Genomic DNA, 57671 nt, shown 5'->3' on the forward strand with positions numbered 1-57671 from the left:
ATGTAGAACCGATTCAATTGTTTGGATTGTAATATGTAAACACAAGGTATCATAACCATAAAACCAAAAAAGCCCCTACATCTCTGTAAGGGCTTTCTTTTGTTAAGCTCCCCTTCCCGATAGGAATCGGGACAAGCAATGGGCTCGAACCAATCCCGAAAGCTTTCGGGACTCTGATTAACAGTCACGATACTTCTCTAGAAGTTTTGTAGTGATCTCTGGATGTTTTATTAGGTTGACTATATAGACTTTGCTCTTCATTCGCTTGATATGTGCCTCAATGGCCAATGCTTGCGATTTTGTGGTACAGTCTATCTTGTAATATAAAATCCAGTCTTTTGCGTTGCTTGTAAATTTTCTTGTGTCTGGATGTTTATGGAATTCCAATCTTAAATCTATATTGGAACTGTAACCAATGTAGAACCGATTCAATTGTTTGGATTGTAATATGTAAACACAAGGTATCATAATCATAAAACCAAAAAAGCCCCTACATCTCTGTAAGGGCTTTCTTTTATTAAGCTCCCCCTCTTGGGCTCGAACCAAGGACCCTTTGATTAACAGTCAAATGCTCTAACCAACTGAGCTAAGGAGGAGTGTTTTTTCGCTTTTGCGAGCGCAAATATAATTTAATTATTAATTACTACAAACTATATTTAAAAAAATTTAATTAAAAATAGCTTTAAAAATATCGTTGCCATTTGCAAACAAAACCAAAGCTATTAAAATGATAAAACCAACCATTTGGGCATACTCCAAAAATTTATCTCCAGGCTTTCTTCCTGAAACCATTTCGTAAAGCAAAAACATAACATGACCTCCATCCAATGCTGGAATTGGCAATAAATTTAAAAAGCCTAACATAATGGATAAAAAGGCTGTAATGTTCCAAAACACCTGCCAACTCCAATAGTTTGGAAAGATATCGTAAATAGCTTTAAACCCGCCAACACCTTTATAGGCTCCAGTACTAGGTGTAAAAATGGCTTTTACTTGTGTGATGTATGAAGACAGTTTTTCCTTGGTCTTTACAAATCCAACTGGTATGGCTTCAAAAAATCCATATTTTTTGGTTTCAAATTTATAGTAACCCAAGGCTTCCAAGGTTTCTGGAGTTGCTCCAGAGGCATACACCAAACTCAATTTACCTTCTTCACTAATGGTCAATGGTATTTGTAGCTCTTTATTATCCCTTAATACAGTAGCTTGAACCTGTTGTCCCTTAAAAGTTTCCAATGCTGGGATTACCTCATCTATATACTTTGTTTTTTTATCATTAAACCCTGTAATAATATCTCCTTTTTGTATTCCAGTTCCTTTGTTGAAAGAAGAATCTGGTACTTCAGCAATAACAAAAGGCATCCTTAGGTCTATAAATTTCTTTTCGTTGGAATCTATTAGCTGTGCTAAAAAATCCTCTGGCAATGTAACCGTGGACTGTTGTCCATCTCTTTCTATGGTGATGTTTTTACCAAACAACACTTTTTCTGAAATTTGAGAAAAGTCTTCAATAGGTTCCCCATCAACCGATATAATTTTATCTCCTGTTAAAAGACCTGCTTTGTTGGCGACAGTGCTTTCAACCAAAACCCCATCTTTAATATTCTCGTTAGGCAAAATTCTGTCTCCATAAAAATAGCTCATTCCTATATATATCAAAATGGCCAATAAAAAATTTACGGTCACACCACCAAGCATGATAATTAAACGTTGCCAAGCAGGTTTGGAGCGAAACTCCCAAGGTTGTGGTGGTTGCGCCATTTGTTCTTTGTCCATGCTTTCGTCTATCATACCAGATATCTTAACATAACCTCCTAAAGGCAACCAGCCAATTCCATAAACGGTATCGCCTATTTTTTTCTTGAACAAAGAAAATTTAACATCGAAAAACAGATAAAATTTTTCTACTCGGGTTTTAAAAAGTTTGGCAGGAATAAAATGTCCTAATTCGTGCAAAACAATCAATAATGAAAGGCTCAATAAAAATTGAGATATTTTTATAACAAATTCCATGTAAATTCTTCTCTAATGTAAATTAATTTGCAAAAGTAGTGTTTTAGCATCATTTAGAAAACTATTCCCAATGCAATCCCTAGTTTTTTAACACGGATTTATTAATTACACCTTGATTTGTTTCTAATTGCACAAAAAACAATCCATTAGATAAAGTTGACAAATCTACTGTATTAGACCATGGCGTTGTAATTAATAGCTGACCTAAGGTGTTGTAAACATTGATTTTATGGACAGTTAAACTCTCAGGCTTTGTTATGGTTATTTCCTGAGAAGTTGGATTGGGGTAAATAGTAAACTGATTGTCTAATTCAAAAGCATTCACACTTAAAGAAACCGTATTGTTTCTGGAGATTAAATCTGATTCTGGATCAAAAAGAATGGTATCCACTGGAAAAGTAACTGCCCTTAAAAACATTTCGTTATTGGTAGTATTGTTTAAAACAAGATCCAAGACTTCTCCTGAGGTCCCTAATACCCTTATGGGAACAGGTGCTTCAAAATAAGAAACAGAAGGATGGCTTTGAGTTTGGGAAATGGATATCCTAATTTGACTTGCATTTGGCTGGTTCCACTCTATGTTATAACTTGGATAACCTTGATTATAAATCCAATCGTTAAAAAACTCTGTTAAATCTTGTCCACTGGTTGTTTCCATAACAGTTTTATAATCTTCTGTTTTGGCATAATCATAAGATAAATTGGTGTCGCTTAAATAATTTTGCATGCCTTGAAAAAAAGTAGCATCTCCCAGTTTTTTTCGAAGCATATGTGTTACCATGGCTCCTTTATTATAACTTAATCTGCCACTAAAAATTCTACTCACACTTAAAGTATCAGTATCCGTAAGGTAAACCGCTCCTCCACTTTGAGAGGTTATGGAATTGTTTAACGATTGTTTCCAATTAATAAAAGAGTTGTTCCCATCTATATTTTCAACAACCAATCCAGATAAATAGGTGGCGAAGCCTTCGTTCAACCAAATGTCTTTCCAGCTTCCACAGGTAACTTTGTTGCCAAACCATTGGTGCGCCAATTCGTGAGCAATCAGGTTTCTCCCAAAACTCCCCATAAAAGAGACTGTGGTATGCTCCATACCACCTCCCCAACCAAATTGGGCATGCCCATATTTTTCGTTGGCAAATGGGTATTCTTCAAACAAATTGGTGAAAAGATTCATAATATCCACGGTTATAGGCGTACTGGCTTGAGCCGAAACCAAATTTTCCGGATAGACATAGTTTGCAATTTCAAACGGATTTCCATTATTTGGCACAGTATGGGTATACACCGAATAATTGGTAACAGCAATAGCCACCAAATAAGCTGGAATAGGATATTGATGCCTAAAATGTGTGGTTTTATTGCTCCCATTGATGGTTTGACTTTGTTCCAACCCATTGGCCACAGCTATGTATTCCTCGTTTGAAGGATTGTTTACTGGAGTGGTAATATAAACATCTATACTGTCTATTTTATCAATTAAATCCTGTTTACAAGGCCACCATCCTTTAGCTCCATAAGGCTCAGAAAGTGTCCAGATTATTGGATCTCCATTATGGGTACTTTGCTCAAAAGAACCAAACCCGGAACTTATGGGATTTCCAGAATAACTAATGGTTAAGGAATCCAAAACTCCAGTGTTTTGAACCTGGTCCAAGGTAATAACCAATTCATCATCTGTATTTTGAACAAAGGAAAGTGGGTTTCCACGTTGTAACACTTGCGAAACAACCATGTTTTGTGTCAATTCAAAAGTAACATCTGTCAAGTTTTCTTTTGCCTCAAAATATGTGGTCACATCGCCAGATATAAATGCTTGTGATGGATTTACATTAAATTCCAATCGATGATATTTTACATCATAATTGCCTGTATTTAAGTTTACCCTTTGAAGCATCCTGTTTAAGGCTGCTTTTGTTTCGGCTTCCCGAATCAACTCCATGGATTCCTTAAAATCCTGCCCAAACGTAATAAAAGGTAAAATGATAAAACTGTAGATAAATATTTTTTTCACAATAACATATTTAGATGTTAAAAATACCTAATTAAACACTTATCTGTCGTATTTTTGCAAATAAATCTTACATAAAAGTTTCAAAATTAGAGTGCATGCTTTCATTTTTCAAAGATTATAAGTACTTCGCTATTGTTTTTGCAGTTCTTTCCATCATAATCGTTTCAATTATCTATAACATTTTTGATGTTTACAAGCCTTTGCCTATTTATCAACCCGCTATGGTAAATACCGAAATGGTAGATAGCACCATTCAATATAAAAAGAAGTATCATAAAATTGCCGATTTCAGTTTAACCAATCAAAATGGTGAAACCATCACACAAAACACTTATGAGGATAAAATTTACGTAGCCGATTTCTTCTTTACAACCTGCCAGACCATTTGCCCAATCATGACAGACCATATGGTACAAATTCAAAAAGAAATCATTAACGATCCAGATGTGATGTTGCTTTCACATACAGTAACCCCAGAAATTGACTCTGTAGCTCAACTTAAAAAATATGCTCTTAAAAAAGGGGTAAATGATGCCAAATGGAACTTAGTGACTGGAGATAAAAAACAAATTTACCAACTAGCACGCAAAAGCTATTTGGCCGTTAAAACAGATGGCAATGGTGACGCATACGACATGATCCATACCGAAAACTTTATGCTTATAGATAAAAAACGTCAAATACGTGGTTATTACGATGGTACAAACCCTGAAGATATTACGCGCTTGATAGCAGATATTGAAACCTTAAAAGAAGAATATAAATAGTTTTTTGTCCACAATTTTTTTAGACTGATTTTTTACCTTATTTTTGCTTCTTTAAAATCAATCTAAATAAGCTTGCAAGTAACACTAGCACATCTTAAACGAGGAGAAAGAGCCATCATTACTGATGTTTCTTCAATTTACATTCCCTTAAAACTCTTGGAAATGGGCTGTTTGCCTGGAAACGAAGTTGAACTTGTTCAAATGGCACCTTTTGCAGATCCTATGTACTTAAACATTAACGGAACCCACTTAGCCATTAGAAAAGAAACTGCTATTCATATTTTAATAGAAATTACCCATGAGTAAGCAGATAAATGTTGCCTTAATAGGAAATCCAAACACAGGGAAAACTTCGGTCTTTAACTCCTTAACCGGATTGAACCAAAAAGTTGGAAACTACCCAGGAATTACTGTAGAAAAAAAAGAAGGTATTTGCAAACTTCCTCGTGGTGTTAAAGCCCATATTATAGATTTGCCTGGAACTTATAGTTTAAACGCCTCTTCACTGGATGAAAATGTGGTGATAGAATTGCTTTTAAATAAAAACGACAAAGACTTTCCAGATGTGGCAGTTGTGGTTAGTGATGTTGAAAACTTAAAACGCAACCTGCTTTTATTTACACAAATAAAAGATTTGGAAATACCTACCATTCTTGTCATTAATATGTCTGATAGAATGAAATACAAAGGTATTTCTTTAGACATTCCATATTTAGAGGAGCAACTTAAAACCAAAATCGCCCTTGTAAGCACAAGAAAAAAACAAGGGATTGACAATTTAAAAGAACTTATCTTTAATTATAAAGACCTTTCAACAACACCTTGCTTAAATGCTTCGGAAATAGATAAGGACTATTTTGATAACCTTCAAAAAGCCTTTCCCAACCAATTACTCTACAAACTTTGGTTGGTTATCACACAAGATGTAAATTTTGGGAAAACAGATAGAAATGAAATTGATGCTGTTGCCGATTTTAAAACGAAAACCAAAGCCGATTTAAAACGTTTACAGCAAAAAGAAACCATAAAACGCTATCAGTTTATAAACAATACGCTTAAAAAAGGTCAAACCATAGACCTAAGCACTGCCAAGGATTTGCGCATTAGACTGGACAGGATTTTAACCCATAAAGTTTGGGGTTATGCCATTTTTCTGGTCATTCTTTTTACCATTTTTCAGGCCATTTACGATTGGTCTGCTGTGCCAATGGATTTTATAGATTCCACCTTTGCCTCTTTAAGCGAATGGACCAAAGACAGCTTACCGGCTGGTACCTTTACCAATTTGTTGTCTGAAGGAATTATTCCTGGTCTTGGTGGCATTGTTATTTTTATCCCGCAAATTGCCTTTTTATTTTTGTTTATTTCCATACTGGAAGAAAGCGGCTACATGAGTCGTGTGGTCTTTTTAATGGATCGTGGCATGAGACGTTTTGGACTTAGTGGAAAAAGTGTAGTACCTTTAATTTCGGGAACAGCATGTGCCATTCCTGCCATTATGGCTACCAGAAACATTGAAAGCTGGAAAGAACGTTTAATTACTATTTTGGTAACACCATTTACCACCTGCTCGGCAAGGCTACCTGTATATTTGATTATTATTTCGCTGGTTATTCCTGAAGGAAGGTTTCTTGGTTTAGGCTATCAAGCTTTAACCCTAATGTTATTGTACCTAATTGGTTTTGGTGCTGCTTTGGTTTCTGCCATGATTTTGAATAAAATTTTAAAAATTAAAAGCAAATCGTTTTTTGTTGTTGAAATGCCAAATTACAAATTGCCTTTAATGAAAAATGTGGCATTGACAGTTGTAGAAAAAACCAAATCGTTTGTATTTGGAGCAGGAAAAATCATCTTGGCCATTTCAATTGTCTTATGGTTTTTAGCATCTTATGGACCTGGCGAACAGTTTAACAATGCTGAAGAAATTGTAACCGAAAAATTTGCGTCCCAAAATTTAACCCAAGAAGAATTGGACAACGAAATTGCATCTCAAAAATTGGAATATTCGTTTATAGGCCTAACAGGAAGAGCCATAGAACCAGCTATAAGGCCTTTGGGTTACGACTGGAAAATTGGTATAGCCATTGTAAGCTCCTTTGCTGCCAGAGAAGTCTTTGTTGGAACCTTGGCAACTATTTATAGCGTTGGTAGCGACGAAGAAGAAACCATAAAAAACAGGATGGCTGGAGAAGTAAATCCTATTTTAGGAGGACCTCTCTTTAATTTTGCTTCTGGGATATCTTTGTTGCTTTTTTATGCTTTTGCCATGCAGTGTATGAGTACACTTGCCATAGTAAAACGGGAAACCAACAGTTGGAAATGGCCCATTTTACAGTTGGTGCTAATGAGTGGTTTTGCTTATGTGGTAGCTTTAATTACCTACCAAATATTAATTTAAGGTTTCAACCCAAAAAGCGACAAACAGTATATGAATGACTTGTTTCAAAATATCTTGGCTTTTGCTGCGCTCTTTTTAGCCTTACTATTTTTGGTAAAGAAATTCTTTTGGAAAAAATCGAAATCGAAAAAAGACTTTGGGAATCACGACTGCGACAACTGTCACTAATAACTTATTTCCAGCTGCAAATAATAAGCCTCTTTTTTAATCTTTTCCTGTGATTGTTCTGGATAGGGCAACAAGTTATTGGCCAAAACCCTTAGATCTTTATAAGCACATAAGGTCTTAAGGTTTAAATTGGTGTTTTTTCCAGGGTCAAAAACAACTTCTTTTCTTTCAATCAAAACCTGGTCCTTGTATACTTCAACCAAAGCCACAGCTTGACCAGCCCAAACACAAGTCACATCTTTTGGGCAGCGCGAATCTGACAATACATCCACAAAAACAAGCTCAACTTGGTCTAAGGTATAGGTTTTTCCCAAAGGCAACTTTGCTAAAATTTTTGGGACCTCAACAGTAGTTGAATCTTGTGCAACCAGGTGTCCTGATAAAAAAACAAATAAGGCTATTAAATAAAGTTTCATTTAAACTCGAAAATTTTACGTTGTGAATTTACAAATTCTTTTGCCAAAACCATTAATTTAGCTACCTTTGATTAATATTTAAGCTTACTTAAATTTAATTTAAAGCACAAATAAATGTCTGTAGCCATAGAAAATTTTGTAAAAGCCATTTACAAAAATGACAATAACGACTCGAACGATACCAAACCAGGAAACATTGCAAAAAAACTTGGCATTTCCAATGCTGCAGCAACTGATATGGCCAAAAAATTAGCTTCAAAAAACCTGTTGCAATACGAAAAATACCAAGCGCTTCAATTAACAGATGAAGGTACAAAAATGGCTTTAAATGTAATTAGGAAACATCGTCTCTGGGAAGCCTTGTTATTTAAATTGTTCGACATGTCACTGCATGAAATACACAGGGAATCAGAACTCTTGGAGCATGCTACCTCCAACTTCTTGGCCGATAGGATCAGTGAGTATTTAGGCAATCCTAAATTCGATCCTCATGGCGACCCCATACCTAATGCCAATGGGGAGATTACAACTATAGACACATCCATGGCACTTTCAAATACTCAAGAAGGAAAAACATATGTTATTTCAAGACTTATGAGCGACGATAAGGAATTTTTTGATTTTTGTGCCTTAAATGGGTTAAAATATGGAAACCCCATTTTGGTTACCAAACAATTCAGTAAAAATAAAATGACTCAAATCACCATTAAAAATAACAACATTGTACTAAATGAAGATTTTACAAATATTATATATGTCAATGAAATTTCCAGCTAAAAACCTCACCTTAAGCATGGCATTTTTTGTAGTGAAATGGGTGGCTTTTTCACAAGAAAAGGAAGTTATGGAAGCACTTACTACAGATAGACCGGACCAAACGGAATCTGCTAATCTGGTTCCAAAAGGTTTTTTGCAATTTGAAGCCGGTGCTGCCTATGAGAGTTTTAACAACTACAGCATTAAAACCGAATATGTTACTTACAACACCACCCTAGTTCGATATGGCCTACTTAATAATCTAGAACTGCGTTTGGGCTGGGATTTTGTTGAAACCAAAATGAATAGTCAAAACCCAAAAGACAAATTAAGCGGATTTAACCCTTTACTTTTAGGAATAAAAACAAGTATTGCCAAAGAGAAAGACTGGTTTCCTGAAATAGCCCTATTAGGTCATTTATATTTACCATTTATGGCCGGATCAGACTATAAACCCAATACCACCGGAATAGATTTCAGGTTTGCCTTTGCACATACCTTATCTGAAAAATCAAGCCTATCCTACAACCTTGGAGCCACTTGGGGAAACGACTCTCCTGAAGCCTCTTATGCTTATACAATAGCCTATGGGCACAGTTTAAATAAAAAAATAGGCGCCTACATAGAAATATATGGGGATCTTCCAGAAAACAGTAAAGCCAAACATCTGTGGGATGCCGGTTTTACCTATTTAATATCTAACAACTTTCAATTAGATGCTACTGTTGGAACAAGCATTACCAAAGGACCGGATTTATTGTTAAGTGCAGGAGAAAGCTTTAGAATACCAACTAAAAAGAAATAAAACCATGAATAAAAAACTCTTTATACTATTTGCTTTTATAGCTGTTTTGAGCTGCAAAAACAACCAACCAACCAACGGCAAGCCAAACATAGTAACTACCACAACCATGATAACCGATTTGGTGAAAAATATAGGTGGGAAAAAAATAAATGTTCAAGGTTTAATGGGTTCTGGTGTCGACCCTCATTTATTTAAGGCTAGCGAAGGTGATGTCTCAAAATTGGCCAATGCCGATATTATATTTTATGGAGGCCTTCATCTTGAAGGAAAATTAGTTGAAGTTTTCGAGAAAATGAGTCGTCAGAATATTAAAACCATAGCGGTTTCTGATGCTTTGGATAAAACAACCCTAATTGCATCAGAGTTATTTCCTGGCAATTACGATCCACACATTTGGTTCAATATAGATTATTGGATTCAAATCACGCAATATGTTGCAGACCAATTATCAAAAACAGACCCAGAAAACAAGTTGTTCTACGAAACAAATGCTAAAAATTACATTAAAAAATTAGAAGTTCTAAAAAAAGAGATAACAGCTACCATCCAAACACTTCCTAAAGAAAAACGTATCTTGGTAACTGCTCACGATGCTTTTAGCTACTTTGGAAAAGCATACGATTTTGAAGTTGTTGGATTGCAAGGTTTATCAACGGCAACGGAAGCTGGTGTTCAAGACGTTCAAAAATTAGCAACTTTTATTATTGATAAAAAAGTAAAAGCCATATTTGTGGAAAGTTCTGTACCAAAAAGAACCATTGAGGCTTTACAAGCTGCTGTAACATCAAAAGGTCATGACGTAAGTATAGGAGGTACTCTCTATTCTGATGCTTTAGGAAATTCTGGAAGCATGGAAGGCACCTATATTGGGATGTTTCAATACAATGTGAATACAATTGTAAATGCTTTAAAATAAGTCAAAAAGCTTTCAGTTCTCACCAGAATATTGAGGCTTTTATTATAAGACCCATTTGAAAAATATATCATTTAGAGCTAAGCAAAGAATCTATAAAAAATGGATAAGTGGAAAATAAGATAGTAGAAAAAAGCAGTCCTCTTTCCTCAGGAAATATAGCAGTACAAGTAGACGATTTAACAGTTGCCTACAATTATAAGCCTGTGCTTTGGGATATAGACTTAGAAATTCCTGAAGGCGTCCTTATGGCTATAGTGGGTCCAAATGGTGCAGGAAAATCCACCTTAATCAAAGCCATATTGGGCATCTTAAAACCTATAGCTGGAAGTGTAAGCATTTATGGAAAACCATATGACGAACAACGCAAATTAGTTGCCTATGTGCCTCAAAAAGGAAGTGTGGATTGGGATTTTCCCACCACAGCCCTTGATGTTGTAATGATGGGAACCTATGGCAGTTTGGGATGGATTAAACGTCCAGGACAAAAAGAAAAAAAAGCAGCTCTGGAGGCTTTGGAAAAAGTGGGCATGTTACCCTTTAAAGGTAGACAGATCAGTCAGCTTTCCGGTGGCCAACAACAACGTATCTTTTTAGCTCGTGCCTTGGTACAAAACGCATCCATTTATTTTATGGACGAACCATTTCAAGGCGTCGATGCCACTACTGAGGTTGCCATTATTAACATTTTAAAGGATTTACGAAAAGCTGGAAAAACTGTGATTGTGGTCCATCACGATTTACAAACCGTTCCAGAATATTTTGATTGGGTGACTTTTTTAAATGTAAAAAAAATAGCAACTGGACCTGTTAAAGACATTTTCAATGATGATAATTTAACCAAAACTTACGGTATCAATTATAAAGTAAGTATTCAAGAGTGATTGGTTGTTGGTTTACAATCGTAGTTTACAAGCATGCTCAAATGAAAATGTCTTGATTGATATTATAATAAAAAACACAAACACATAAAAAATGTTTGCGAAGAAAGGGCAAGATTCCTGCATTCACAGAAACAATGGACTTGAAAGAATACATAGAACTGGTTTTTAATGATTACACTTTACGAACCATCACATTGGGAACAGCTATTCTTGGTGCCGTTACTGGTATGCTTGGTAGTTTTGCCGTATTGAGAAAACAAAGTTTACTAGGAGATGCCATTTCTCATGCTGCACTTCCCGGAATAGCCATCGCGTTTTTAATTACTGGATCCAAGGATAGCAACACCTTGCTTGTTGGCGCATTGATAAGTGGTCTCATTGGAACTTTTTGGATACGTGGCATTATTGCCAAAACACATTTAAAATCTGATACAGCCTTAGGTTTAATACTTTCCTTATTTTTTGGATTTGGAATGCTATTGCTAACATTCATCCAAAAACAACCAAACGCCAACCAAGCTGGACTGGATAAATATTTGTTTGGTCAAGCAGCAACTTTGGTTGAAAGCGATGTGTGGTTAATGGCAATTATTACAGGTCTTTGCCTCTTTGTTTTGTTGTTCTTTTGGAAAGAGTTCAAACTCTTTTTGTTTGATACAGATTATGCAAAAACCTTAGGCTTTAACACCAGTTTCATTGATATCCTTATCACATCTTTTATTGTTTTGGCTATTGTTTTGGGATTGCAAACAGTAGGTGTTGTATTAATGAGCGCCATGTTGTTGGCTCCTGCTGCTGCTGCTAGGCAATGGACAAACAGCTTGTCTAAGATGGTGGTTTTGGCTGCCGTTTTTGGCGCATTTTCTGGTGTTTTGGGAACTGCCATTAGTGCCAGTCAAAACAATTTGTCCACAGGACCTGTAATTGTTATAATTGCTTCTGTTTTTGTGATATTTTCCTTTATTTTTTCACCTAGTCGAGGCTTGCTTTTCAGTCAAATTAGATTTATTGCAAACAGACGTGACCTAGAACTGCAAAAAACCCTGGCATTCATGTACCACATTGCAGAGACCCACGAGGATATCTCGCATCCACATACCATAAAAATATTAAATAATTTTCAAGGCTATACACGCAAAACCCTTCAAAAATTAGTAGATAAAAATTATGTGACCTTAGATGGAACCATGTGGAGTTTAACAGAAAAAGGCTTTGAAACTGCTGCCAATTTATACAATCAACAAGCTATAAAAGATGAATAGTGCACAAATAGAAATACAATTAATTGCAAGCTTGGTAGCTATTGCTTGTGCTATTCCAGGTACTTTTTTAGTACTCAGAAAAATGGCCATGATTAGTGATGCCATAAGTCATTCCATTCTTCCAGGACTTGTTATTGGCTTTTTTATTACACAAGACCTCAATTCCCCTTTACTCATTTTATTGGCTGCCTTAACAGGAATTATAACAGTTGTTTTGGTGGAACGGATTCAAAAAACAGGATTGGTAAAAGAAGATACAGCTATAGGCTTGGTGTTTCCTGCACTGTTTAGCATAGGTGTGATTTTAATCGCTAAAAATGCCAACGACATTCATTTAGATGTGGATGCAGTATTATTGGGCGAATTAGCTTTTGCTCCTTTTGACAGGCTTATTATTGCAGGAGCTGATATAGGCCCAAAATCTTTATGGGTTATTGGAACCATCTTGGCCATAACCATAGGCTTATTAATCGCTTTTTTTAAAGAACTTAAAATAAGCACGTTCGATGCTGGTCTGGCAGCTTCTTTAGGGTTTTCGCCTGCTTTAATACATTATGGATTAATGACGATGGCATCTATAACAACCGTTGGTGCTTTCGATGCAGTTGGAGCCATTCTGGTCGTGGCTTTAATGATTGCTCCTGCAGCAAGTGCCTATTTACTTACCACAGATTTAAAAAAAATGCTTGGACTTGCAATAGCTTTTGGTGTTTTTAGTGCTATTTCAGGTTATTGGTTAGCTCATTGGTTGGATGCTTCCATTGCTGGTTCCATCACGACCATGTTGGGCATATTGTTTTTAATTATCTATTTGTTTGCACCAAACAAAGGTTTAATTGCCGTCATGTATCGGGAAAAGCAACAACGTACTGAAGTTTCGTTGTTAACTTTTTTACTTCATTTAAAAAATCATTCTGAAGAACGTGAACGACATGTTAATCATCTTCAAGAACATATCAATTGGCAAAAAGTAAGGGCTAAAACCGTTCTGGATCTTGCGCTTAAAAACAACATGATTGTAATTAACAACAAGATTGTGTCTCTAACTCAAAAAGGAGATGAATTCACGTCTAAAGCAATCGATTACATCATTACAAATGAAGACGCTCAAATAGAAGACATGAAAGACGATTTCTTTTTGTTTAGGGGTTAAAAAGTTTTAGTTGATATCAAAACATATTTCAAGCTTTGTATTGCGCGACCTATTGCTTTATTAACTTCCTTCCCACTAACCAAGATATATCGGATTTGATTATTTGTATCGTTGTTGCCATCTCACGATTAGTAGTATCTCGATGGGATTTTGTATGAAATCGTGCTTGGGTATGATTCAAGTTTAAATTGAATTTTGCATCAAAATCGGCATCAGTGGCTGTAAAATAAACAATCTTTTTATCCAATTTCCAAGTGCCTCTTCCGTAAGCATTGATTTCCGGTGGATTTGAACCATCCAACTTTTTTACACTATGGATATTAAAGCTTCCATTTGGATGTAAAATGATTGTTTCACCAAAAGTTCCATTGGAACCTTCAAAGCTAAATTGATAAGTTCCAGGCACCATTTCTATTTGTGAAAAGGCAATAGATTGAAACATGATTAAACCGAAAAAAAGTAGCTGTTTCATAATAAATTGAATTAGAAAACACTAATAACACAAATAAGTAACTGCATGTTAACTATAATTGTAAATATAACACTTTTATCCTAAAACCCTCGCTCCTTCTGCAACTGTTCATAAGCGGCTTGGACCTGTCTGAATTTTTCTTCTGCACCTTTTTGGTGCTCTTTTCCCAAGTGGACCACTTTATCTGGATGGTATTTTTTGGCCATTTTCCTATAAGCTGCCTTAATTTCTGTAACCGTTGCCTGTTTTGATATTTCAAGAATTTTATAGGCATTGTCGCTACTGTTATAAAACATGGCTTTGATACTTTCAAAATCTGCATGGCTTATCCCTAAATAATTGGCTATGGTTTGAATGGAGCTTACTTCACTTTCCAAAACAATGCCATCGGCTTTGGCAATTCCGAATAAAAAATGAAGCAACTGTAAACGTGATGGATGATCCATCATTTGCCGAATTTGCAAACAAACCTGTCTTGTAGGAATATCTTGTTTGTTTATTCCTTTAAACAATTTAAAAGCATGATTGGCTCGTTCCTTTCCATACATGCCAACAAATTGCTGACGCACAAAATCCAGTTCCCTTTGGTCCTGTTTGCCATCGGCTTTAATCACTATAGAGGAAAGAATAAGCAGGCTCACTTCAAAATCGCCAGACTTGGTTTGCCTTCTTCTAGCATAGGGGTTTTGTGTGTCTACTTTTATGCTTCCGTTTGAAAAACCATCTACAACACTTCCTAAAGCCATGCCTAAAATAGCTCCTATAGGACCACCTAAAGACCAACCTATGGCAGCACCAATCCACTTTGAAAAACTCATTCTATCTTTAAACTTTTATGTATTGCACAAACCTGTATTGATTACCTGACACCCAAAAAACGTGTAGGGTGTTTGCTTGGTTCGCAACATCCGAATTATTACAATATTAAATTTTGGGTAAATATACTATTTGTTAGTAGTTTGTTTATATACTTTGTTACACAATTGGTATCTTTGTATTTTAAAACAATAATCTAAAATTTATAAGATATGTATCCAGCAGAATTAGTAAAACCCATGCGCGAAGATTTAACCAAAGTTGGTTTTGAAGAATTACATACTGCAGAAGCTGTAGAATCTGCCTTGGCAAAAGAAGGAACTACTTTGGTTGTGGTAAACTCTGTTTGTGGTTGTGCTGCAGCAAATGCGCGTCCAGGAGCAAGAATGAGCATTCAAAACGCCAAACGCCCTACACATTTAGTAACCGTTTTTGCAGGTGTTGATAAAGAAGCTGTTGAAAAAGCTAGAGAACACATGATCCCATTCCCTCCAAGCTCGCCTTGCATGGCGCTTTTTAAAAATGGTGAATTGGTTCACATGTTAGAGCGTCATCATATTGAAGGTCGTCCAGCAGAAGTTATCGCTGAAAATTTAATTGATGCTTACAACGAATATTGCTAAAATAATATTCTGTATAAAAATATTAAACCACGATTTTTGTCGTGGTTTTTTTGTCTTTACTTTTCAAACATCTAATTTTGTAAGATGCAAAAATTTGTCGCCTATATCTTAACATCCATTTACGCAGTGTTTTTTTTACTGACATTGGTTGTGTTTCATCCCATACAGTGGTTTTGTTTTAATGTGTTAGGATATCAAGCACATAAAAAAAGTGTGGATTGGCTTCAGTTTTTTATCATGCGCTGCACCAATATTTTAGGAACGCGCTACACTTTTACCAATCCTTATAAAGTTGCAACGGGCCAACCTCTAATTATAGTTTCCAACCATCAAAGCATGTACGATATTCCTTGTATTATCTGGTATATGCGCAAACATCACCCCAAATTCATCAGCAAACAGGAATTGGGCAAAGGCATTCCAAGTGTGTCTTATAATTTGCGTCATGGAGGCTCTGTTTTAATCGATAGAAAAAATCCCAGACAATCCTTGCCTGCCATTATGAAATTTGGGGAATACATAGAAAAAACCAAGCGGGCAGCAGTTATTTTTCCAGAAGGCACACGCAGTAAAAATGGACAACCCAAGCCTTTTCAAACCAAAGGACTTGAAATGCTATTTAAAAAAATCCCATCGGCAACCATTGTTCCCATTACCATTAACAATTCCTGGAAAATGTTAAGATATGGTAAATTTCCTATGGGAATTGGAAATCATATCCAATTAACGGTTCACGAACCTTTAAAATTGAGTAACTTTGAAGATAAGCAGGAGTTAATCAAGCAAATTGAAAAAGCAATTGGCTCCAGCATAACCCCTTAAAACCTAAAATTATGTCGTTGAAAAATGTGAGATTGGAAGTGATGCAGTATTTGGAAAAAGACGTCGATTCCTTAATAGAAAAATACCTGATACCCATAGATAATATCTGGCAACCAACCGATTTTTTGCCCAATTCTGAAGGTGAGAACTTTATGGAGGAAGTGAAAGAAATTAGAGAGCTTTCCAAAGAACTTCCTTACGATTTTTGGGTAGTTTTGGTTGGAGACATGATTACCGAAGAGGCTTTGCCAACTTACGAATCCTGGCTTATGGACGTGGAAGGTGTGGACCAAGTGGGAAGGAATTCTTGGGGAAAATGGGTTAGGCATTGGACAGCCGAAGAAAACAGACATGGAGACGTGTTAAACAAATACCTATACCTTTCTGGGAGAGTGAATATGAAAGAAATTGAAAAAACCACACAACATCTTATTGCTGATGGTTTTGATATAGGCACAGACCAAGATCCATATAAAAACTTTCTGTATACCAGTTTTCAAGAATTGGCCACATATATTTCACACAATCGCGTGGCTAAATTAGCTAAAGACAAAGGCAATAAGCAATTAAGCAAAATGTGTAAGATTATTTCTGGGGACGAAATGAGGCATCATCACGCCTATTGCGAATTTGTGGAACGTATTTTTAAAGTGGATCCCAATCAAATGATGATGGCTTTTCAGCATATGATGAAATTAAAAATTACCATGCCTGCACATTTTTTAAGAGAATCTGGAGGAAAAATAGGAACAGCTTTCGAAGAGTTTTCCAACACAGCTCAACGCATTGGTGTATATACCTCAACCGATTATGTGGAGATTTTGGAAAAACTTTTAAAACGTTGGGAAATAGATAAAATTACCAACCTTTCTGATGAAGCCGAAAAAGCACGCGATTATTTAATGAAACTACCATCGCGATTGATAAGACTTTCTGAACGTATGAAAATCCCGGAAAATTCGTATCAGTTTAAATGGGTGGAACCTGCTGTTTAACCAATCAATAATTGTCGGTTTAAGTCTAATTCATCCATAAAGTGATATTTAGACTGCGCTCAATCTGAAAGAAAGAATCTGTTTCGTGAATCAAAAAGAACAAATTGAAAAAACCATTGCGTTTGTAAAAGAGACCCTGAAACATGCCGAAGGTGGTCATGACTGGTTTCATACCCTTAGGGTATTTAATAATTGCTCACTTATTTCTAAAAATGAAGAGGTAGATGTTTTTGTGGTACAACTTGGCGCATTGTTGCATGATATTGCTGATAGCAAATTCCATGATGGAGACGAAACGCTTGGTCCTAAATTAGCTCGAGATTTTTTAAACAGCATTCAAGTTGAAAAAAAGGTTATAGATCATGTCATCAACATTATTGAAAACATATCCTATAGTTCTTCTTTAAATCCTTCAAAAACATTTAAATCCCCAGAACTGGATGTGGTTCAAGATGCCGATAGATTAGATGCCCTTGGAGCCATTGGCATTGCCAGAACTTTTAATTATGGAGGGTTTAAAAACAGAGCGCTTTACAATCCAGATATTTTACCAGACCTTAACATGAGCCAAGAAACCTATAAAAAATCCACGGCTCCAACCATCAATCATTTTTACGAAAAACTATTGTTGCTTAAAGACCTCATGAACACTAAAACAGGCAAACAAATAGCCCAAAAACGCCATGAATATATGGAAGGGTTTTTAGAACAATTTTATGCCGAATGGGAAGGGGAAAAGTAATTATGTTTTTTACTTCCCAGGAAAATCAGCCTTACGTTTTTCCAGAAAGGCAGTGGTTCCTTCTTTAAAGTCTTCGGTTCCAAAACAGTTTCCAAACTCCTCAATCTCTATTTTAAATCCATTAACACCATCTTTATAGTTTGCGTTAACAGCTTTTATGGCACCTTTAATGGCTACTGAAGAGTTTCGCATAATTTTACCAGCAATTTTTTCGGCAAGTGGTAAAAGTTCTTCTTGGGTGGTTACATGGTTTACCAATCCAAAATCAAGTGCTGTATTGGCATCTATCATGCCAGCAGTCATAACCATTTCCATAGCACGACCTTTGCCAACTAGTTGTGGTAACCGTTGTGTGCCACCATAACCTGGAATAACGCCTAAAGAAGTTTCTGGTAATCCCATTTTGGCGTTATCGCTAGCCACTCTAAAATGACAAGCCATGGCCAATTCCAAACCTCCACCAAGTGCAAAACCGTTCACTGCTGCAATTACAGGCGTGGATAGGTTTTCAACAAAATCGAATAATAACTCCTGACCTTTAGCAGCTAATTTACCTCCATTTTCCACATCAAAATGTGCAAACTCGCTAATATCTGCTCCAGCAACAAAAGCTTTGTCGCCACTTCCAGTAATAATTATTACTTTGGTTTTGGTATCTGTATTGGCAGCATCCAGAGCATCGTGCAATTCTTGAATGGTGCCTTTGTTTAAGGCATTCAATTTGTTGGGTCTGTTAATGGTAATGGTGGTCATTCCGTTTTGGAAGTTTGCTAAGATATTTTCGTAAGTCATTTTTTTAAATTTTATAAAGACTCTTCGACAGGCTCAGAGTAACAATAATTTATATTTTATTATTTAGGGAAGATTACTTTAAAGACAGTCCCTTCATTTTTTTGAGATGTAAAGGTAATACTTCCGTGATAAGTTTCCACAATGTTTTTTACCATTCCCAACCCAAGTCCCATGCCACTGGATTTGGTGGTGAATTTAGGCTCAAATATTTTTTGGCTATTTTCTTCGGAAATACCAATGCCATTATCTGAAACTTCAATAACAACATGATTGTTTTCCTCTGAAACACGAACAACAATACGTTTATCTTCCTGTTCGTTAGGAATGGCCTGAATACCATTTTTCACCAAATTGGTAATGACACGAATAAGCTGGGTTCTATCAAATTTTGCTTTAATGTCTTTTCTGTCAGATTTAAAGACAATATAGTCTTCACTAAAAATATCTAGAGCTAGACGTGTAATCTCAACCACATTCAACATTTCGTTTTGCTGTGCAGGCATTTTAGCAAAGTTTGAAAATGCCGAAGCAATGGAGCTCATGGTATCTATTTGCTGAATAAGGGTTTTGGAATATTCTTCTACTTTTTGATGAATGTGCTCGTCGTTGGGATCAAATTTTCTTTGAAAACTCTGCACAGTCAAACGCATGGGAGTCAAGGGATTTTTAATTTCATGTGCAACCTGTTTTGCCATCTCTCTCCAAGCTTGTTCACGTTCACTGGTTGCTAATTTTACAGCACTTTCCTCAAGTTGATCTATCATGCTGTTATAAGATTTTACAAGTGCTGCTATCTCTTCGCTGGATGACTCTATGTCTATTTTTTTGTTTTGTTTTTCCAGCCTGATTTCATTCATTTTATCACTTATGGTTTTAAGTGATTTGGTAATGTATTTAGACAGGAAATAAGCCAAACTAATGGCTATGATAAGCATCACCAAATAGGCATAAGCCAGCCTCTCTAAAAACTCGTCCAACTCTTTGTTTAAAAAATCATCGTTTTCCAGATAAGGCAAATTTAAAATGGCTAAAGGTTTAAATTTTTTATCGGTTATATAAGTGTATGAAGATAGGAATACTTCGTCGTTTTCTACCGTTTTGCTAACAAACCTATGTTCTACAGTATTGGATAAAGCATTTAAAACTTCAGCACTTAAACATTTTGTTAAGGAATCGGTTTCAAAGGTGGCTCTGGAAGATTTAATAAGCCCACCATCCAAATCGTAAAGGTTTATTTGCAGTTTGTGAATGGCTGCAATTTCATAAATTTCTTCTTTAAAAATTAAAGGCATGGTTTCGGTAGTAACCGGATAGGTGGTTTTTTTTATGGCATAATTAATACTTTCCCTAATGTTTTCTTCTTTACGCTCCAACCTTTCGTTGTGGTAATCCCTAGCTTCTTCGTTGTATTGATAAATAGTTACTGCAGCAATTAGAATGGAAGCCAAGAGCACCAGCAAAATCATAGCCAAAAACAAGCGAAGTCGTAAAGAAAGTTTTCCTAAGTACATAGTAAGAATTGTGCTGTGATAAATATAACAATAATCAAACCAAATGCACTTTAGGCTTTGTAAATTTTAATTTGAAGTCTTTAAGGTTTACAGATTAAACATCCGGGTTTTTTTCTCTCATGCGCTTGTATATTTTAAAGCCAAGCATCAACAAGATCCCTAACACAAAAATTCCAACCACCCCAAAAACCCAATTTATGGCACTTTTTAAGATCACCAAAAACACTACGGCAAATAAAATAAATGTGGCACCTTCGTTCCAAAGTCTCATAAAATTCGAGGATGTTTTAACCACATCCTGTTGTAGTTGTTTGTAGTACAAATGTGTTTTAAAATGGTACAGGTACAACAGCAAAACAAAAGCCAATTTAACGTGCATCCATGGTTGTTGTAGCCATAGTGGCTGTAAGACCAACAACCAAATAGCAAAAACAGTAGCTAAAATTGCCGATGGCCAAGTAATGATGGTCCACAAACGTTTAGACATTAGTTTTAACTGTTTACCAAGGATTTCTTTTTCTGGCGACGGTTTATGAAAAGCTTCAATTTGATAAACAAACAGTCTTGGAATGTAAAACAAACCTGCAAACCAAGTAATAACAAATATAAGATGAAGCGATTTTATGTAGTTGTAATATTCCACAGTTTAAATGTAATTATTCTTTTTCAACTGGTTTTATGGTTAAGGTGGATTTTATTTCCTTATTTAGGTAATAGGCAGTAACAATAGTAGCCAAAACATCTGAAATAGGAAAAGACATCCACACGCCTAGTTCGGCGTAAAATATAGGCAAAATAAGTATTAAGGGAATAAAAAAGAATCCTTGTCTTGTTAGGGTCAATAAAAGTGCTGGAATGGCTTTTCCTATAGCTTGAAAATAAGCTGCCCCAATAAGTTGAATGGCAATAATAGGTGTTGCTGCAAAAACCCAACGCATGGCACTGGGAGTTTCCTTTATAACTTCGGCATCATGTGTAAACAACCTGGTAATGGCTTCTGGAAACACCATAAGCAGCACAAATATCATGCTTGCCAAAATCACAGCGTATTTTATGGCTGTATTGATAACCAATCGTACTCTTAAAAATTTAGCAGCTCCATAATTAAACCCAGCTATAGGCAAAAACCCTTGTGTGATACCAAAAACAGGAAACAAAGCAAACATGAGCATCCTTCCCACAATGGCGTAAGAGGTTACCGAAGTTTCCCCTCCCAAATCGTAAAGAATGTTGTTCATAAAAAGATAGGTAATGCTTACAACAGCTTGTCTTGCAAGTGTTACAAAACCTAAAGACCCTATTTCTTTTACAATAATTTTTTGAAGTCCGAAATGCGAAAACTTAATTTTTAATTCTGAATTTTTAGAGGCAAAAAACCACAAAATAAAGACAAAACACAACAAGTAGGATGCTGTTGTGGCCCAAGCTGCACCTTCCATTCCATAGCCCATCAAATTGATAAATACGTAATCCAACACGAGATTTCCAACCGATGGAATCATCATGGCATACATAGCAAATTTGGGTTTCCCTTCAGCTCTTATAACAGTATTTCCCATCATGCACAAGGCTAGAAAAGGTACACCATAAAGCACGATTTTATAGTAAATTTTTGCTGGTTCAAAAATTGTTCCTTTCCCTCCAAAGGCAGGAATAATGGCATCGACATAATATAAACCAAACACAACCAAAGTTACCGTAAACAATAGTGTTAAGGTAATTTGGTTCCCAAAAGTTTTTAATGCTTTTTCTGTTTTATCTCCTCCCAAAGCACGAGAGATTATGGAAGAACCTCCTATCCCAATGGACATTCCCAGGGCTGCAATAAAAAAGGAAACCGGTAAGACCACATTTATGGCTGCAATGGCTGTGGCGCCAATCCAATTTCCAACAAAAATGGTATCTACAAGAATGTTAAGCGACATCACCAAAATACCAATAGAGGCAGGAACTGCTTGTTTAATAAGAAGTTTTCCTATAGGTTGTGTGCCCAGATCCTGTGAAGATACTTTTGCCATTAAACGCGTTCTGCTATACTAGGTTCTGCCCAATTCATGATCCATTTTGAAAGCAATTCTACCCAAGGGTCGTCATCATTCAAGCAAGGAATGGTAGTAAATTCCTTCCCACCAATTTCATGGAAAATTTCTTGTCCTTCCATAGCTATTTCCTCTAAAGTTTCCAGACAATCGCTTACAAAAGCAGGAGTAACAATAGCCATGTTTTTGATGCCTTGTTTCCCCAAACGCTCTATGGTTCTATCTGTATAAGGTTGTAACCAAGGATCAAATCCTAATCTGGACTGAAAACTGGTGGAGTAGGTTCCTGTTTTTAATTGCAATTTTTTTGCAACCAATCTGGTAACCTCCAAGCATTGATGCCTGTAACAAAATTCATGCGCACTGGAAGGAGTGGCGCAGCAACTGCCATCTATTTTACAGTGGGATTTTGTAACATCGCTTTTAAAAATATGCCTCTCTGGAACGCCATGATAAGAGAATAACAAATGTTCGTAAGTTTTACCTTCCAAATGTTTTGAGATACTGTTTGACAACACTTCTATATAATCTGGATTATTATAAAAAGCTGGGAAATCTGTAATTTTAATGTTTGGAAAATGTGTCTTTCTAATTTGCTCGGCCAACACCAAAATGGTTTCGGTAGTTGCCATGGCAAATTGTGGATATAACGGAATTAGCAATACCTCATCCACACCTTTATCCACCAATTCCTGAAGCCCTTTTTTTATGGTCATGCTTCCATAGCGCATAGCCAAAGCTACAGGATAGTTTTCTACCTTATGCTGTATTTTTTTTTGCAATCTTTCTGAAATAACTATCAGTGGAGACCCTTCTTCCCACCAAATTTTTTGATAGGCAGCTGCAGATGCTTTGGGTCTGGTATTTAAAATAATGCCTTTTACTATTAGGGTCCTTGCCCAAAGAGGAACATCTATAACACGTTCGTCCATTAAAAATTCGCCTAAATATTCTTTTACATCTTTAGGGTTTGGGCTATCTGGCGAGCCAAGATTGACTAATAATATGCCTTTCATATATTTTTGAAAAAGTAAAAATTGTTATCTAAAAATTTTACATATTTAAGACTGCGAAGATACCGACATTAAATATTTTTTTGGAGTTGTTCCGTATTTCTTTTTAAAAGCAGAAATAAAATGACTGGATGTGCTATAGCCAACTTTCAGCCCTACCTCGTTTACGTTGTGACTACCAGTTTCCAGTAATTTTCTGGCAAATTCCATTTTATAATCGAATAAAAAACTAAAAACCGAATCGCCATAAATCTCTTTAAAACCTTCTTTTAGTTTTTTTAAGCTCAGCTGTATTTCATCAGCCAATTCCTGTAATGTTGGAGGTTCAGCCATTCTGGTAATAATGATGTCTTTGGCTTTTCTAATTTTAATCACATTGGTTTCATCCACCAAAAAAGGGCATTGTTCTATATTGGCATCTTCACTTCTGTTAAAATACAGGCTCAACAATTCGTATGCTTTGCCTTTAAAGTATAGGTTTTTTATAGATGAATTTAAATTATAATTTATCAATTGATTTAAAACTATGGCCATGGATGGCGAGATTTTTCCGTCCTTATAATACTTCTTATCCTTATTGTCGTCGCTTAAAAAGGTTATGTAATCGGCTTCCTGTGAAAACAAACCGTGAAATTTTTTAATAGAAATTAATACCGAAACCAACCAGGAATGTGGGTTTACAATTAAATGTATGGGTAAATCACGTTGTGGATTGTATAACAAAAGTGAGTTTTCGTCTTGTATATCCAAAGCATAGCGTCCTTCATTAAAAATAAATTTACTGGAACCCTTTACACAATAGTGAAACTGAATAAAACTACTATCTATCTCACGTTCAAGTGTTTCAAAAACACCACTTTCATTTTGATAGGTTAAAACAAAAAAATCTTTATCAATTTCAACTTCTTCAAAAGCACCTTTAGCGATATTTTTTTCTACAATAAAACTCGAATTCATGATTGTTTATTTAGATTGATTCTAAACTAAATCGTTTAAAAGCATTGATATGAGTGCAAAAATATGACATTTATCATATTATATTAAAAAATAAAGTTAAAAAACGACTAGCGACATTTAAAGTTCTTTGAGCGTTACTTTTTATCTAAACATAAATATACATTTGTTCAAGAATTCCCAAGTCAGGTATGGAATATATGAATACATCAAAAACAACATACTTCTACGCCATTGGTTTAAGTTATAAAAAAGCCGATGCTGAAATTAGAGGACATTTTAGTTTGGACGATCAAGCCAAATCCAACTTGCTACAACAGGCAAAAGAAGTTGGCATAGAAAGTTTGATTGTAACATCTACTTGCAACAGAACCGAGATTTATGGTTTTGCAGAGCATCCTTATCAGCTAATAAAACTCCTGTGTGAAAACACCAAAGGAACTGTTGAAGAGTTTCAAAACGTAGCATACATTTACAAAGGTAAAGAGGCTGTGTCGCACATGTTTAAAGTGGGCTCAGGATTGGACAGTCAAATTCTTGGCGATTTTGAGATTATAAGCCAGCTAAAAAACAGTGCGAGAAACTCCAAAAAAGAAGGCTTATTGAATGCCTTTGTGGAACGCTTGATCAATGCCGTAATCCAAGCCAGTAAACGCATCAAGACAGAAACCAACATTTCTTCTGGGGCTACCTCTGTTTCTTTTGCTTCGGTTCAATACATCATGAGCAACGTTCCTGATGTAACCAATAAAAACATTTTGCTTTTTGGTACCGGAAAAATTGGTAGAAACACGTGCGAAAACCTGGTAAAACATACCAAAAACAAACATATTACCTTAATTAACAGAACCAAGAACAAAGCCGAAGAAGTCGCTGGAAAATTCAATTTATTGGTAAAGGATTACGCCAATTTGCAAGAAGAAATCAATCAAACAGATGTATTGATAGTTGCAACAGGAGCTCAAAATCCAACAGTTGACAAGCACTTGATTCAATCTAAAAAACCATTATTGATTTTAGATCTATCCATTCCTAGAAACGTACATTTAAATGTTTTAGAACTAGAGCATGTAAGTTTAATTCATCTGGACGATTTATCTCAAATCACAGACGAAACGTTAGAGAAACGCAAGGCTCAAATCCCAATTGCCAAACAAATCCTCAATGAAGTTGAAGCCGAGTTCAATTCATGGCTGGAAACCAGAAAGTTTGCCCCAACCATTAAAGCCTTAAAATTAAAGTTAAACGATTTTAAAATTGCTGAATTAGATACTCAACGCAAAAAATTGGTTGGTTTTAATGAAGAACAAGCCGAAATTATCAGCAATAACATCATTCAAAAAATAACCAATCATTTTGCCCATCATTTAAAAGATGATACCATTCCTACAGATGAAAGCCTGGAACTTATAAAAAAGGTATTTCAATTAGAAGCCACTACAAACCATGTCTAAAACAATTAGAATTGGTACTCGCGATAGTGATTTAGCACTATGGCAAGCCAGAACAGTACAAAAACTATTAGAAAACTTAGGGCATAAAACAGAACTTGTTCCAGTTAAATCCACTGGCGATTTGGTTCTGGACAAGCCCTTATACAAACTTGGGATAACAGGTGTTTTTACCAAAACATTGGATATTGCCATGTTAAATAACGACATAGACATTGCTGTACATTCCTCAAAAGATGTACCAACAGTTCTACCTACTGGCATTGTGCAAGCTGCAGTAATAAAACGAGGCAATATTAAAGACAGCTTGGTATTTAAAAACAACGAAGAGTTTTTATCGCACAAAGATGCCATTATTGCTACTGGAAGTCTGCGCAGAAAAGCACAATGGCTAAACAGATATCCAACCCATACCGTAGTAGGATTACGAGGGAACGTTAATTTAAGGTTGCAAAAACTTCAGGAAAATAGCGATTGGAATGGAGCTATTTTTGCAGCAGCTGGTTTGGGAAGATTGAACATAAAACCAGAAAACATTATCAATCTGGATTGGATGGTTCCTGCGCCTGCACAAGGTGCCATCATGATTACAGCTTTAGACGAAGATGAAGACATTAAAGCCATTTGTGCCCAAATCAACCATGAAGAAACCGAAATTTGCACAACCATAGAACGTAAGTTTTTAAACCTTTTGGAAGGTGGCTGTACTGCCCCAATAGGTGCTTTGGCCTACATTAAAAACGAAGAAGTGATTTTTAAAGGGGTTTTACTAAGTCCAGATGGCTCTAAAAAAATTGAGGTTTCCAGAATCGAAAAATTAGGGGAACATCACAACATAGCTGCTTACTGCTCCAACTACATTATTGAACGTGGTGGTAAAATCTTGATGGATGGCATAAAAAACCAAAACAAGAAAACCAATGTTTACTCCACAAAAACATTAACCGAAGGACAAGTACAATTGCTTAGCAACGATATTTTTGTTAAAAGTAACGATGCCATTAAAATTAGCTTGAACAGAATTCCACTTGCTGTTTTAAAAGCTCCTATAAAAAACGTTGTGATAACCAGCAAAAATGCCGTAGAAGCTATTTTAACCAATTGTCCGGCAGAAGACTTGCAGTTTGAAAACATTTATTGTGTTGGCCGAAGAACCAAGCGCATGGTTGAAAAACGAATTGGGAAAGTAACCCATTCCGAAAACAACGCTAAAGACCTGGCAAACCATCTGGTGGAATTTCTTGAAGGTACAGAAGTCACTTACTTTTGTAGCGATTTAAGATTGGATTATTTACCAATGATCCTAAGTGAAAACAAAATAAAAGTCAACGAAATTGAAGCTTATCAAACCAAATACGATGCTATTGAAGTAGACAAAAACATTGAAGGTGTTATGTTTTATAGCCCTTCCACAGTACAGAGCTACATAAAGAAAAACCACGCAAATGGTATTGCTTTTTGTATTGGTGAATCTACGGCCTTAGAAGCAAAAAAACACTTTAAGGATGTTAGGGTTGCAAAAGTGCCAACAGTGGAAAGCGTTATTGAATTGGTAAACGAACATTATATATAAACCCTTGTCGTGCTGAATTTTTTTAAGCATGTCAATTTTTAAAAAAAGTTAGATTAATAATATCCCATCTCTGTAACATAGAGAATTGAAGTATATCAGAAAAGATGATTAAAAACGATTTATTTTTAAGAGCATTAAAAGGTGAAACTGTAAACAGGCCACCTGTTTGGATGATGCGCCAAGCAGGACGCTATTTACCGGAATTTATGGCCATAAAGGAAAAATACGATTTCTTTACGCGTTGCCAGACACCAGAATTGGCAAGCGAAATTACAGTTCAGCCCATAAGACGATACGGCATGGATGCCGCTATTTTGTTTAGTGATATTTTGGTAATCCCTCAGGCCATGAATATTGAGGTGCAAATGAAACCCAATTTTGGACCATATTTACCAAATCCAATCCGTTCTCAAAAAGACGTGGACAATGTGGTTGTTCCTGATGTAACAGTAGAATTGGATTATGTTTACCAAGCCATTAAAGCCACAAAAGAAAAACTTAATAACGAAATCCCGTTAATAGGTTTTGCTGGATCACCATGGACCATTCTCTGTTATTGTGTTCAAGGTCAAGGCTCCAAAAATTTTGATAAAGCCAAGGAATTTTGTTTTACAAACCCAGTTGCTGCACATAACTTGCTTCAAAAAATCACAGATACTACCATTGCTTATTTAAAAGAAAAAGTAAAAGCTGGTTGTAATGCAGTTCAAGTATTCGATTCTTGGGGAGGCATGCTGTCTCCAGTGGATTACCAAGAGTTTTCTTGGCAATATATCCAACAAATTATCGATGCCTTAAAAGGCGATGCGCCTGTAATTGCTTTTGGAAAAGGCTGCTGGTTTGCGCTTGGAGACATGGCAAAATCCGGAGCGTCTGCCTTAGGGGTTGATTGGACCTGCTCTGCACAAAATGCACGTTATTTAACTGGTGGCAACATCACATTACAAGGAAATTTTGATCCTACCAGATTGTTTTCACCACCTGCTGAGATTAAAAAAATGGTGCATCAAATGATTACAGATTTCGGAAAAGATAAATATATCGTAAATTTAGGTCATGGCATTTTACCTAACATTCCTTTAGATCATGCCAAAGCGTTTATAGATGCTGTAAAAGAATACAACCCTTAAAAACAATGACTTTTTCAACAGAAACATTTAAACTTGAAGCCCTGAAACCTGAAGATGCTTCAAGTTTAAGTGCTTTAATGATTACCAATGGCAAGAGTTTCCAACAATATTTACCTAAAATTTTAGCGCAAAATCTGTCGGAAGCAGATTCCAAGATTTATATCCTAAATCAAAACAAAGCTTTAAAAAAGCAAACAGAATTCACCTTTGCCATTAAAGATATTGAAACTCACGAAGTGGCTGGAATACTGGTTTTAAAAAATTTGGATTATACGTTAAAACAAGGTGAATTTGCCTATTGCATTGGTAAAAAGTTTTCTGGAAAAGGCTGGATTTCACAAAGTTTAAAAGCATTTTCAGAATTTGCTATTAATAACTTGGGTTTAAAAAGATTACAAATAATCATACATAAAACAAATACAAACAGTATCAATGTTGCAGAGCGTTGTGGTTTTAAGTGGCAAAAAACATTAAAAAATGAATTTTCCACATCTGGAAAAACCCCTTTAGACATGGAACTTTATGAATTGCATTATGAAGGATAAATTCTATCAATACATTCAAGCCATACAAAACACCATCACTTACAAATTGGAAGAAATTGATGGCAAAGCCAAATTTCAAGAAGATCTTTGGGAACGTCCGGAAGGAGGTGGAGGCCGAACAAGGGTTATTGAAAACGGACAAGTATTTGAAAAAGGTGGCGTTAATATTTCTGCTGTACATGGGGAACTTCCAGAAACCATGCGCAATCATTTTGGCGTTAAGGATGCCAACTTTTTTGCTTGTGGCTTGAGTTTGGTTCTACACCCTAAAAACCCTATGGTTCCTACAGTTCATGCCAATTGGCGTTATTTTGAAATGTACAATCAAGAAGGAGAAATAGTGGACCAATGGTTTGGTGGTGGTCAAGATTTAACACCTTATTATTTGTTTGAAGCAGATGCCGTCCATTTTCATAGAACCTGCAAAACGGCTTGCGACAAGTACAATCCTAATTTCTATCCTACTTATAAAAAACGCTGCGACGAATATTTCTTTAATTCTCACAGACATGAAGCGCGTGGGATAGGTGGTTTGTTTTTCGATTATTGCAAAGCTTCAAAAGATATGTCTATGGAAAATTGGTATGATTTTGTAACAGAAGTAGGCAACAGTTTCTTGGACGCTTATGTTCCCATTGTAGAAAAACGTAAAGAGTTACCATACACTAAAGCCCAACGCAGTTGGCAGGAAATACGTCGTGGACGCTATGTGGAGTTCAATTTGGTTCATGATAAAGGAACTCTTTTTGGATTAAAAACCAACGGAAGAATAGAAAGTATCTTAATGAGTTTACCTCCACATGTGCAATGGGTTTATAATCACCAACCGGAGAAAGGAAGTGAAGAAGATAAATTAATGCAGGTTTTAAAAAAACCAATAGAGTGGATTTAATATAACTTAACAACCTGCAAGTTATCAATAAAAAACGTCGGGACTTGTAGGCATTTAAACTAAAAAGAAATATGTACCCAATAAGAAGAAATAGAAGATTGAGAACCAACGAAGCCTTACGTTCTCTAGTGAGAGAAACCATTATCTCTCCCAACGATTTTTTAGTGCCACTTTTTGTGGTGGAAGGAAAAGGCGTTAAAGAAGAAATTGCTTCCATGCCTAATTACTATAGATATAGCTTGGATCTACTTGAAAAAGAAGTAAAATTACTTTGGGATTTGGGATTAAAATCGGTATTGCTTTTTGTAAAAGTGCCAGATAACCTAAAGGACAATACAGGAAAAGAGGCCTTAAATAAAAAAGGTCTTATGCAACGTGCTATTAAAACCGTAAAAAATGCCTGTCCAGACATGTTGGTCATGACAGATGTGGCTTTGGATCCATATTCTATTTATGGACACGATGGCATTATAGAAAACGGCATGATATTAAACGATGAAACAGCAGATGTTTTAGCCGAAATGAGCATCTCCCACGCCAAGGCTGGAGCCGATTTTGTTGCACCAAGCGATATGATGGATGGCAGAATTTTAACCATTCGCGAAGCTTTGGAAGACGAAGGGTTTTTAAATACAGGAATAATGAGTTACTCTGCTAAATATGCTTCGGCATTCTATGGACCATTTCGCGATGCACTAGATTCAGCTCCTGTGGATTTGAAGAACATCCCTAAAGACAAAAAAACCTATCAAATGGATTATGCCAACCGTTTTGAAGCCATTCGTGAAACCGAAATGGATATTGACGAAGGAGCTGATATTGTGATGGTAAAACCTGGTTTATGCTATTTGGATATTGTTCGCGACATTAAAAATGAAGTCGATGTTCCTGTTGCTGTGTATCAGGTTTCTGGAGAGTATGCCATGTTGAAAGCTGCTGCCGAAAAAGGATGGCTGGATCATGATGCTGTCATGATGGAGCAAATTACTGCCATAAAGCGTGCTGGAGCAGATATTATAGCAAGCTATTTTGCAAAGGATGTTGTGAGATTATTAAACTCTTAAAACAAAAACGGAAGACCTTAAAGCTTTTAAAAATTTCAACCCTTTTTGTTTATTTGGTTGTGAAATGGATTTCGTAAATTAGCATAAAACTAAAAACACCTTAATGAGCACACTTCTTTTTTGGGCAACCATTTCTATTTTCTTTTCATTTTTATGTTCTGTTCTAGAAGCTGTCCTGCTTAGCGTGACACCTACGTTTATTAATGTAAAGAAACAAGATGGCAAAGACTACGCTTTTAAATTGGAAGCACTTAAAAACGATGTAGACCAACCTTTAATTGCCATTCTTACATTAAATACCATAGCACACACCTTAGGAGCCATGATGGTTGGTATTGAAGCTGAAAAACTACCTTACAAAGTAGAAGTATTTGGTATCAATACCGTTGGAATAGTTTCTGCTATCATGACTTTATTGATTTTGATTGTTTCTGAAATTATACCAAAAACCATTGGTGCTTCCTACTGGAAATCCCTAGCCGGTTTTACAGCAACAGCTCTTAATATCCTGATTTTTCCTTTAAAATATACTGGTATTTTATGGCTACTAAGACTTACAACCAAACTTATTGGTGGCAATGCACATGGTAGCGTTTTAAGTCGTGAAGATTTTCACGCCATGACAGACCTGGCCGAAGAAGAAGGTGTTTTTCATGAGTCTGAAAGCAAAGTGATAAAAAACATGCTGACCTTTAAAGAAGTGCTGGCCAAAGACGTCATGACACCCCGAACAATTATGACCATTGAAGATGAAAACCAAACCATTGAATCCTTCTTTAAAAACAATGCCAATGTAAAATTTTCAAGAATACCCGTTTTTACAGATAACCCAGACAACATAACTGGTTTGGTTTTAAAAGACGAAGTGTTTAAGGAAATGGCTTTTGGCAATGGTAAAAAAATGCTTTCAGAAATAAAAAGAAACATCATTATCATAAATCGAAGTATGCCAATTCCACGATTATTCGAACAATTGGTTGAAAGTAAAAACCATATGGCCTTAGTGGTGGATGAATATGGTTCTGTTGGTGGTCTGGTTACCATGGAAGACGTTATTGAAACACTTTTGGGACTAGAGATTATGGATGAGAGCGACGATGTACCAGATTTGCAGCTTTTGGCTAGACGAAGTTGGGAAGCCAGAGCCAAACGACTTGGCTTAATTGATGACGAAGATCCTGATAGCTAATGGATAGTTGCACTATTCAAACCCCTTTAGGGCTCACTAAAATAACTGGTGATGATAATGGCTTAGCTTCCATAATTGTTTTAAATGCAAACCTGTCCGAAAAAGAAACAGAGAAACAAGTTACAGATATCATTCCTGAAACGCTGCAAGAGGCTGTTTATCAAATCAACGAGTATTTTGAAGGAACTAGAACCCAGTTCGACCTTTTATTGAATCCTGAAGGAACCTCTTTTCAAAAGCAAGTATGGAATGAATTAAAAACCATTCCTTACGGAAAAACCATTTCTTATTTGGAGCTGTCCAAACAACTAGGCGATGTTAAAGCCATTCGAGCTGTTGCCAATGCCAATGGCAAAAATCCCTTATGGATTGTAATCCCTTGTCATCGGGTTATTGGTAGTGATGGTAGTTTAACAGGTTATGCAGGAGGATTACATAGAAAAAAATGGTTGTTGGAGCACGAAAGTCCTTATAAACAACAATCCTTGTTTTAATTTAAAGTTCTAAACTTCTTTAAAAGTTAAAATTCAAAAAAAAATCTATCTTTAGTCTATAAATTTTAATAAATGAAATATCTCAAATTTATTGTTTCACTAGTGCTTCTTATTGGCATCTTTTTTATTTTAAACACCAAGTTTGGCTCTGTTCCTGCCATTGGCGAATTTTTAAATCCAGCCCAAGGGATTTGGCAGAACGAGCAAGACGAATCCATAACTGGAACCATTAAAATTGAAGGGCTAAAAGACAAAGTCACTGTTCATTACGACGAACATTTGGTACCTCATCTTTTCGCACAAAACAATACGGATCTGTACAAGGCACAAGGCTATATTACTGCCAAACACAGGTTATGGCAAATGGAATTTCAAACACATGCTTCGGCTGGTAGGTTGTCTGAAATTTTAGGTGAAAAAGCCTTGGACTATGATAGGATGCAACGAAGAAAAGGTATGGGTTTTGGTGCTGAAAATGCCCTAAAAAAAATGCAAAAGGAAGATCCTGAAATCATTGATTTTATTGAAGCTTACAGTGAAGGGGTTAATAGTTACATAGCTTCTTTAAACCCTAAGGATTATCCTGTGGAATACAAATTATTGGGCTACAAACCAGAACCTTGGTCTATAGATAAAACTTCTTATTTATTAATGTATATGATAGATATGCTTTGTGGAAGGGAATCTGATTTAGAATATACCAATGCCTTAAGATTGTTAGGAAAAGACCGATTTGATTTATTATATCCAGATTTTTTTGATGTTAACGATCCCATTATCCCTAAAGAAACCGATTGGAGTTATATTGATACAGCCATCACAGAGATACCGCTAAGCGAATTGCCACAGGACTCCATTGCAGAAACCATGGATAAACCACATCCAAACAATGGGAGTAACAATTGGGCTGTTTCTGGCAACAAATCGTATTCTGGCAACCCAATTCTTGCAAACGATCCTCATTTAGGCCTCAACCTGCCATCCATTTGGTTTGTTATGCAATTGGCAACTCCAGAACACAATGCTTATGGAGCAACACTTCCAGGAGCTTTAGGTGTCGTTTCTGGTTTTAACACAGATATTGCTTGGGGAGAGACCAATGCCACAAGAGATGTTAGGGATTGGTACAAAATTGAATTTAAAGACAACAGAAGGACACAATACAAATATGATAACACATGGAAAAACACAACTGTAAGAGTTGAAGAGATTAAAATAAAAGGAAAAGAAACCTATTTGGATTCGGTTATTTACACACATCATGGCCCTGTAAGTTACGACCGTACCTTTAAAGGAAATGGCCAAAAAGAAGGCTATGCCATGAAATGGATTGGGCATATTGGTGGTAATAATCAGCGTACTTTAATAGATTTAAATGCCGCTAAAAATTATGACGATTATTTAAAAGCCTTACAACATTGGGTGGCTCCAGCACAGAACTTTGTGTTTGCTTCAACAAGTGGAGACATCGCTCTTTGGATTCAAGGTGCCTTTGCAAACAAATGGAAAGGACAGGGAAAGTTCTTAATGGATGGAAGCAATCCGGAACACGACTGGCAAAGTTTTATTCCTAGCAATAACAATGCCTTTACCAAAAACCCGGAACGTGGGTTTGTGAGTTCTGCCAATCAGCATCCTGTTGATGCTTCGTATCCTTTTTATGTATTTAACGATGGTTATGAAACTTATAGAAATAGAGTGATTAATGATTTTTTCAATTCTAAGGAAACATTCACCATTCAAGATTTTAAAGACCTTCAAAATAACAACTACAATCTAAAAGCTTCGGAATTGTTGCCTTATATGTTCAAAACCATGGATACATCCAGCTTAACACAAGAAGAACTGGAAATTTTAAACACTATTAAGGCTTGGGATTTTAATAGTGATATAGATGAAATAGGTCCTAGTATTTGGGATTTATGGTGGAAAAAACTCTATCCATTAACATGGGATGAATTTGATTTGGATAACACGGCATTCATTGATCCTTACACATACCAAACCATTTACATGCTAAAAAATCATCCTGAAGATGACTTTATGGATATTGTTGAAACACCTGAAAAAGAAACAGCCAAAGATTTGTTTTTAATAACATTTAAAGAAACAGCTAAAGAACTTACCGAATGGAAAAAAGAACATGGCGATTACAACTGGCAAGCTTACAAAGCTACTTTTGTTGGACATTTGTTACAAGGCTTACCTGCATTTTCAAGGTTTAATCTGCCTATTGGTGGAGACCGAAATACCGTAAATGCAGCCGATAAAAACCATGGTCCTTCCTGGCGAATGATTGTGGAAATGACATCTCCTCCAACAGCTTTAGGTATTTATCCTGGTGGGCAATCGGGAAATCCAGGAAGTAAATATTATGACAATTTTATAGACCGTTGGGCAATTGGCGAATATTTTCAAGCACTTTTCATACAGGATCAAAATAACTCCGAAGACATTATTGCTACCCAAACTTTAACTCCGTAATCATGACTAAAAACATCTTTAACTTTATAGCAACAATCATCATAGCTGGTATACTTTCTCAATTTTTACCTTGGTGGTCCATTATGGTAGCTGCCTTTGCTAGCAGTTTATTTATTAGCTTAAAAAAAACTTCCGTATTTGTTGTACCTTTTTTGGCCATCATGGTTTTTTGGATGGGTTATGCCTTTTGGTTAAGTAATGCCAACGATTTTATACTTGCTAAAAAAATTGCTGTTTTATTGCCTTTAAATGGCAATGCCTTTCTTTTAATTTTAGTCACAGGAATCATTGGAGGACTTGCAGCAGGAATTTCTGGAATTTTTGGAAAACAATGCGTAACTTTATTATCTAAACGTTAAGCAATTAACAAAATGATTGATAAAATAAATCTCGAAAACATTCTTTTCCTGGATATAGAAACCGTTCCGGAAACACAGTACTTTTCAGATTTGGACGAAACCAAACAAACACTATGGGAACTTAAAACCCAATACCAACGAAAAGACGAATTTACTGCCGAAGCTTTTTATGACAGAGCAGGAATTTGGGCGGAATTTGGAAAAATAGTCTGTATTTCTGTTGGGTATTTTAAACTTCAAGGAGACATAAGAACCTTTAGGGTTACCTCCTTTCATGGTGAAGAAATTAAAATTTTAAAGGATTTTAAAAACCTGTTGATTTCACATTTTAGTCAGAATAAACATTTGTTGTGCGCTCATAATGGCAAGGAATTCGATTTTCCCTATATAGCGAGACGTATGATTATTCACAACATAGAGTTGCCTTACAAACTTAACCTTTTTGGAAAAAAACCATGGGAAGTGCCACATTTGGATACCTTGGAACTCTGGAAATTTGGGGATTATAAACATTATACCTCTTTAAAATTACTGACAAACATTTTAGGCATTCCCTCGCCAAAAGATGATATAGATGGCAGTGAAGTGTATCGTGTGTATTACGAAGAAAAGCAAATTGACAGAATTATTTCCTATTGTGAAAAAGACACCATAGCAGTGGCTCAAATTTTTCTAAGACTTCGTGGTGACGATCTGCTTCATGACAATGAAATTGTTCATATTTAAACAGTCATAACCACCAAACTTTATAAAACATTGAAAAAAAAGTCCAGAGTTTTCACTCTGGACTTTTGTTTTATAGGATGAGTTTACACTATTGTTTGATAAACTTTTTGGTCATTATCTCATCTCCATCATTTACTTCAATAAAATACATGCCAGATTTTAAGTTTCCAACTTGTATTTCTTTAATGGAATCTCCTTTTAGGACTTCTTGACCCATCATATTGATAATTCTAAACGTTCCTGAAATATTTCCAGGTAATCTCACATGAAGTACAGATCCTTTCACTGGATTTGGATATAAAATAAAATCCTCTTCAGAAGCAAAAGCATCATTGGTGTCTAAAGTTCTAATGGCATTTAAAGTGTTTCCTGCTCCTCTAGAACCAGAACCGATTCCTCTAATGGTAACTTGATCTATATAAACATAATCACTATTGGAACTAGCATCACACTGGAACCTAAATTGTGCATTACTTGCAAAGTTGTATTGTGAAGCATCTAGAGTAACCGTTGCTGTATAGAACGTATTGTTGTTAAAATTGGTTCCACTCGCATAACTTGCTACTGTGGTCCAACTGGAACCGTTATAATAACGCAACCAGAAATCTTCGTTATTCTCCATACTATAAGCATAGAAATAAAACTCAACTTCAACTTGTCCATAAGGGGTTAAATTGAATGAAGGTGAAGTCATAGCAGAAGCCGTTCCAGAATTATCCCTTAATCGAATGGAATAATTTCCTTCGTAAGAACGAGATCCAGAGTAACGAGCACAATCGCTTCCTCCATCAGACCATCCATCCCATCCAGACTCAAAGAACCCTTCATGTAAAATAACCGTACCTCCTGTAGAACAAGGTGCGCAAGAAGAACCACCACAATCTACACCTGTTTCATCTCCATTTTGTATACCATCTGTACATGTTGGAGGTGTTACACAAGGAGCACAAGAAGAGCCTCCACAATCTATACCAGTTTCATCTCCATTTTGAATACCATCTGTACATGTTGGTGCTGGACCACTTCCTAAACAGAAATTAGTGGCTTCTGAGCTACCAAAGGATCCTCCTGAAGCCAACACACCTGTAGGTCCAGAAACAGAATAGTTTCCACTGCCATAAGAACAGCAAATACCATCTCCATAGGCATCTGTAATTGTAAAAGTATAACATCCATCTGGTAAACATAAAGTTTCCGTTAAGGTAGAACCATCTGGTTGGGAACCATAAGTTCCCCCAGAAGCTACTGTGGTTCCACTATCGTTTTTAAGGGTCCATGCTGTTTCTTCTGGGTAATTGTCAAATTTAATGGATACAATTACTTCATTATCTGTACAAGCTGTTTGGCAAGGTGCACAATCTGGTCCACCACAATCTACACCTGTTTCATTTCCATTTTGAACACCATCTGAACAGGTAGGCGTATTTCCTCCGCCATCACATTTTGTTGATGCTCCCAAACTAGCTCTGGCTCCTCCTGGAAGCAAAATAGCACGCATTCTATTTTTTTGACCTTGAGTGTATAAATTCATACATGCATCATCGCTATAATCCATGTAGTTTTGAACCATATCTGTGGTACCACAGGACACATGTCCAGTTGCGCAACCATAATTGGCTGCATCTGATGTTGGCGTGTCACTAACAAAATCGTCCACAGAACAACCACCATCTCCCCAAATATGACGCAAGTTTAAAAAGTGACCTACTTCGTGAGTTGTGGTTCTTCCCAAATCGAATGGAGCTGATAAATAAAAACCAGAACCTCCATTTTTACTTCCAAAATAATTAGGCCCAATCACAACTCCATCTGTAGAAGCACTTCCACCAGGAAATTGAGCGTAGCCTAAAATTCCTCCTCCAATGTTACAAACCCACATGTTGAGATATTGTGAGGTATCCCAGGGGTTTACACCTCCTTGGGATGCTTTTTTCATAGCATCGTTTGTTCCCCAAGATGTTTTAGTAGAGGACTTTCTTGTAATCCCATTTGTAGGATTTCCATTAGGATCTACGGTTGCCATACAAAATTGAATTTCAGTATCTGCAGCCTGAGACCAAGTATTATTGGCATCTGAATTCATTCTCCTAAAATCATCGTTCAATACCTGTATTTGCGATAAAATTTGAGCATCGCTAATGTTCTCATTGGAATTGCTGTAAATTACATGTACAACCACTGGAATAGTAATAATAGAACCATCAACTCTATGTTGTTCCATACTTTGAACCTTATTTTGTGTATAAGTTTCAATTTGTGCCATTCTTTGAGCAAGACCTGGATCCTGCTGCATTCTGTATTCAAGGTTGTCCATGGAAGCACAATTTCGCTCCTGGGCGAAAGTTGTTCCCAAAAACAACAAACAGACAATTAATAAAGTAAGTGTTTTTTTCATGTGAATAATTTAATTTTTTAGGTTAATTTTTATTAAAATTCAGCTGAAAGTATTAAAATTTTGTTAATATGAAAATTAAATATTTTCTTTTTCGATTAAAAACATGCCAAACTTTAATAATTACGGAAAAGCCGTAATTTAAAAAGAGAAAATACTTACATTTACGTATGCCGAACCACAAATTACTTTCAGTTGAGGAGCTTTCCATTTCATTCATTTCCAACAATATTGAAAAGGAAATTATCCATCGTATTTCATTTCATTTAAATACCAATGAAATTCTGGGTATTGTAGGAGAATCTGGTTCAGGAAAATCGGTGTCATCCCTTGCCATACTTGGTTTGTTGCCTAAAAAAGTTTCTAAAATCACAAATGGAAGTATTTGGTTCAACAACATGGATTTAATCCATTTGGAATCAAAAAAATTTCAACAAATTAGGGGCAAGGATATAGCCATGATTTTCCAGGAACCCATGAGTTCTTTAAATCCATCCATGACCTGTGGCAAACAGGTTCAAGAAATTTTATTGCAGCACACAAAACTGTCCAAAAGAGAAGCTCAAGCTGAAACCCTAAACCTATTTGAGAAAGTTAAGCTACCAAACCCAAAAAGGGTCTTTAAGGCTTATCCACACGAAATTTCCGGTGGACAAAAGCAACGTGTTATGATAGCCATGGCCATTGCCTGTAAACCTAAAATACTTATTGCTGATGAACCTACAACAGCTCTTGACGTCACTGTTCAAAAAGAAATTATCCTGCTATTGAAACAGTTACAGGCCGAAGAAAACATGAGTATCATTTTTATTTCGCACGACCTGGCTTTGGTTTCTGAAATTTCTGATAGGATTTTAGTGATGTATCAAGGAAACATTGTGGAGCAAGGTTTGGTAGAGCAAATTTTTAAAAACCCAAAACACCAATACACCAAAGCGTTGATAAACTCTAAACCTGCTTTGGATGTTAGGTTAAAAAGACTCCCAACCATCAAGGATTTTATAAATAATACAATCAACAAAAACATTGTTTCAGCCGAGGACAGAAACGCTTTCCATCATCGAATTTATTCAAAAACACCTTTGTTGGAAGTTATAAATTTAGAAAAAACCTATTTTTCTAAATCTGGTTGGTTTTCTAAACCAGATGTGTTTAAAGCTGTTAATAATGTAAGTTTTAAATTATATGAAGGAGAAACCCTAGGTTTGGTTGGAGAATCTGGTTGCGGCAAATCCACATTGGCAAATGCCATTTTACAATTGGACAAAGCCACTTCTGGCTCCATATTATATAAAGGAACAGATATTACCTTGTTATCCAAAAAAGATATTAGAACACTACGAAAGGACATTCAAGTAATCTTTCAAGATCCTTATGCCTCTTTAAACCCAAGGATTCCTGTAGGTAAAGCCATTATGGAGCCTATGAAGGTCCATGGCATTGGTAATTCGGATAAAGATAGAAAGGAAATGGTTTTGGACTTACTTGAAAAAGTAGGTTTGGATGAGACGTTTTTTAATAGATATCCTCACGAATTTTCTGGAGGTCAAAGACAACGTATAGGTATTGCCAGAGCCATTTCGTTAGAACCTAAATTGATTATTTGCGATGAATCTGTTTCTGCTTTGGACATTTCAGTTCAAGCACAAGTGCTCAACCTATTGAACGAATTGAAAGAAAATTTTGGATTTACATATATTTTTATTTCACACGATTTAGCTGTGGTTAAGTATATGTCAGACCAATTAATCGTAATGAATCAAGGGCAAATTGAAGAGATGGATGATGCAGATGTTATTTACAGGCATCCTAAGAGGGACTACACCAAAAAATTAATTCATGCCATCCCAAAGGGATTATAGCATGAATATTTTTTTAGTTAAATACAACATACTTTTAATAAAGCGTCCTGTATTTTGCAAACTTGTATAAAGTTTGCTCTCGTAATTTGTAGGTTGTTTTGGTAGATTTGAGGCAAAATTCATAATAAGTAGGGTTTATGTTAGATTTGGGTTTTTGTTCATTAAAATTTCAATTTATAATAGATTTGGGGCAAATTATAAATTCAAAAATTTAAAGAACCAAGTTAGGTTAATTTTTGTTTCGATTTGGTTCAGCTAATATGAAACTATTTTTGAATATTTTAGTTAAAATACATAATAAATCGTTGAAATACATTAAATTTTAACATTTAAGAAAAATTATTGTGTTTTTTCCTACAAAAAAAGATTTTTTCTTTTCGTAGAATATTCACAAAACTGCTTATTGCAAATAGGCCTAAGAATGTTTACATGCAATTTTGGTACAAATTATACGTGTTTGAAATCAGTAATTATTATTGAAGGTTTGATACAAAACAACTGCGTGGAATAAAATTTTTTCAGGAATGCCAATCAAGTTTAATTACAATTAGGTTATTTTTTTGTTGGCAGTTATAATAGAAAACTCTTTGGAATTCTATTAATGTTTGGAATTGGGCAAATATGCACCACGAATGCACAATAATGTTTAAAAATACATTCGTGTATTCGTGGCAAAAAATTATCTCATAAATTTCTTAAAGACTCATTTCAGGAATATCACCTTCAACAATTAAAGTGCCTTCTGTGGCTTTTTTTATGTCTTCCACAGAAATTCCAGGTGCTCGTTCCAATAATTTAAATCCTTTATCCGTTACCTCAAGAACAGCGAGATTGGTAACAACTTTTTTTACACAACCTACTCCTGTTAAAGGCAAGCTACAACGTTTAAGTAATTTAGATTCTCCAGCCTTATTGGTATGCATCATGGCCACAATAATGTTTTCGGCACTGGCAACCAAATCCATAGCGCCTCCCATACCTTTAACCATTTTGCCTGGAATTTTCCAATTGGCTATATCGCCATTTTCTGCAACTTCCATGGCACCAAGAATGGTTAAATGCACATGTTGTCCTCGAATCATGGAAAAACTCATGGCCGAGTCGAAAAAACTGGCTCCAGGTAAAGTGGTTATGGTTTGTTTTCCTGCGTTTATGATATCGGCATCTTCTTCGCCTTCAAATGGAAAAGGACCCATACCAAGTACGCCATTTTCACTTTGGAACTCGACTTGTATATCGTCCCTTACATAATTTGCTACCAAGGTTGGAATACCAATTCCCAAATTGACATAATAGCCATCTTTTACTTCTTTTGCAATACGTTTTGCTATTCCTGTTTTATCTAACATAATTTGATAATGTGTTAATTTAATGATTTGAAAATTTGCTTTGTTTACTTGATGATATAATTTTTGAAATAACTAGAATTACAGATTTCAAATCTTTTAATAATCTTTCGTTTGGATTAGGATAAAACTCAGAGGACTCACAAAGTTTTAACCAATATTCTAATTCATCAGCTTCTTTTGCCGAAATTTTAAATTTATTTATAAATCTTTTTTACTTTCAGCATTTTGTGCCTCCCTAATGTTCGCTCCAATATAAGTACCACTTCTAAAAATTTGGGATGCCATTTCAAATTTATTTTTAGCTCTAATTTCTTCAGAAAATGAAATAACATCTAAAGCTAAATTCGAATGTTAATTTTACGATTAAATTATCTTTGTCATTCCTCATTTTCAAATTATTTAATCATCAAATTAATTAATCCCTTTGTCTCACCGTTCGTTGTTCAATTCTTTTCTCATATATTTCGCCTTGAAAAATACGTTGTACAAAAATGCCTGGAATATGAATTTGATTTGGATCCAAACTTCCAACAGGTACCAATTCTTCCACCTCTGCAACGGTTATTGTTGCTGCGCCACACATGGCAGGGTTGAAATTTCTGGCTGTACCTTTAAAAATTAAATTTCCGGCTGCATCACCTTTCCACGCTTTTACAAAAGCAAAATCGGCTTTAAAGGCATGTTCCAGGACATACATTTTTCCATCAAACTCCCTGGTTTCTTTGCCTTCTGCAACTTCGGTTCCATAACCTGCCGGTGTATAGATTGCAGGAAAACCGGATTGGGCAGCACGACAACGTTCGGCCAAGGTACCTTGAGGAATCAATTCCACATCCAATTCTCCAGAAAGCATCTGACGTTCAAACTCATCGTTTTCGCCTACGTAAGAGGATATCATTTTTTTGATTTGTTTTTTATGAAGCAGTAATCCCAAACCAAAATCGTCCACACCAGCATTGTTAGAGATGCAAGTCAATCCTTTTAGGTTTAATTTTACAAGCTCGTTGATGCTGTTTTCAGGAATGCCACAAAGCCCAAAACCTCCAAGCATAAAGGTCATATTGTCCTGAACACCTTTTAGCGCTTCGCTAACGTTTGCTACTTTTTTGTTAATCATGTTTCTGTCATTTTTTTGTAGTGGAAAAATACGAAATAAAAAAGCCATTCTAAAAAGAATGGCTAAATTTAATATGTTTCAATTATGGACTAAATTTAAAAATCCAATTCATCCGGCACTTCCACGTCAGGCATATTGGAATCTGAATTTTCATCTGGATCATAATTTTTGCAATCAACTTCAATGGAAAGTTCTGTAGGTCTTTCAAAATCTGAAGTTGCAATATCCAAGTCTTTATCCTCTATACAGCTTTTCATATACACACCCCAAATTGGCAAAGCCATGGCAGCTCCTTGACCATAGGTAATGGTTCTAAAGTGCGCAGCTCTATCCTCGGCTCCTACCCAAACACCTGTTACCAAATTGGGCACCATACCCATGAACCAGCCATCGCTTTGGTTTTGGGTGGTTCCTGTTTTTCCGGCAATAGGGTTTTTAAACTCATATGGATATCCTGTAATAATTTCCCTATAGTCTGCACGATAAGCATCTGCACCTTTGGTTCTTAATCTGGTACCTGATCCACCTTCTGTTACACCTTCCATAAGCTTAACGGTTACGTAGGCTGCTTCTTCACTTAACACATCTCTGGTTTCTGGAGTGAATTGATATAAAATGGTGCCGTTTTTATCTTCTATGTGTGTAACCATAACAGGCTTGGTATAAACGCCTTTGTTGGCAAAGGTAGCATAGGCAGCAACCATTTCGTACACACTTAAATCGGCTGTACCCAAAGCTATGGATGGCACAACGGGAATTTCTGCTTCCACGCCTAATTTTTTAACCAAATCCACAACAGGTTGTGGGCCAACTTTATCCATTAGTCTGGCAGTAATGGTGTTTATGGAGTTTGCCAAAGCACTCTTTAAGGTACGGGAACCACCATATTGCCCATCGGAATTTTTAGGGGTCCAAGGTTCTGGGTTTCCAAATTTACCGGCTTCTATGGTAATTTGGGTGTTGGGCAATTCATCGCAAGGCGATAAATGCAATTGATCTATGGCAGTGGCATATACAAATGGCTTGAAAGTAGAACCTACTTGTCTGCGTCCTTGTTTTACATGATCGTATTGAAAGTGTTTGTAGTTCATACCGCCAACCCACGCTTTTACATGACCGGTTTGGGGATCCATAGACATCATGCCTGGATGCAGAAAGGATTTATAATAACGCATGGAATCCATAGGTTTCATAATGGTGTCTATTTCACCTTCCCATGAAAATATGGTCATTTGTGTGGGCTTGTGGAAGGAAGCGATAATGTCTTCTTCATCCATCTTTAAATCGTATTTCATGTGTCTCCAACGTTCACTTTGTCTCATGGAACGTTTCATAAGGGCATCTATTTCAGATTGATTCAATTCCAAAAATGGGGCTGTTGGATTCCTGTCTGGTGTGTTTTGATGGTCAAATTCTGCTTGAAGTCTTGGCATGTGCTGCTGTACGGCATCTTCGGCATATTTTTGCATTCTGGAATCTATGGTTGTGTACACTTTTAAACCATCGCCATACAAATTGTATTTTTCGCCATCTGGTTTTGGATTGTTCTTGATCCAATCTTTCATAAAACCATCTAAATAAGCTCTAAAATAGGTGGCAATGCCATCGCGATGGGATTGAGGGGAATAACGTAAGCCCAATTCTGTTTTTTGAAGCGAATCTTTTACTGTTTCAGAAATATAACCATACTTTTCCATTTGCGCCAATACCACATTTCGTCTGTTTCTGGTGCCTACAGGATTTCTATGCTCCCTAGGGTTATAGAGCGATGAATTTTTAAACATGCCAACCAACATGGCAGATTCTTTAAGATCCAATTCATTTGGTTCTTTATCGAAATAGATGCTGGATGCCGAACGAATACCATCTGCATTATTACCAAAATCGTAAATATTGAAATACATGGCAATGATTTCTTCTTTGGTATACTGTCGTTCCAATTTAATGGCTATAATCCATTCTTTTAGTTTTTGGGTAATTCTGCCTATGGTATTGGTAGAGCCTTCGCCATGAAACAATTGCTTTGCCAGTTGTTGTGAAATGGTACTGGCTCCTCCTCCACTTCCCAGTTTAATAATGGCTCTTAAGGTACCACGTGCATCTATTCCTGAATGTTCATAATATCTAGCGTCTTCGGTAGCAATTAAAGCTTCTACCAAGTGTTGTGGTAAATCGTCGTAACCAACAGGTGTCCTGTTGTCGTTAAAATAAAATTTTCCTAGGGTTTTTCCATCAGAAGAGATGATTTCGGTAGCCAGATTGGTTTTAGGGTTTTCTAAGATGGTATGATCGGGAAGTTGTCCGAAAACGCCCCAAGATGCCAATAAAAACATCAGGACAACAAATAAAATGCCTGCAATGAATAATTTCCAGAACCATCTTACATAGCTGGAAAAATCTTGATTTTTTTGTGTTTGTTTCTTTTTTGCTTTAGCCATAAATTTATTTTGCAGCTGGTTTTTCAATTCTAAATCCTACATCTGTAATACCTTCTAAATTCACTATGCCATTTACTTTTCCGTTTTCTCTCATGGCATGCTGTATGTTTACGGTATAATCTCCAGATTCATTAAAAACAACCTGTTCTTTATACCACAACTTGTTTTCTTTGATGTCTGCAAATCCTGTGCCTAAAAATTCGCCATTGGGTTTTGCCATTTTGTACTCTAAGGTATCTTTAAGGGTTTTACCATGAGGAAATTTCATCTCGACAATTAAAAATAGGTTGTTGTATTTGTAATTGTTGTTGTTTCTGAGATTCACATACAGGTTATACGGATTTAAAGTATCTGGTGGATGTATTTTGAAACTGATTATGGAATCTTTATGCCATTTATTTGGTACAGATTGGTATTTGTCGAACACACTTTTAGAATCGCAAGACATAAGTATAAATGCCAAAAAAACTAACAACACACTATTTCGCATTATTTTTATTGTTTTGGGGTTTTCTTTTTTTCTTATTCTTATTCCTATTGTTCCGTTTGTTCTTTTTTCTTGGACCTTTGGAATCGAAACGTGTTAAACTATCTTGTCCTACAACGTTTTCAAATTCGCTTTTAGTATTTGCAGCAACATCTGAAGCATATTCTTCTAAACTGGCAACCTTTTCTTTTTTCTTGTTTAACTCTATTATTTCTTTAGCTTGTGCGGTAGTTATAACATGCCAATTGCTCCATTCGCCTTCATAAGCATACCATAAAAGTCCTTTAAAAATATCAGTTTTCTGACAAACGGCCACGCCTTTTTCGGTATATAGCTTAGTGTCTGTTTTAGGAAAATCTTTAAGGGCATCCAAATAGGTGTCCAGTTCATAATTAAGGCAACATTTAAGCTTGCCACACTGTCCTGCCAATTTTTGAGGGTTAAGGGAGAGTTGCTGATAACGTGCAGCCGAAGTGCTTACCGAACGGAAATCTGTTAACCAAGTAGAACAGCATAATTCCCTCCCGCAAGAGCCAATGCCTCCAAGTCTGGAAGCTTCCTGACGAAAACCAACTTGTTTCATTTCTATTCGTGTTTTAAACTCCCTAGCATACATTTTTATTAATTCCCTAAAATCCACACGATCTTCGGCGGTATAATAAAAAGTGGCTTTACTGCCATCTCCTTGAAACTCTATATCTGAAATTTTCATTTGAAGATTGATATCAATAGCAAATTGACGTGCTTTCACCTTCATAGGTTCTTCTTTGTCTCTATATTCAGACCAGATATCAATATCCTTTTGTGTAGCTTTCCTGTATATTTTAAGGGTTTCATCGTTGGATTCAAACACTTTTTTGCGCTTCATTTGAATTCTAACAAGCTCTCCTGTAAGGGTAACCATCCCAACATCGTGACCAAATTGTGCTTGGGTAGCAACAATGTCACCAATACTTAAAGTTAATTTTTCGGTATTTTTATAGTAATGCTTTCTTCCGTTTTTAAAACGGACTTCTACCCAATCAAAAGGTTCTTCGCCATTAGGTAGCGACATATTTGCAAGCCAATCGAAGACAGTTAGTTTATTACAACTATCTGTTCCACAAGAGCCATTGTTTTTACAACCTTTTGGTTGACCGTCTTTACCAGTTGAACAACTGTTACAAGCCATAAATTTATTGATATATATTGATTCTGAAAAAACAACAAGTTTCAGAAGAAGATTAATAATCTATTTAAAGATGTAAAGATAAGATTATTTATTAAGTTAAATAAAATATGAAAGCGCTACCTTTTAAAATTCCACTGATAGTGTAACCTGTTAACAAACAGGTATTTATTTAAAAAACATTATCTTTAATCTTGACAAAACTTCATTTTTCACAATTTCATGCTCACAATTTCATTTTTTTTCGATGATAAAGTAAATCACTAAAAACTACATTATGAGACACACTTTTACTTTAAGCCTATTTATATTTTTTTTATTGACCAGTTTCCAATTTTCCATGGCTCAAGATTTCAATTCGGTAATGACAAGTGCCGAATATGTATTTAACCAAGACAAAATACCTTGTGTAACACCTGCGCAAAGAGAAGCGATAAAAACGGAGACCCAAAACAATATTAAGCAGCTTAAACAAGAAAACAAGCTGGCTTTTAAAGAAAGCAATAGATTTGGTGGTCATCCTTTGTTTATTTGGCCATTACAGCAAGCAGCTGGTTTTAACTATAACAATACTTGGGCCATTTCGGGTTATGTAGACCATAATGCCAACTATCCAAATCAGTTAACAGACTACAACTGTGGCACCAGAACCTACGACAGTGCTTCCGGTTATAACCATCAAGGGGTTGATATGTACTTATGGCCTTTTATTTGGAAACAAATGGACGATAGCCAAACCGAGATTATTGCAGCTGCTCCTGGACAAATTATAGCAAAACACGATGGTGAATTTGATAGAAGCTGTAATTTTAACAATAACATCTGGAACGCTGTTTACATACAACACAACGATGGAAGCATCGCTTGGTATGGACACATGAAAAATGGTTCTGTTACCACAAAAAATGTAGGCGACATGGTATCATTGGGAGAAGTTATTGGAACTGTTGGGAGTTCAGGCAATTCAACAGGACCACATTTACATTTTGAAATTTACACCAACAGTTCTTATAGCCAATTAATAGATCCGTTTTCAGGAACTTGCAATGGCATGAATACAGATAGTTGGTGGAACACTCAAATCCCTTATAATTATTCTGGGATCAATGCTGTGTTAACCCATAGTGCAGAACCTGTGGTCTTTCCAGCTTGTCCAACACCTGAAACACCAAACATTAGCAATAGTTTTGAAACAGATGACACCATTTATTTTGCTACTTACCTAAGAGATCAAGTGGCTGGAGACAACATTCATTTGTCCATTATTAAACCAGATAACACTATTTTATACGATTGGAACATAACAGCCTCAACCACTTCTTCATCTTGGTATTACTATTGGTATTATTCAGGTGTGTTCGATCAGGAAGGGGAATGGAAATGGCAGGTAAGCTATGGTGGAGATACAATAACACATACCTTTCAGGTTGGTACGTTGAGCATTGAAGAAGAAACAATGGAAACCACCAGTCTATATCCAAATCCAGCTACTGAAAGCGTGACTATAAAAACACCACGAAACTTGGAATCTGCAAGGATTTACGATGTAAGCGGAAAATTAATTAAGAACATATTCTTTACAGATAATGTTACTTATACTATAGATCTTTCCAATATGGCCAAAGGCATGTATTTTCTAACCGTTGTTTCCAGCGAAAATGACCAAGAACGTTTTAAACTTATAAAAAAATAGTTTAGTTGAACTCCACTTCATAATTCAGCCTATTGGACATGGATTTTAGTTCTTTTTCAGATTTAAAAATGTTGGACCAAAGCGTTTTGCTCCATCCAATTTTTTTGGAGTAGGCATTGAAACTTTCATGATTCCAATTGAAACCATCTTTCCAAAATTTTTGAGGCGACACATAACAAAAGGTGTAATCAAAAATTAAACTGGAGGCATTAACGCGTTGGTTTTCAGGAATGGTATTAGGAGCCAATAAGGTAATGTGATTTTCCTTGCATTGGCTTCTAATATTTTGAATTAGTTCCGGATAATCGGCTCGGATGGCATCTAAGTCAAAATCGTTGTATTCGGTGTTTCCAATTTTTTGTATGGGACGGATTTGAAGGATATCGAAACTTGCGCCATTAAAGTGTTTGAAGAAGTCTGCCAATTCGTAAAAATTATCTTTGTTGAAGGTGTAGTTGATCCTTACCTTGAAATCATAGGTCTTTTTTAATTTTTCGAAGGCCATAAAAGCATTGTGAAATTTTTCATAACTGGCTTTTTGCATGAAATTTTCATAGCTTTCTTTATGGACACCATGTAACGAGATGGTAAACTCGTTAAGTCCAGCTTTTAAAAGTGCTTCAATTTTAGCTTCATCCAGTAAATTGGCATTGGTTGTTATGGAAATATATGGCACTTTATATAGCTTACCCAATTCCACAACTTTTACCAAGTCTTTGTATAAAGTGGGTTCTGTACCACAGCCAATTTGTAATTTTAAGGCACGATTGAAAATGGTTTTTGCCACTTGGTTCAGTTCTTCTTCTTTAAATTGGCCTTTTAAGGTTTTAACATAATCGGCATCTGTAAAATAACACATCTTACAACGCAAGTTACAAGCCATAACAGGATCCAGGTTCACAGCCAAATAACGTTGGTTAAACCGATGCAACAAATAGAGTCCAAGAAATTTAATTCTATGGTTTTTAATTTTTCTATTGAGTTGTAACAGTTTGTAAATATTCATTTTTTATGTGAATTTGTATATCAGCTAATTTTTACACTGATGATGTTTACAGGACACGCTTTTGAAGCATTTTCGCAAGCTTCCAAAATAGTATGGTCCTTAGATTTTAAGGTAAAAAATCCTTTTTTCTCATTGGCATGCAACAAAACTGATTTTCCATCTTTTTTGGACATTTGAAACTGGTTTGGAGCCATTTCCACACAATAATTGCAACCAATGCACTTATTCCGTTGTAAGGTAACAATTACCATGAAGCTTCCACTTTATTTTCTACAATTTTATATAACTTGTCTGATGGTCTTATTCTAAATTCCATAGGAATGGTTACCAAATCTCCTTTACTTCCTTTATCGGATTTGACATCGTTTACCATCATTTCCGTAACTTCCATTTCTTTGGCACCTGTTGTTGGACCCGTAATTAAAATGGTATCGCCTATGGCTATATCAAAAGCCTCAATTTTAAACTCTCCAATGTTGGCTTTAGGGTAATAATGGGTTCCTTTTCCTAGATACACCTTTTTTTGTGTGGCATGAGATCCAGAACCATTGCTCCATTCGCCCAATTTTTGCCCTAGATAATAACCACTCCAAAAACCACGATTATACACTTTTTCCAATTCCTGCATCCAAGAAATCACTTTTTCTTTATTGTAGGTGCCATTTGCCACACTATCAATGGCGGCTCGATAACAGCTTATCACTTTTGCCACGTATTCTGGAGCACGACCACGACCTTCAATTTTAAGGACTTTAATGCCTGCATCTACAATCTCGTCAAGAAAATCGATGGTACATAAATCTTTTGGAGACATAATGTATTCATTGTCCAATTCCATTTCAAAACCTGTTTCTTGGTCTATAACCGTATACTTTTTCCTGCAATTTTGTTTGCAAGCCCCTCTATTTGCTGAAGAATTATAAGCGTGCAAACTCATATAGCATTTTCCGGAAACTGCCATACAAAGTGCACCATGACCAAAAATTTCAATTTCCACCAATCTGCCTGATGGGCCTTTAATTTGCTCTTTTTCTATTTGTTGGGTTATTTTTTTTACCTGACGTAAACTTAACTCACGACTCAACACCATGGTATCTGCAAACATGGCATAAAACTTAACAGTTTCAATATTGGTTATGTTTAATTGGGTAGAGATATGTACCTCCATTCCAATTTCTCTTGCTGATGCAATAACAGCTTGATCCATAGCAATAACAGCTGTAATATGTGCTTCTTTAGCTTGTTTTAAAAGGGTTTTTACTATGGATAAATCGTGATCGTAAATAATGGTATTTAATGTTAGATAAGTCCTAACATTTTTTTCTTCACAGCGTCTTGCAATTTCTGGTAAATCTGCAAGAGTGAAATTTACAGTAGCACGAGCCCTCATATTTAGTTGCTCTACCCCAAAATAAACTGAATTGGCGCCATTGTCCAGAGCAGCTTGTAAGGACTCAAAATTTCCTGCAGGTGCCATTAATTCTATATGTTGCATAATTTAGGCTTTAGAATTCGTGGTTTTAAAATTTTCGAAAATGTTACGTAAATCTTTTTTGTAGGGCAAATGGTCTGCGCGACCTTTTTTAAAGATATCGTTACTATTGCCTTGTCCTTTACGTAATGCTTTTTGCTCTTGGTAAGGTAAATGGATGATTTCCTGACAATGTGTTGAACAACAATTTTCCATTTTTTCTTTACAAGTATCGCATTGAATAAACAATAAATGACAAGCTTCGTTAGCACAATTGGTATGTAAATCGGCTGGTTCTCCACATTGATGGCAATGCGCAATCACATCGTCTGAAATACGTTCAGAACGTCGTTCATCGAATACAAAATTCTTACCTATAAATTTATTCTCCAATCCTTTTGCTTGTACTTGCCTTACATAGTTTATAATACCTCCTTCCAATTGGTATACATTTTTAAACCCTTTGTGCTTGTAGTAGGCACTCGCTTTTTCACAACGGATGCCTCCTGTACAATACATGACCAGCTTTTTGTCTTCTTTATGGTCTTTTAAATCGGCTTCAATAATATCCAACGATTCGCGAAAGGTATCCACATCTGGAGTAATGGCATTTTTAAAATGTCCTATTTCACTTTCATAGTGGTTACGCATATCAACCAAGACCACATTAGGATCGTCTATAAGTTCATTAAATTGCTCGGCTTCAACATGAATCCCTTTGTTGGTAACATCAAAGGTATCGTCGTTCAATCCATCGGCCACAATTTTATCGCGTACTTTCACTTTTAATTTTAAAAATGAAAAATTATCGTGTTCTATGGCGATGTTCAATCGCACATTTTCCAAAAACGAAATGCTGTCTAAATGGTTTTTAAACAGATTAAAATTATCTGCTGGCACAGAAAGTTGCGCATTTATGCCTTCGTGAGCGACATAAATTCTGCCTAAAACATCTAATGCATCCCAAGTAAGGAATAGATGATCTCTAAAAATTTCTGGATTTTCAATTTTAGCGTATTTATAGAAAGAGATGGTCAAGCGTTCCTTGCCAGCTTGTGCTATAAGCTCTGCTCTTTCTTTAGCGCTTAAGGTATTGTACAGTTGCATGCTATACTAATTTTTTAAGGTTAAAGATTGTTTACAACGTCGCTAATGCGTATATGTATTTTGGTGCAAATGTAGTGTTTTTTATGAGTTTATGACTCAACCACAAACAAAAAGCACTTTATAAAAATTTATAAAGTGCTTTAAGTAGACTAACTCGTTAATAATATTTTTTAATTTAATTTCTAAATCGAAAAACATGTTACGAGTTAACCTCCATCGGCTTTACAGTTGCTATTTATAAAGATAGCCACTGAAACGCCTAATGCATTAATACATTTTTTAAAAAATTTCATAGTCCTTACACGTTTAGGTTTAAACTAATCATTTGATTAAAAGCGAGTGATTTTTTTCTTTTTCATAGTTAAAATTTTTCCCACTTTATATAGTAGATGCAAAAAGGTTGAAAAGGTTGCGTGATAAAATTGTAAAGTGATAAAAGAAGTAGTATTTTAGCATCACTTTCATAAGATAAAATATAGAGAAATGAGCAACGAAAAAGAAGCAAAATTAAAAGCACTTAAACTTACCTTAGATAAATTGGATAAAGCTTACGGCAAAGGAACCGTAATGAAAATGAGCGATCAAGCTGTTGTTGATGTAGATGCTATTTCATCTGGATCTTTGGGCTTGGACATTGCATTGGGAGTAAATGGCTATCCTAGGGGTCGTGTTATAGAAATTTACGGTCCAGAATCTTCTGGAAAAACAACTTTAACCTTACATGCCATAGCAGAAGCTCAAAAAGCAGGAGGTATTGCGGCATTTATTGATGCAGAACATGCTTTCGATAGGTTTTATGCCGAAAAGTTAGGTGTGGATATTGACAACTTAATTATTTCACAACCAGACAACGGAGAGCAAGCCCTTGAAATTGCCGATAATTTAATCCGTTCTGGAGCTATAGATATTGTTGTTATAGATTCTGTGGCAGCTTTAACACCAAAAAGTGAAATTGAAGGCGAAATGGGCGACTCTAAAATGGGACTTCATGCACGTTTAATGTCTCAAGCATTAAGAAAACTAACAGCTTCCATAAGCAAAACCCATTGTACTGTGATATTTATCAACCAATTACGTGAAAAAATTGGTGTGATGTTTGGAAACCCAGAAACCACAACTGGAGGAAATGCATTAAAATTCTACGCTTCTGTGCGTTTGGATATAAGACGCTCCACACAAATTAAGGAAACAGACGGAAACGTATCTGGTAACAAAACCAGGGTAAAAGTAGTAAAAAACAAAGTGGCTCCACCATTTAAAACTGCCGAATTTGACATTATGTATGGCGAAGGTATTTCTAAAGTTGGTGAGATTTTAGACATTGCCGTGGAATTTGAGATCATAAAAAAAGCTGGTTCTTGGTTTAGCTATGGAGATACCAAACTAGGCCAAGGTAGAGATGCTGTTAAAGCCTTGATAAAAGACAATCCGGAATTGCAAGACGAACTGGAACAAAAAATAAAAGAACAGCTTAAAGCCAATAAAGAATAAATTAAATAAAAATCCCGAAATGTTTCGGGATTTTTATTTCTATCCTACGCAACCTTTTCAACCTTTTTGCATCTACAAGATAAATATGTATTTTTTCAATGAAGAAATTTGTAGCCTACTGTATAATTTTAAATTTCATACTATCTTGTAGTCCTCAAGATGATGGATCTTCAGATATTTTATATGAAATGTTACCCATAGAAACCGCTACGTTACCTGGCGAATTTCTATTAGGCAATACGTACGAAATCACACTTACATACATTAGGCCCACAACGTGTTATGGCTATAACAACATCTATTATTCCAAGCAAGGCAATAAAAGAACCATAGCCATAGTTGCTTATTATAATCCAGAGTATACAAACTGTGAGACAGTTAACGAGGAAAAAGAAGTATCTTTTAATTTTAAAGCAACTGAAGGTGGATCTTATGTTTTTAAATTTTGGCAAGGCGATAGCAACTATCTAATTGTTGAAGTTCCCGTTGTGGATTAAAACTTTGTTAAACTAATACATATGTTATTTGGGTTTAAAACAACTCATACAAAAATGTAGCAAAAATGATACAAAAGCACAAGCAGAACTGTACCAGCTCTTTTCGGGCAAACTGTTTTCTGTTTGCTTGAAGTATTGTAAAAATTATGCTGAAGCAGAAGATAATCTGCAAGATGCTTTTGTGACCATTTTTAACAAAATATCACAATACAAACACAAAGGTTCTTTTGAAGGCTGGCTTAAACGAATAACCATTAACACGGCTTTACAACGCTATAGAAATCAAGGTGTTTTTGAGATTATAGATGATACAAATATTGAAGATGTAGAAGTAACCGTTGAGGATGACGATGTAACCCTGGAATTCTTGTTACAGATCATTCAAGAATTACCAGACCGTTACAGATTGGTTTTTAACCTGTATGTATTAGATGGCTATTCACATAAAAACATAGCAGATATGTTAGATATAACAATTGGGACCTCAAAATCCAACCTAGCCAGGGCTAGAAAGATTTTAAAAGATAAAATTGAAGATTACAAAACAAGTTTAAACACGCATACCTTGTAATGAGTGATAAAAAACATATAGATAGAATTTTTCAGGAAAAATTCAAAGACTTTGAAGTATCACCAGACCCACATGTCTGGAAAGGAATTCAAAACAAACTAAACCAACCGGAAAAAAACAAAAAGAAAGTGATTCCGTTTTGGTTTCGTATAGCTGGAGTTGCTGCTCTATTACTGTTACTGCTAACCGTGGGTGGTTTGTTATGGAACAATATTACGCCCAACAATACAACCAATACAAAGGTTGTGGACACCGAAAACACTTCTAATGAAACTTTAAACCCTTCAACAGAAACAGACATCAATGCTACTGTTTCCAATGGCTTCAATCAAGAAAAAAACCCTGAAAACAATAACGGTTTCAATGCAGAGTCTCAAAAAGCCAAAGATATTTTAAATACTGAAGGGCTTAAAAACAATTCACAAATAGCTTCAGAAAGCAAACCACAATCAAAAACCAACAACCTAACCAATACTAAGGCTTCCAAGAAAAACCAAATTAAAAACAACATCACGAACCCTTCCCTTTTAAACAGCTATAAAGAAACACCTACAGTAGCAAACAGCGCGTCTAAAAACCAATTAAAGCCTACTGAAAACCCAAAGGCAAACTACAGCAATAATTCTAGGCAAGCAAACAACAAACAGCCTACGGAAACCAAAAACAATATTGCAGCAAACAATGTCAATCCTAAAAAAGAAACAGATGTCCATACCGAAATGGATAAAAACAACACAGAAACCCAATTACAACAATTAAACAAGGATGTCAGCAAAAATGGCATTGCTGTTGAAGAAACCATAGAAGCTGAAGTAGAAGAAACCATGGAAGAAGGGTTAAACAAAACAACCTTAACCATAGAAGAAGCTATTGCAGCAAATGAAGAGCTTATTGAAGAAGAGAAAGATGACATAATAAACAGGTGGCAAGTGTATGCAAATATTGCGCCTGTTTATTATAATTCGATGGGAAAAGGGTCTCATATTGATGCTCAATTTGAAAACAATTCCAAAACTGGAGAAGTAAACACCAGTTATGGAGTAAATGTTAGCTACAACTTAAACAAAAAACTATCCATACGAACCGGATTGAGTTCGCTTAACTTAAGCTACGATACCGACGATGTTATTTTATATGAAAGTGTTTCTAATAGCAACACAAGCACTACACATTTAAAAAACATCAACTTATCCAAAGGCAACGAAGGCCTTACAGCCCTAAGTGCCGATAATTTGAGCGTTGGTCAAATAGACAATTCTTTAAGCCCCAAATCAAATGCAGCCATTAGTCAACGTATCAGTTATTTTGAAATACCAGTGGAACTGAACTACAGAATAGGAAGTAAAAAACTAGGCTTAAATTTAATTGCTGGTTTTAGCTCGTTTATATTGGATGGCAACGAAGTATATTCAGAATTAAACGATGAAAAAACCTATATAGGTGAAGCAAACAACATAAAAAGTATGAGTTTCAGCACCAATTTTGGTGTTGGATTGGATTATAAATTTTCAGAAAAAGTTAAGTTTAACTTAGAACCTACTTTTAAATACCAAATCAATGCGTTTGAAAATACTTCAGGTAATTTCAACCCTTATATTATTGGTATCTATACAGGTTTTAGTTATAAATTTTAGTTTTTGGTTGGTTAGATTGATTTGTTCATTCCTTTTAAGGAACACAATGACTATCTTAAAAAAAGCTGCTCTGTGCCAAGAGCAGCTTTTTAATTATTATCCATTTTCAAGGTTTTTAAAATAAGTTTCCTTGTTTTTTCATTTATCAACTTAGTATCCTGTATGGTTAAGCCTTTAGTCTCAATAAACGGATGGATTTTTACGCGCATCTTTCCTGGTCCTCCACTAAAAAAAGTATAGGAAAACCTTTTTTTGTTATCTAAAAACGTCATGGGCACAATAGGTATTTGATGATTTATAGCCAATCTAAAGGCGCCATCTTTAAAAGTATCCAGAACAATATGCTCTTCTGGAACACCTCCTTCTGGAAAAATACAAATACTCAATCCTTGTTTTAACCTTCTTTGTGCCCTTAAAAAAACAGCTTTTCGGCTTTTTTCAGAATTTCTATCCACCAAAATGCAGGTGCGTTTATAGAAAAACCCAAACAAAGGGATTTTTGCCAATTCTTTCTTACCTACAAAAACAAAAGGGTTTTTTACAGAAACCAACATAAGCATGATATCTGCCATAGATGTGTGGTTGGCAACAAACATATAGCTCTTATCGGTTTCTGGTATTTCTTCTCGTTCAATTTTCCAAACAAACCCCATTCCGGTTAAAATAAACTTAGCCCAAAAACGAGCCAGTTTAAAAAAATAAGGATACCACGACTCCTTTAAAATGGATACTAAAAGTATTGGGAACAAAACAATAATTGGCAAGGCTACAAGTATATAGAACCAGATACGATATAAAATCCAAAACAAATACTTAAATATTCTCATAGAGCTCAAAACTAATTAAATTTATTGAGCTATTACTTCAAAAAAATTACCTTTGTGTTTTCCAATAGAGATTAAGTTTAATTTAATGAAATTCTCACACTCGTGGGATAAATTATGGCAAGAATTTTAACAGGCATTCAAAGTACAGGAACACCACATTTAGGAAATATTTTAGGCGCATTGATGCCAGCCATTAAAATGGCAAACGATCCTAAAAACGACTCTTTTTTGTTTATTGCAAACTTGCATACCTTGACACAGATTAAAGATGCAGATTTACTGAAAAGCAATACCTATTCAACTGCTGCCACTTGGTTGGCTTT

The 57671-nt window shown here is 35.7% G+C and carries 55 protein-coding genes, 1 tRNA gene and 1 pseudogene (1 of these 57 running past the window's edge); 31 read left to right on the forward strand and 26 right to left on the reverse strand.

Annotated features, from left to right (window positions below; genetic code table 11):
• The 5 genes from AACY93_RS00005 to AACY93_RS00025 form a co-directional block, all read right to left on the reverse strand.
• On the reverse strand, positions 1 to 188 hold a 188-nt coding region (locus AACY93_RS00005), incomplete at its 3' end, for a hypothetical protein (protein WP_339610727.1).
• Entirely contained in the window at positions 178 to 468 is a 291-nt protein-coding gene (locus tag AACY93_RS00010; RefSeq protein ID WP_287005763.1) for a GIY-YIG nuclease family protein, read from the reverse strand. The genes AACY93_RS00005 and AACY93_RS00010, both read right to left, overlap by 11 nt.
• A gap of 54 nt (positions 469 to 522) precedes the next feature.
• Positions 523 to 596 (reverse strand) — tRNA-Asn (locus tag AACY93_RS00015).
• Positions 597 to 666: 70 nt separating this feature from the next.
• A complete protein-coding gene (gene rseP / locus AACY93_RS00020) occupies positions 667 to 2013 on the reverse strand; it encodes an RIP metalloprotease RseP (RefSeq protein WP_286853163.1) in 1347 nt (448 codons plus the stop codon).
• A gap of 79 nt (positions 2014 to 2092) precedes the next feature.
• The gene (locus AACY93_RS00025; RefSeq protein WP_286853162.1) at positions 2093 to 4030 is read right to left on the reverse strand and encodes a M1 family aminopeptidase; all 1938 of its coding nucleotides are present in this window, start codon (positions 4028 to 4030) and stop codon (positions 2093 to 2095) included.
• Between the two features lie 95 nt (positions 4031 to 4125).
• Between AACY93_RS00025 and AACY93_RS00030 the strand changes: the two genes are divergently transcribed.
• The 3 genes from AACY93_RS00030 (at position 4126) to feoB (ending at position 7195) form a co-directional block, all read left to right on the forward strand.
• Positions 4126 to 4797, forward strand: a complete 672-nt coding sequence (locus AACY93_RS00030) for an SCO family protein (RefSeq protein WP_286853161.1) — start codon at positions 4126 to 4128, stop codon at positions 4795 to 4797.
• A 72-nt stretch (positions 4798 to 4869) separates the two neighbouring features.
• The gene (locus AACY93_RS00035; RefSeq protein ID WP_040491273.1) at positions 4870 to 5103 is read left to right on the forward strand and encodes a FeoA family protein; all 234 of its coding nucleotides are present in this window, start codon (positions 4870 to 4872) and stop codon (positions 5101 to 5103) included.
• Entirely contained in the window at positions 5096 to 7195 is a 2100-nt protein-coding gene (gene feoB / locus AACY93_RS00040) for a ferrous iron transport protein B (protein WP_286853160.1), read from the forward strand. The genes AACY93_RS00035 and feoB overlap by 8 nt, the downstream gene beginning before the upstream one ends.
• Before the next feature lie 164 nt (positions 7196 to 7359).
• On the opposite strand, the gene AACY93_RS00045 is transcribed toward feoB, so the two are convergent.
• Positions 7360 to 7779 carry a hypothetical protein gene (locus AACY93_RS00045; protein WP_286853159.1) on the reverse strand — a complete coding sequence of 140 codons (420 nt, stop codon included), beginning with the start codon at positions 7777 to 7779 and terminating at the stop codon, positions 7360 to 7362.
• 114 nt (positions 7780 to 7893) lie between these two features.
• Here AACY93_RS00045 and AACY93_RS00050 point away from each other — a divergent pair, with 114 nt between their 5' ends.
• From AACY93_RS00050 to AACY93_RS00075, 6 genes are all read left to right on the forward strand, one after another.
• Complete coding sequence (locus tag AACY93_RS00050; protein ID WP_286853158.1) at positions 7894 to 8556, forward strand: metal-dependent transcriptional regulator; 663 nt, start codon at positions 7894 to 7896, stop codon at positions 8554 to 8556.
• Positions 8534 to 9340, forward strand: coding sequence for a transporter (locus AACY93_RS00055; protein WP_286853157.1), 807 nt, complete (start codon positions 8534 to 8536; stop codon positions 9338 to 9340). The genes AACY93_RS00050 and AACY93_RS00055 overlap by 23 nt, the downstream gene beginning before the upstream one ends.
• Positions 9341 to 9344: 4 nt before the next feature.
• The gene (locus tag AACY93_RS00060; RefSeq protein ID WP_286853156.1) at positions 9345 to 10256 is read left to right on the forward strand and encodes a zinc ABC transporter substrate-binding protein; all 912 of its coding nucleotides are present in this window, start codon (positions 9345 to 9347) and stop codon (positions 10254 to 10256) included.
• Between the two features lie 107 nt (positions 10257 to 10363).
• A complete protein-coding gene (locus tag AACY93_RS00065) occupies positions 10364 to 11137 on the forward strand; it encodes a metal ABC transporter ATP-binding protein (RefSeq protein WP_286853155.1) in 774 nt (257 codons plus the stop codon).
• 134 nt (positions 11138 to 11271) lie between these two features.
• Positions 11272 to 12399 (forward strand): metal ABC transporter permease, encoded by a 1128-nt coding sequence (locus AACY93_RS00070; RefSeq protein ID WP_286853154.1) that lies wholly within the window; start codon positions 11272 to 11274, stop codon positions 12397 to 12399.
• Positions 12392 to 13552: a metal ABC transporter permease gene (locus AACY93_RS00075; protein WP_286853153.1), complete on the forward strand. Its 1161-nt coding sequence runs from the start codon at positions 12392 to 12394 to the stop codon at positions 13550 to 13552. Before AACY93_RS00070 ends, AACY93_RS00075 begins: the two co-directional genes overlap by 8 nt.
• A gap of 49 nt (positions 13553 to 13601) precedes the next feature.
• On the opposite strand, the gene AACY93_RS00080 is transcribed toward AACY93_RS00075, so the two are convergent.
• Positions 13602 to 14024, reverse strand: coding sequence for a hypothetical protein (locus tag AACY93_RS00080; protein ID WP_286853152.1), 423 nt, complete (start codon positions 14022 to 14024; stop codon positions 13602 to 13604).
• An 80-nt stretch (positions 14025 to 14104) separates the two neighbouring features.
• Complete coding sequence (locus tag AACY93_RS00085; protein ID WP_286853151.1) at positions 14105 to 14842, reverse strand: TerB family tellurite resistance protein; 738 nt, start codon at positions 14840 to 14842, stop codon at positions 14105 to 14107.
• 210 nt (positions 14843 to 15052) lie between these two features.
• On the opposite strand from AACY93_RS00085, the gene AACY93_RS00090 reads away from it, so the two are divergent.
• The 4 genes from AACY93_RS00090 to AACY93_RS00105 all read left to right on the forward strand — a co-directional run bounded on the left by AACY93_RS00090 (position 15053) and on the right by AACY93_RS00105 (position 18022).
• On the forward strand, positions 15053 to 15463 hold the full coding sequence (locus AACY93_RS00090; protein ID WP_286852631.1) for a BrxA/BrxB family bacilliredoxin: 411 nt from the start codon (positions 15053 to 15055) through the stop codon (positions 15461 to 15463).
• Positions 15464 to 15547: 84 nt separating this feature from the next.
• Positions 15548 to 16285 carry a lysophospholipid acyltransferase family protein gene (locus AACY93_RS00095; protein WP_286853150.1) on the forward strand — a complete coding sequence of 246 codons (738 nt, stop codon included), beginning with the start codon at positions 15548 to 15550 and terminating at the stop codon, positions 16283 to 16285.
• Between the two features lie 11 nt (positions 16286 to 16296).
• Complete coding sequence (locus AACY93_RS00100; protein ID WP_286853149.1) at positions 16297 to 17280, forward strand: acyl-ACP desaturase; 984 nt, start codon at positions 16297 to 16299, stop codon at positions 17278 to 17280.
• Between the two features lie 85 nt (positions 17281 to 17365).
• Positions 17366 to 18022, forward strand: a complete 657-nt coding sequence (locus AACY93_RS00105) for an HD domain-containing protein (protein WP_286853148.1) — start codon at positions 17366 to 17368, stop codon at positions 18020 to 18022.
• A 9-nt stretch (positions 18023 to 18031) separates the two neighbouring features.
• Here the strand turns inward: AACY93_RS00105 and AACY93_RS00110 are convergent, their stop codons facing one another.
• The 6 genes from AACY93_RS00110 to AACY93_RS00135 all read right to left on the reverse strand — a co-directional run bounded on the left by AACY93_RS00110 (position 18032) and on the right by AACY93_RS00135 (position 24334).
• A complete protein-coding gene (locus AACY93_RS00110; protein ID WP_286853147.1) occupies positions 18032 to 18814 on the reverse strand; it encodes an enoyl-CoA hydratase-related protein in 783 nt (260 codons plus the stop codon).
• A 59-nt stretch (positions 18815 to 18873) separates the two neighbouring features.
• The gene (locus AACY93_RS00115; RefSeq protein WP_286853146.1) at positions 18874 to 20325 is read right to left on the reverse strand and encodes a HAMP domain-containing sensor histidine kinase; all 1452 of its coding nucleotides are present in this window, start codon (positions 20323 to 20325) and stop codon (positions 18874 to 18876) included.
• Between the two features lie 94 nt (positions 20326 to 20419).
• Positions 20420 to 20968 carry a CopD family protein gene (locus tag AACY93_RS00120; RefSeq protein ID WP_286853145.1) on the reverse strand — a complete coding sequence of 183 codons (549 nt, stop codon included), beginning with the start codon at positions 20966 to 20968 and terminating at the stop codon, positions 20420 to 20422.
• Positions 20969 to 20981: 13 nt separating this feature from the next.
• Positions 20982 to 22343 (reverse strand): MATE family efflux transporter, encoded by a 1362-nt coding sequence (locus AACY93_RS00125; RefSeq protein WP_286853144.1) that lies wholly within the window; start codon positions 22341 to 22343, stop codon positions 20982 to 20984.
• Complete coding sequence (gene hemH, locus AACY93_RS00130; RefSeq protein WP_286853143.1) at positions 22343 to 23380, reverse strand: ferrochelatase; 1038 nt, start codon at positions 23378 to 23380, stop codon at positions 22343 to 22345. Before hemH ends, AACY93_RS00125 begins: the two co-directional genes overlap by 1 nt.
• A 45-nt stretch (positions 23381 to 23425) precedes the next feature.
• Positions 23426 to 24334, reverse strand: coding sequence for an AraC family transcriptional regulator (locus AACY93_RS00135; RefSeq protein ID WP_286853142.1), 909 nt, complete (start codon positions 24332 to 24334; stop codon positions 23426 to 23428).
• Between the two features lie 188 nt (positions 24335 to 24522).
• Here AACY93_RS00135 and hemA point away from each other — a divergent pair, with 188 nt between their 5' ends.
• The 11 genes from hemA to AACY93_RS00190 all read left to right on the forward strand — a co-directional run bounded on the left by hemA (position 24523) and on the right by AACY93_RS00190 (position 36238).
• A complete protein-coding gene (gene hemA / locus AACY93_RS00140; protein WP_007647417.1) occupies positions 24523 to 25785 on the forward strand; it encodes a glutamyl-tRNA reductase in 1263 nt (420 codons plus the stop codon).
• Positions 25778 to 27355 carry a hydroxymethylbilane synthase gene (gene hemC / locus AACY93_RS00145; RefSeq protein ID WP_286853141.1) on the forward strand — a complete coding sequence of 526 codons (1578 nt, stop codon included), beginning with the start codon at positions 25778 to 25780 and terminating at the stop codon, positions 27353 to 27355. The genes hemA and hemC overlap by 8 nt, the downstream gene beginning before the upstream one ends.
• Before the next feature lie 104 nt (positions 27356 to 27459).
• Entirely contained in the window at positions 27460 to 28485 is a 1026-nt protein-coding gene (hemE, locus tag AACY93_RS00150) for a uroporphyrinogen decarboxylase (RefSeq protein ID WP_007647415.1), read from the forward strand.
• Positions 28486 to 28490: 5 nt separating this feature from the next.
• The gene (locus AACY93_RS00155) at positions 28491 to 29030 is read left to right on the forward strand and encodes a GNAT family N-acetyltransferase (protein ID WP_007647414.1); all 540 of its coding nucleotides are present in this window, start codon (positions 28491 to 28493) and stop codon (positions 29028 to 29030) included.
• Entirely contained in the window at positions 29020 to 29922 is a 903-nt protein-coding gene (gene hemF / locus AACY93_RS00160; protein ID WP_286853140.1) for an oxygen-dependent coproporphyrinogen oxidase, read from the forward strand. Before AACY93_RS00155 ends, hemF begins: the two co-directional genes overlap by 11 nt.
• 71 nt (positions 29923 to 29993) lie before the next feature.
• Positions 29994 to 30986: a porphobilinogen synthase gene (hemB, locus tag AACY93_RS00165; protein ID WP_286853139.1), complete on the forward strand. Its 993-nt coding sequence runs from the start codon at positions 29994 to 29996 to the stop codon at positions 30984 to 30986.
• A 103-nt stretch (positions 30987 to 31089) separates the two neighbouring features.
• Positions 31090 to 32175, forward strand: coding sequence for a CNNM domain-containing protein (locus tag AACY93_RS00170; RefSeq protein ID WP_007647411.1), 1086 nt, complete (start codon positions 31090 to 31092; stop codon positions 32173 to 32175).
• A complete protein-coding gene (locus AACY93_RS00175) occupies positions 32175 to 32669 on the forward strand; it encodes a methylated-DNA--[protein]-cysteine S-methyltransferase (RefSeq protein WP_286853138.1) in 495 nt (164 codons plus the stop codon). Before AACY93_RS00170 ends, AACY93_RS00175 begins: the two co-directional genes overlap by 1 nt.
• Before the next feature lie 72 nt (positions 32670 to 32741).
• Positions 32742 to 35153: a penicillin acylase family protein gene (locus AACY93_RS00180; RefSeq protein WP_286853137.1), complete on the forward strand. Its 2412-nt coding sequence runs from the start codon at positions 32742 to 32744 to the stop codon at positions 35151 to 35153.
• Positions 35154 to 35155: 2 nt separating this feature from the next.
• Complete coding sequence (locus tag AACY93_RS00185; protein WP_007647406.1) at positions 35156 to 35512, forward strand: hypothetical protein; 357 nt, start codon at positions 35156 to 35158, stop codon at positions 35510 to 35512.
• Between the two features lie 12 nt (positions 35513 to 35524).
• The gene (locus AACY93_RS00190) at positions 35525 to 36238 is read left to right on the forward strand and encodes a 3'-5' exonuclease (protein ID WP_286853136.1); all 714 of its coding nucleotides are present in this window, start codon (positions 35525 to 35527) and stop codon (positions 36236 to 36238) included.
• An 88-nt stretch (positions 36239 to 36326) separates the two neighbouring features.
• Here AACY93_RS00190 and AACY93_RS00195 read toward each other — a convergent pair whose 3' ends face one another.
• On the reverse strand, positions 36327 to 38633 hold the full coding sequence (locus AACY93_RS00195) for a M43 family zinc metalloprotease (RefSeq protein ID WP_286853135.1): 2307 nt from the start codon (positions 38631 to 38633) through the stop codon (positions 36327 to 36329).
• A 167-nt stretch (positions 38634 to 38800) separates the two neighbouring features.
• On the opposite strand from AACY93_RS00195, the gene AACY93_RS00200 reads away from it, so the two are divergent.
• Positions 38801 to 40492, forward strand: a complete 1692-nt coding sequence (locus AACY93_RS00200) for an ABC transporter ATP-binding protein (RefSeq protein WP_287005757.1) — start codon at positions 38801 to 38803, stop codon at positions 40490 to 40492.
• A 695-nt stretch (positions 40493 to 41187) separates the two neighbouring features.
• Here the strand turns inward: AACY93_RS00200 and AACY93_RS00205 are convergent.
• The 6 genes and pseudogenes from AACY93_RS00205 to ricT all read right to left on the reverse strand — a co-directional run bounded on the left by AACY93_RS00205 (position 41188) and on the right by ricT (position 47054).
• Positions 41188 to 41841, reverse strand: a complete 654-nt coding sequence (locus AACY93_RS00205; protein ID WP_007647399.1) for a 3-oxoacid CoA-transferase subunit B — start codon at positions 41839 to 41841, stop codon at positions 41188 to 41190.
• Between the two features lie 19 nt (positions 41842 to 41860).
• Positions 41861 to 42229, reverse strand: a pseudogene (locus AACY93_RS00210) (four helix bundle protein).
• Between the two features lie 27 nt (positions 42230 to 42256).
• A complete protein-coding gene (locus AACY93_RS00215; protein ID WP_287005755.1) occupies positions 42257 to 42958 on the reverse strand; it encodes a CoA transferase subunit A in 702 nt (233 codons plus the stop codon).
• Positions 42959 to 43053: 95 nt separating this feature from the next.
• Positions 43054 to 45396 (reverse strand): transglycosylase domain-containing protein, encoded by a 2343-nt coding sequence (locus AACY93_RS00220; RefSeq protein WP_286853131.1) that lies wholly within the window; start codon positions 45394 to 45396, stop codon positions 43054 to 43056.
• 4 nt (positions 45397 to 45400) lie between these two features.
• Positions 45401 to 45886 (reverse strand): gliding motility lipoprotein GldH, encoded by a 486-nt coding sequence (locus tag AACY93_RS00225; protein ID WP_007647395.1) that lies wholly within the window; start codon positions 45884 to 45886, stop codon positions 45401 to 45403.
• Positions 45876 to 47054 (reverse strand): regulatory iron-sulfur-containing complex subunit RicT, encoded by a 1179-nt coding sequence (gene ricT / locus AACY93_RS00230; RefSeq protein ID WP_286853129.1) that lies wholly within the window; start codon positions 47052 to 47054, stop codon positions 45876 to 45878. Before ricT ends, AACY93_RS00225 begins: the two co-directional genes overlap by 11 nt.
• A gap of 274 nt (positions 47055 to 47328) precedes the next feature.
• Between ricT and AACY93_RS00235 the strand changes: the two genes are divergently transcribed.
• Complete coding sequence (locus tag AACY93_RS00235; RefSeq protein WP_287005753.1) at positions 47329 to 48744, forward strand: peptidoglycan DD-metalloendopeptidase family protein; 1416 nt, start codon at positions 47329 to 47331, stop codon at positions 48742 to 48744.
• 1 nt (position 48745) lies between these two features.
• On the opposite strand, the gene AACY93_RS00240 is transcribed toward AACY93_RS00235, so the two are convergent.
• The 4 genes from AACY93_RS00240 to AACY93_RS00255 are packed head-to-tail and all read right to left on the reverse strand — an operon-like array spanning position 48746 to position 52328.
• Complete coding sequence (locus AACY93_RS00240) at positions 48746 to 49750, reverse strand: radical SAM protein (RefSeq protein WP_286853127.1); 1005 nt, start codon at positions 49748 to 49750, stop codon at positions 48746 to 48748.
• Between the two features lie 20 nt (positions 49751 to 49770).
• On the reverse strand, positions 49771 to 50001 hold the full coding sequence (locus tag AACY93_RS00245; RefSeq protein WP_007647391.1) for a ferredoxin: 231 nt from the start codon (positions 49999 to 50001) through the stop codon (positions 49771 to 49773).
• Positions 49995 to 51245 carry a peptidase U32 family protein gene (locus AACY93_RS00250; protein ID WP_286853126.1) on the reverse strand — a complete coding sequence of 417 codons (1251 nt, stop codon included), beginning with the start codon at positions 51243 to 51245 and terminating at the stop codon, positions 49995 to 49997. The genes AACY93_RS00245 and AACY93_RS00250 overlap by 7 nt, the downstream gene beginning before the upstream one ends.
• Before the next feature lie 3 nt (positions 51246 to 51248).
• Positions 51249 to 52328 carry a rhodanese-related sulfurtransferase gene (locus tag AACY93_RS00255; protein WP_286853125.1) on the reverse strand — a complete coding sequence of 360 codons (1080 nt, stop codon included), beginning with the start codon at positions 52326 to 52328 and terminating at the stop codon, positions 51249 to 51251.
• A gap of 483 nt (positions 52329 to 52811) precedes the next feature.
• Here AACY93_RS00255 and recA point away from each other — a divergent pair, with 483 nt between their 5' ends.
• The 4 genes from recA to AACY93_RS00275 all read left to right on the forward strand — a co-directional run bounded on the left by recA (position 52812) and on the right by AACY93_RS00275 (position 56521).
• Positions 52812 to 53819 carry a recombinase RecA gene (recA, locus tag AACY93_RS00260; protein WP_007647388.1) on the forward strand — a complete coding sequence of 336 codons (1008 nt, stop codon included), beginning with the start codon at positions 52812 to 52814 and terminating at the stop codon, positions 53817 to 53819.
• 98 nt (positions 53820 to 53917) lie between these two features.
• Positions 53918 to 54316, forward strand: a complete 399-nt coding sequence (locus tag AACY93_RS00265; RefSeq protein WP_286853124.1) for a hypothetical protein — start codon at positions 53918 to 53920, stop codon at positions 54314 to 54316.
• Between the two features lie 28 nt (positions 54317 to 54344).
• On the forward strand, positions 54345 to 54887 hold the full coding sequence (locus tag AACY93_RS00270; RefSeq protein WP_007647386.1) for a sigma-70 family RNA polymerase sigma factor: 543 nt from the start codon (positions 54345 to 54347) through the stop codon (positions 54885 to 54887).
• Complete coding sequence (locus AACY93_RS00275) at positions 54887 to 56521, forward strand: outer membrane beta-barrel protein (protein ID WP_286853123.1); 1635 nt, start codon at positions 54887 to 54889, stop codon at positions 56519 to 56521. The genes AACY93_RS00270 and AACY93_RS00275 overlap by 1 nt, the downstream gene beginning before the upstream one ends.
• An 89-nt stretch (positions 56522 to 56610) precedes the next feature.
• Here the strand turns inward: AACY93_RS00275 and AACY93_RS00280 are convergent, their stop codons facing one another.
• Positions 56611 to 57348 carry a lysophospholipid acyltransferase family protein gene (locus AACY93_RS00280; RefSeq protein WP_007647382.1) on the reverse strand — a complete coding sequence of 246 codons (738 nt, stop codon included), beginning with the start codon at positions 57346 to 57348 and terminating at the stop codon, positions 56611 to 56613.
• 114 nt (positions 57349 to 57462) lie between these two features.
• Between AACY93_RS00280 and trpS the strand changes: the two genes are divergently transcribed.
• Positions 57463 to 57671, forward strand: the 5' end (the start) of a protein-coding gene (trpS, locus tag AACY93_RS00285; protein WP_286853122.1) for a tryptophan--tRNA ligase. Its footprint extends 760 nt past the window's final position; 209 of the gene's 969 nt are visible here — the first part of the coding sequence; it begins with the start codon at positions 57463 to 57465; its stop codon lies beyond the right edge, outside the window.

The sequence above is a fragment of the uncultured Xanthomarina sp. genome, from assembly GCF_963971605.1.
GTDB classification, from domain to species: Bacteria; Bacteroidota; Bacteroidia; order Flavobacteriales; family Flavobacteriaceae; genus Xanthomarina; species Xanthomarina gelatinilytica.

Coding starts and splice junctions, on each gene's coding strand:
- AACY93_RS00010 (WP_287005763.1), bottom strand. CDS start 468: ATGATACCTTGTGTTTACATATTACAATCCAAACAATTGAATCGGTTC.
- rseP (WP_286853163.1), bottom strand. CDS start 2,013: ATGGAATTTGTTATAAAAATATCTCAATTTTTATTGAGCCTTTCATTA.
- AACY93_RS00030 (WP_286853161.1), top strand. CDS start 4,126: ATGCTTTCATTTTTCAAAGATTATAAGTACTTCGCTATTGTTTTTGCA.
- feoB (WP_286853160.1), top strand. CDS start 5,096: ATGAGTAAGCAGATAAATGTTGCCTTAATAGGAAATCCAAACACAGGG.
- AACY93_RS00045 (WP_286853159.1), bottom strand. CDS start 7,779: ATGAAACTTTATTTAATAGCCTTATTTGTTTTTTTATCAGGACACCTG.
- AACY93_RS00050 (WP_286853158.1), top strand. CDS start 7,894: ATGTCTGTAGCCATAGAAAATTTTGTAAAAGCCATTTACAAAAATGAC.
- AACY93_RS00055 (WP_286853157.1), top strand. CDS start 8,534: ATGTCAATGAAATTTCCAGCTAAAAACCTCACCTTAAGCATGGCATTT.
- AACY93_RS00060 (WP_286853156.1), top strand. CDS start 9,345: ATGAATAAAAAACTCTTTATACTATTTGCTTTTATAGCTGTTTTGAGC.
- AACY93_RS00070 (WP_286853154.1), top strand. CDS start 11,272: ATGGACTTGAAAGAATACATAGAACTGGTTTTTAATGATTACACTTTA.
- AACY93_RS00075 (WP_286853153.1), top strand. CDS start 12,392: ATGAATAGTGCACAAATAGAAATACAATTAATTGCAAGCTTGGTAGCT.
- AACY93_RS00080 (WP_286853152.1), bottom strand. CDS start 14,024: ATGAAACAGCTACTTTTTTTCGGTTTAATCATGTTTCAATCTATTGCC.
- AACY93_RS00085 (WP_286853151.1), bottom strand. CDS start 14,842: ATGAGTTTTTCAAAGTGGATTGGTGCTGCCATAGGTTGGTCTTTAGGT.
- AACY93_RS00090 (WP_286852631.1), top strand. CDS start 15,053: ATGTATCCAGCAGAATTAGTAAAACCCATGCGCGAAGATTTAACCAAA.
- AACY93_RS00095 (WP_286853150.1), top strand. CDS start 15,548: ATGCAAAAATTTGTCGCCTATATCTTAACATCCATTTACGCAGTGTTT.
- AACY93_RS00100 (WP_286853149.1), top strand. CDS start 16,297: ATGTCGTTGAAAAATGTGAGATTGGAAGTGATGCAGTATTTGGAAAAA.
- AACY93_RS00110 (WP_286853147.1), bottom strand. CDS start 18,814: ATGACTTACGAAAATATCTTAGCAAACTTCCAAAACGGAATGACCACC.
- AACY93_RS00115 (WP_286853146.1), bottom strand. CDS start 20,325: ATGTACTTAGGAAAACTTTCTTTACGACTTCGCTTGTTTTTGGCTATG.
- AACY93_RS00125 (WP_286853144.1), bottom strand. CDS start 22,343: ATGGCAAAAGTATCTTCACAGGATCTGGGCACACAACCTATAGGAAAA.
- hemH (WP_286853143.1), bottom strand. CDS start 23,380: ATGAAAGGCATATTATTAGTCAATCTTGGCTCGCCAGATAGCCCAAAC.
- AACY93_RS00135 (WP_286853142.1), bottom strand. CDS start 24,334: ATGAATTCGAGTTTTATTGTAGAAAAAAATATCGCTAAAGGTGCTTTT.
- hemA (WP_007647417.1), top strand. CDS start 24,523: ATGGAATATATGAATACATCAAAAACAACATACTTCTACGCCATTGGT.
- hemC (WP_286853141.1), top strand. CDS start 25,778: ATGTCTAAAACAATTAGAATTGGTACTCGCGATAGTGATTTAGCACTA.
- hemE (WP_007647415.1), top strand. CDS start 27,460: ATGATTAAAAACGATTTATTTTTAAGAGCATTAAAAGGTGAAACTGTA.
- AACY93_RS00155 (WP_007647414.1), top strand. CDS start 28,491: ATGACTTTTTCAACAGAAACATTTAAACTTGAAGCCCTGAAACCTGAA.
- hemF (WP_286853140.1), top strand. CDS start 29,020: ATGAAGGATAAATTCTATCAATACATTCAAGCCATACAAAACACCATC.
- hemB (WP_286853139.1), top strand. CDS start 29,994: ATGTACCCAATAAGAAGAAATAGAAGATTGAGAACCAACGAAGCCTTA.
- AACY93_RS00170 (WP_007647411.1), top strand. CDS start 31,090: ATGAGCACACTTCTTTTTTGGGCAACCATTTCTATTTTCTTTTCATTT.
- AACY93_RS00175 (WP_286853138.1), top strand. CDS start 32,175: ATGGATAGTTGCACTATTCAAACCCCTTTAGGGCTCACTAAAATAACT.
- AACY93_RS00180 (WP_286853137.1), top strand. CDS start 32,742: ATGAAATATCTCAAATTTATTGTTTCACTAGTGCTTCTTATTGGCATC.
- AACY93_RS00185 (WP_007647406.1), top strand. CDS start 35,156: ATGACTAAAAACATCTTTAACTTTATAGCAACAATCATCATAGCTGGT.
- AACY93_RS00190 (WP_286853136.1), top strand. CDS start 35,525: ATGATTGATAAAATAAATCTCGAAAACATTCTTTTCCTGGATATAGAA.
- AACY93_RS00195 (WP_286853135.1), bottom strand. CDS start 38,633: ATGAAAAAAACACTTACTTTATTAATTGTCTGTTTGTTGTTTTTGGGA.
- AACY93_RS00200 (WP_287005757.1), top strand. CDS start 38,801: ATGCCGAACCACAAATTACTTTCAGTTGAGGAGCTTTCCATTTCATTC.
- AACY93_RS00205 (WP_007647399.1), bottom strand. CDS start 41,841: ATGTTAGATAAAACAGGAATAGCAAAACGTATTGCAAAAGAAGTAAAA.
- AACY93_RS00215 (WP_287005755.1), bottom strand. CDS start 42,958: ATGATTAACAAAAAAGTAGCAAACGTTAGCGAAGCGCTAAAAGGTGTT.
- AACY93_RS00220 (WP_286853131.1), bottom strand. CDS start 45,396: ATGGCTAAAGCAAAAAAGAAACAAACACAAAAAAATCAAGATTTTTCC.
- AACY93_RS00225 (WP_007647395.1), bottom strand. CDS start 45,886: ATGCGAAATAGTGTGTTGTTAGTTTTTTTGGCATTTATACTTATGTCT.
- ricT (WP_286853129.1), bottom strand. CDS start 47,054: ATGGCTTGTAACAGTTGTTCAACTGGTAAAGACGGTCAACCAAAAGGT.
- AACY93_RS00235 (WP_287005753.1), top strand. CDS start 47,329: ATGAGACACACTTTTACTTTAAGCCTATTTATATTTTTTTTATTGACC.
- AACY93_RS00240 (WP_286853127.1), bottom strand. CDS start 49,750: ATGAATATTTACAAACTGTTACAACTCAATAGAAAAATTAAAAACCAT.
- AACY93_RS00245 (WP_007647391.1), bottom strand. CDS start 50,001: ATGGTAATTGTTACCTTACAACGGAATAAGTGCATTGGTTGCAATTAT.
- AACY93_RS00250 (WP_286853126.1), bottom strand. CDS start 51,245: ATGCAACATATAGAATTAATGGCACCTGCAGGAAATTTTGAGTCCTTA.
- AACY93_RS00255 (WP_286853125.1), bottom strand. CDS start 52,328: ATGCAACTGTACAATACCTTAAGCGCTAAAGAAAGAGCAGAGCTTATA.
- recA (WP_007647388.1), top strand. CDS start 52,812: ATGAGCAACGAAAAAGAAGCAAAATTAAAAGCACTTAAACTTACCTTA.
- AACY93_RS00265 (WP_286853124.1), top strand. CDS start 53,918: ATGAAGAAATTTGTAGCCTACTGTATAATTTTAAATTTCATACTATCT.
- AACY93_RS00275 (WP_286853123.1), top strand. CDS start 54,887: ATGAGTGATAAAAAACATATAGATAGAATTTTTCAGGAAAAATTCAAA.
- AACY93_RS00280 (WP_007647382.1), bottom strand. CDS start 57,348: ATGAGAATATTTAAGTATTTGTTTTGGATTTTATATCGTATCTGGTTC.